This window comes from Methylobacterium sp. J-030 (assembly GCF_022829545.1).
Taxonomy (GTDB): Bacteria; Pseudomonadota; Alphaproteobacteria; order Rhizobiales; family Beijerinckiaceae; genus Methylobacterium.
On record NZ_JAKSYM010000033.1, the window covers coordinates 1 to 43,450 of the forward strand.

The window sequence follows — 43,450 nt, forward strand, 5'->3', positions numbered from 1 at the left end:
ATCCGGGGAGTGGACGTGGTGGGTCCCGCCAGGAGTCGCGCGGTGGCCCGTGCGACCGTCCCGGCCGGGTTCCGTGCGCCCCCCGGACCCCGACGACCCCGTGGTTAACCAGCCGTCAACGTGACCTTGGCACCGTAGCCGGGACCCGTCGCGCGGAACGCGACGCGACCGGAGGGGTCCCGTGTCCCACATGCTCAGCCTCGGACAGGCCGCGCGCCTCGCCGATGTCGGAAAAACCACCGTCGCCCGTGCGATCCAGTCCGGCCGGCTCAGTGCCACCCGCAAGGCGGATGGCGGCTATGAGATCGACCCGGCGGAGCTTTGCCGGGTCTACGAGTGCAAGATCCCCGGTGCGACCGCCGAAACCGTCGCGGGCGACGGTCGCGCGGAACGCGACGCGACCCCGCCCGGAACGGGGAGGGACGCCGAGACGGAAAAGGCCCTTGCCGCAGCTGAGGCGCGGATCGAGGGCCTGAAACAGGTGGTCGAGTCCGAGCGCCGACGTGCCGAGGAGGCTATCGCCGACCGGGACCGTTGGGCGGCCCAGGCCGAGCGCCTGGCGCTCCTGGCGCCCCCTCCGGCGCCGCCGGCAGTGCCGGCCCCACCGGAGCGGCGGACCTTCTTGGGCCGGATTTTCCGGGCCGCGTGAGGATCAATGGGCGAGGGCGAACGATGCCGACGTGTTGGTGTATGAACCCCAGCCGTTTCCAGTAGGCAGAGAGCCGGCTTTGACGACCCGGACGCTGGACGGGAACGCTTGGCCCGTGACGGTGCTCCAATCGGCTGTCGAGGGCGTTAGGCAGGCTCCGTGCGAATCGTCCCGGAAGGTCGAGAACGACACTTGTCCGGTTGAGGCGACGACGCCCATTGTGGCGAGCGCGCAGCCGCCGTTTCCGACCCGCACCGTCAACTCGAAGACCGTGTTGCCGCCGCCTGGATAGACCTGGACCTGCGCCAGGTTCGCCGGCATCCCGTTCCACAAAACGTCCCAGGACCAACCGGGAAGGGCGGCAATTTGCAGGAGGCCGTTGTGCGGAGTCGTCAGGCTCGGGTCCGTCTCACCGACGCCCATGCCAGGCGGCAATGCCGTACTCGGATCGGAGTTCGACATTCCCGGAGGCAAGGCCGGATCAGTCGAGGGTGAGGTTGGCACAGTTGGGACCGTCACCAGCGCGGCCGAGATCCGAGGGAGCGGCAGAACGCGAAAATAGGGGGCCTCGGCAGCCGAGGCCGGTGTGATTAGGGCGATGAGGGTGAGGGCGATGGTGAGAAGGCGCACGGTAAACCTCTGAGACCGTTGACCCTTCGATTGTCCGGGTGGAACCCGAAATTGCAAGGTTTATCGGTGTCATAAACGACATGTTTTTACAGCGGTATCTCCCTCCTGCTTAGAGCAGGAGGGAGAGGTTAAGCGCCTACTAAATCTACCTGATCGAATACTTTTGTAATTTCTGGAATCAGACCGGACGAATTCATTATCGCCTTACGGATTGCTATCTCTCCCGATGGTTTTTTGGAGTGCATGAGTAACAAAGCGCATATTCCACTCTTTAGAACTGCCTTGAATTCATTGGCTATTCGAGAGTTAGTTTTTTCTAGATCTTTCAACGAATCAAGGGCATAGTTATAAGATTTTTCTCTATAACTTAGATCGCCAATGTTACTCATAAATCTCTGAGCTACTTGTCTGCCCAAGTTTTTATCTACAATAACCTCGGTTATGTTTTTGAGAATGTATTTTATGTCTTCTGGTGTAGATGAATCATTAGCAATCTGTTCAATCAGATTGAACGTTTTTTCTATGTCTGATTTTGCAATGTTTGTAGCTATGATCTGATATCTCAAATTATCACGATACTCTTTGAGTTCGCGAGTTGCTGCAATTGAGATGGATATCATCGTAATGACTACCATCGCAGGTAATCCATATTCCGAAAATGAAATATCCATCTTCTCTTCTCCTTCGACACTCATGGGCAATCTTTTATTTGTTTGACTTAAAGATGCCACGAAGAATTCCAAGGAATCCCTTCTTTTCGATGATTTCCCCTACTCCGTTTTTAGCGCGGCGCAGCGTCGTAGAGTCTTTCAACACGTCACTAAGGTACGTATACGCAGGGTAGCCTATAATTAGACCTGCACCTGCGACGACGATCCATATGGGGCTAGCACCTACATGGGCCAGCGCTGCCAAAGTGGCAAAGGCGACTACGACGTAGACGAGTGTTTCCGGGCCATGCTTGCTGGCGGCGCGAACGGTTGCCGCTCCTTGCACAAGGGCGTTAGCGGCTTTTGCGGGCGTAGGGAGTCCCATTGGTCAACCCCGTTTTGCTCGGCGTCAATTGCACCTGGGATCGACCCGACGAAACTTCAATGTCTCAGTAATCCTGTTCAAACGAAGGGATGCCGGAGCCGCATCGCGGATCTTTGAAGTCCAGAAATCCGTCCCGGTATCCGCCGGTCCCCGGCAGGAAGAGGTCGAAGTATCCGAGGGGCTGGCCTACGTCCCCGCCGATAGTGTCCTGTCGCATGGCCGCCCGGCCGGAGCCGGTATAGGTGCGGACGTTGCCTGTGCGGAGGTTCGTGACTTGGCACTCGGCTGTCACCCTGTCGCCCTCGTAGGGCATTCCCTCCGCCGGGTCATCGCCAGGGGAGAAGCGCAGACGTACCCGGTGCCGGAACCCATCCTTTGTTAAGTCCAGGCCGGTGACGTAGCGGGAATTATCATAGGCAGGGCGGGGGGCGAAGGTTCGCCCGTCCCATTCGAATCGGACGATGCCGCCGGGTTGGATCGAGGCGATTTGCTGCCTGTACAGACCGACCGCCATGGCCTGCGTTGACAGGGCGATGCGCCAGGAACCGGGGGGCTCGCCGGCTTGCGTGAAGACGAGCAGCCGATGCCCTTCCAGCCGCGAATCGTTGAGGTCCGCACCGACCCCACGGGCCAGGACCAGGATGTCAGGAACTCGGGCGCCGGTCAGGGAGGCGGTAGCGCACTCGATGCCGAAGATCTCCCTATGACCGTTTCGAGCGCGTAACGGCTCCACGATCTCCCGCTTGATCTTGGCGCAGGCGTCCGCAGGCATCGTCCACTCAACGACCCGGAACCCTTGGCGTTTCGCTTCGGCCACGTCCGGGGGGGCGATCTCCTCTCCCAGTGGGGGAGGGGCCTTTTCCGCCCTGCACGGCACGACCCCGCCGGCCAGCCCGAGCAATGCAATCGCGGAGAAGATGTTGAGGGAACGTCGGATTTTTTTCATGCCTCAACACTAGCCTCTGTCAAATAAACAAGACCTGAATGCGAACTGATCTCTATCTATGATTACATCGGATAGTTACTGCTTGCTACGAATTGTTTTGCTTGGACGTGATATAGCTCGCTTGTTTTTAACTGTATTTTGCATGTGCCAGTGGACCAATTTTTAAACCGTTTGTGGTTTCATTCACGGACATGCGCTTAACGTCATAGGAGTCGGGGCAATGATTGACTACGAGGCCATCGGCATAGCGCGAGGCATGTCCTTCGCTCTTCGTCGCGAGCGTATTGTCAATGACCGTAACATCGACATTGCCAACGGCGAGATCAGGAAGGCCAACGGCGAGATCGGGAAGGCCAACACTGAGATAGCCCGGCTTCGTTCCGAGCTAGCGCAAGCCAAGTTTAGCCTTTTGCTTGAGGTCGCCCATAAAACTGGAATTCTTGCTCAGGGCCGCGCTCTACGTGCCGAGCTTACGAAGCTGGCACCAGATCATCCTTATTTAAAACCGACTGGCCTGCGTTATGATGATGGTTCTGCTCAAATAGAGCTTAATCTAATATATGATGCCGCTTTTGATTTGAAAGCCAAAGAAATTGGGCTCGACAATTCGCTTGAGCGGCGCTCTGTAGCGAAATAGATTGCTAAATATAGATCTATATAGGGATCTATTTCTTGGAATGCTCGTCGCATTTTGTGGAGAGCCAAGCGTCTCCGCGAAGCGATCCGGGCTTGCCGCACACGTCGCAGATCGTCTCCGATTGCCTTTCGGCATCGTCCACGATGGCTTCGGCATCGTCGCGGAACGGCACGACATCCATCCGCAGGGTGCCGTATTTTTCCTTCACGTCGAGTACCCGGAGGCCGAGATCCGGGTCTTGCTCGCCTTGGGCTGATGCCAGGGCGTCGAGGCGTGCGAACGTGCGTTCGACAAGCTCGCGCCAACCTTCCCCTACGGCGAACGACGTGCGCTCAGCCCAGGCGTAGCGCTTGGAGAGGGCTTCCTGCCAATCGGTCATCACTTCACCAGCCAGGCAACCGGTCCCGTCGAGAAGAACCCCAGGAGGGCCTTGCGTCCGAACAGGCCGGCGAGGAGACCGGCCCCGATGAGCCAGAGCGGCCCCCAGCCGGCGAGCCAATCGACTAGGCCGGTGTAGACCCCGCGCGAGGCTCCGGCGGCCGGTGCGGCGCTTCCTTCGAGCCACAGCGGGACGTTGCAGGCGCGACCGCCGTTCACGGTGATGACTTGTTGCGCTCCGGGGCCGCAGTAGGTCCGAAGGGTCAGGGCGAGGTCGGCGTTGCTCCGGGCCAGGTTAAACCATGATGGCGAATCGGTACGGGCGGCGAGGGCCGCCCATTCCGTCGCGATGCCCGTAACGTTCGACCGCCCAAGGCCCCACCCTGCGATGCCGAAGCCGAGGGCGATGGCGACGACGAGCGCGATCAGCTTGAGCCCGATCCCGAAATCCCGTCGCCGGTCGGCCCGTTCGAAATGGGCCAGGGCGGTCACGGCCACGGCTTCGCCGGTCTGTTCCGCGAGGGCAGCGTGCGCCGCTTCCACACGTGCCGTGGCCGCCTTGGCGACCGGCCCGACCGCACGCTTGGCCGCTTCCTCGATACGGGCGGGTAGGGCGTCTATGGCACCGGGAATCGTCTTTGCGGCAGCTTCGAGCAGGCCGGCAACCGCCAGATAGATCACCGTGGGATCGTCCGGGGAGAGCCCGAGATCCGCGATCCGGCGCCATGCGAGATCCCGCGCAGCGGGATCGAGCGCGAGGACGTCGGCCGCCTTTTCGAATTGCTGCTTGCTCTCTGGACGCATGACACGGGCTCACAGCCGGGAACGGGGGAGGGTCCAGGGAGGGGGCGCAGCCCCCTCCTTGGATCACGTCATCACAGGCCCAGGAATGGCCGGGCCGGCTCGATGGCGGCGGAGAACTCCCGCACGAACTTCGATACGTGCGCCCGTTCCGTGATCGACAGGGACGAATCCGAGACGGCCGAGGAGAACGGCAGGTTGTCGGCATCCACCTTGGCGAAGGTGCCCGCAGGGATGCTCGGCAGGTCGATTTCGACCCCGCCCAGGGCCAACAGCTTCTCGCGGGTCTTGCCGCCCTTCTGGACGCCCTTGCCGTCCGTGAACCCATGCCAGAACGGAAAATCCGCCTCAGACCGGCCCCAGCGGGTGTTGCGGATCGCGACGTGATCCACCCGGTCTCCGGCCAGTTCGAGCCAACGGGCCACGGAGGCCGAGGAGCCGACTTCCGGGCTCACGAGATGAAGGAGCGTCACGCGGTAGCCATGCTCTTCGAAGGCGGCCAGGAGGCCGTCGATCCCGTCGCCGCCGTCCACGATCCTCATCAAGTCGGCCAGGGAGCCGCCCGCCAGGTCGTGCACGATCAGGGGCTCACCGGTTGAGATGCAATCGAGCAAGGTGTTCCGCTCGCCTTCCGCCCGAACGTTGTAGTAGGCGACCCCCTCTACGGGGCTCTGATCGTCGGACAGTCGTCCATCGGGCCCGCGGGTGCCGAGGACACGGACGAGGCCGCCCACGCCGCCGTCCGCGTCGTATGCGGCGACGCGCGTTCCCTGTGACCGTAGGAGGTTGATGAGAGCACGAGCCGTCACGCTCTTGCCCACGCCACCCTTTTCGGAGGCGACGCCCACAAGTCGCTTTCGCTTTGTGTTTTCCGTCACCTTAGTTGCCGCTCGCGCCATGTTCGTGGTCCCTTCGTCCTGATGTTCGAATCGGTGTTCAGAGGTCGGCGTCGTTGAGCCGGTGTCCCGTTGCCTTTGCGCCCGCGCCCGTCTTTGCTCGCGGCGCAACCGCCAGTTCAGACGGCTTAGGCGTTGCGTTCGCATCCGGCGCGGCCTTCGTGTCATTGGCCTTCGCTCCTGCGTTCGCGTCAGGTTTCGTCTCTGTTACCTCCGAAGCTTGCTTGATCCTCGCGCGAGGTTTCGGTGTCGTTCGCGTGGGAGCTACACCTTCCTCTCGGTTCGCGCGTTGCAGGTATTGGCGAAATGTTCCAAGGGATATTTCGAATCCCTTCTCTGCGAACATGTCGCGGATCTCCGCATCGGTGAACCGCTTGGCCTTTAGCTCCCGAATGTCCGGGAGGAGGCCCTTGACGGTTTCGTAGATCGAGGCCGTCCTTTGCGGGGCGGACTTAGCAGTGTCGCGCAGGAGGCTTTGAAGCTCCGCAAGCGCTTCCGGGTTCGTTTGCTTTGCCATTAGAGGGCCTTTCTCGCGACGTATGCCCTTTGCGAAAGGTACGTTACCAGGGTCAAGCTATCAGCGTTCGTCAAAATTACAATGGGCGTTCGCATGGCTTTCGTATTTATGCAGCCATACGTTCGCAAAAAGTTAAGAAGCCTCCGGGTAGGGGTTAGCAAGGTTGGAAGGAGACACACTACGCACCGCCGATGCCTTGAGCTTGCCTCCCGGCCTTGTAAACCACTGCCAAGACTGGCACTCTTGTAGCTAGAAGGAGGCAAGCATGACCCGCCGACAAGTCCGCATCTCCCTAGACGAAGCGCTATGGGATGCTGTGCAGGCCGCCGCCAAAGTGCGGGGGGTCGCCCCTCATCTCTACGTCGAGGAAGCCTTGTCCGCTTCCCTTGGGCCGTCCGATGCCATGCAGAGGTTCGCCCACGTTGCCGAGAGCATGAATGTCAACGCCGCCGACATCATGGCGAATGCAGCGGAAACCCGAGACCAGATCCGGGTCATCTCGGATTTCATCGTGGACCTATATCGCGTTCGAAACGAAAACGAACTTGTTGATAACTGATACGTAACAACAAGCGAACGCTGAGGCCATCGCCATGATGACATGCACGCGAATCACCAGCGTCGAGTATTACGAGTCCATGGCGCGTCAGATCAAGCGCGAATCCGGCCTCGTCTCCGATGGTGCGACGGTTGACGACACAGCAGCGGCTTACGCCCGGAAGGAAGCAACGAAGGCACACCGCGAGGGCAGCGAGGCTTACGAGGCCGCCTATGCCGTCGCGTTCGACAAGGCGTTGTGCACCCTCAAGAACGGCCACGCCGAGGGCCGCGATCAGGTCGCATATTATACCGATAACGGCGCGGGCGAGGCGAACGGGGTGTGGTGGACGCGGCAAGGTCGAGCCGGGTCCGAACCCCTTTCCCTTCCTACTCCCTCTCCGTTCCGCCGTTCGGCGGACGGTACCGAGGTAGACGGCCGGGTGTTGAGGGACCTAGCCGAAGGCCGCGACCCGGAATCGTTGGACCCCCTCGTAAAGGTGTCGGCGAACGGGAAGCGCAGTGTCGGGTACGACATGCAGTTTGCCGCCCCGAAGAGTGTGAGCGTGCTTGCCGCCTTCGCGGAACCCGAGGTCCGTGACAAGATCTTGGCCGCCCATGATCGCGCCGTGCGCCGAGCGCTCGATTTCGCCTTTGACGAGGGCCTGATCGTCACCCGGACAGGAGCCCAGGGGAAGGAACGGACGCCAGTCGAGGAGGTGTCGGCCGCCGTCTATCGGCATTTCACGAGCCGGGCTCAGGATCCGCAGTTGCATAGCCATGCCGTGCTTCTCAACCTGGCAGTCCGGGCGGACGGCAAGACCGGAAGCATCGACAATAAGGACATCCTGCGAAATGCGGGTGGCATCGCCGCGCTATACAGGAGTGAACTCGCGAGCGAACTCCGCCGAGAGCTTGGAGTCGAGGCGCATCGCGAAGGGCGGAACTTCGAGGTTACAGGTATTCCCGAACGGGTTTTGGAACAGTTCTCGAAGCGACGCGCAGAAATCGACAAGGCCGCCAAGGAAGGTGGCTTTAACACCGCAGCGAACCGCGAAGCAGCGCAGATTGCAGCTTTCGACACACGCGCCGCGAAGGACAAGGATGTCCCGCTCACCACCCTAGAGGAACGGTGGTTGCGGGAACTAACGAACGCCGGATGGAGCCCGCGTTCCCTGTTCGAGATCGCCCGCGTCGAGGGCGAGCGAGCCCGTACCGAGCGCGAGGGCGACGGCTCCCGCGAGGAGCGGCTTGGCCGGCTTGCCCTCGCCGGTATCGAATCCGTGACACAGACGGAAGCCGTGATCGAGCATCGGCACTTGCTGCGCCACGTCGCCGAATCCCTCCAATGCGAGGCGAATGCGGACGAGGTGCTAGCCGCCGTGAAGGGGCTCACCGAGCGGGGGCAGGTCATCCGCCTCGGCGAGACCAAGGCCAAGGAGTCCGTGTATTCGACGGTCGAGCTTGTCGAGGCCGAGCGCGCCATGCTCCGGGATGCCTTCACCCGGCAGGGCGAGCGGGAGTTCGTGTCGGCCGCCGCACTGGACCGTGTGCTCGCGAACCGGCCCACGATGAGGGAGGAGCAGAAGGCCGCCGTGCGCCATGCCCTCAACCGCGACGGCGTGGCCGTGGTCGAGGGCTCCGCAGGCTCCGGCAAGTCCTTCGCCATGGCGTCGGTCGCCGAGGCGGCCAGGGATGCCGGCGCTGAGGTCTGGACCATCGCGCCATCGTGGAAGGCGGTCGATGTCATTCGGACGGACACGGAGACCGCCGAGGAAATGGCCCGCGCCGTCGCGGGCTTCCTTCACCGCGTGAAGAAGGGGGACATCGAGCTAGACCGCAACACCGTCATCGTCACCGACGAGGCCGGCATGATCGGCACTCACGACATGGCCGCCCTCGTCCAGGCCGCCAGCAGTGCCGGGGCAAAGCTCGTTCTGACCGGGGACACTCGCCAGCTCGCGCCCGTCGTCGCAGGCGCTCCGATGCGGGCCTTGGTGAAGGGCCTCGGCACGAGCCGCATGGAAGAGATCCAGCGGCAGAAGGGCCGGACGCAGGAGGAGGGCGCCTGGATGCGCGCCGCCAGCATGGATTTCGCCAAGGGCGAGACGAAGCCGGCCTTGGAGGCTTACGACCGGGCCGGTGCCATCACATGGGGCGACGACCGCGACGCGGCCATTGACGCCCTTGTGCGGGACTATGCCGCCGACCGGCAGCAGGCCCCGGACAAGACGAGGGCCGTGCTCACCGGCTGGAACGTCGACGTGCAGGAGATCAACCGCCGGGTCCGCGAATCCTTGATTGCCCAGGGGATGCTCCCGCAGGGCCGGGATACGGAGGTCAACGCCATCCCGAGGGGCGGCAGCAAGCCGGCCGCCCTCGCCCTCGCGGCCGGCGACGACGTGATTTTTGGTGAGACGGTCGAGGTTCAGGGCCAGACCATCCGCAACGCGGATCTCGCGCGCATCGAGCGGGTCGATGTCAGCAAGACCGGGGAGGCCGTTTTGACCTTCCGCATGGCGAAGAACGGGGCGACCGTCACGGCCAGGGAATCCGAGCTTGTCGGCTTCCGTGAGGAAGGAGCCGCCAAGGCTCCGAAGCTGCAACATGCCTATGCGATGACGACTCACGCCGCCCAGGGTGTGACGGTCGATCAGTGCTACGTCGCCAATGTCCGGGGGATGCAGTCAGAGAGCACCTACGTTGCCATGACCCGTCACAGGGAAAGCGTGCGGCTCTATGCGGACACGTCACGCGTGCGGGATCAGCTTGAGGCTCGTCAGCCGGGCGTCGCGCCCGAGGAGCGCGGACTGTCCGGAGAGGTCGCCAAGGCCCCGGAGATCAGCTTGGCCGATGTCAGGGCGGCTTTGATCGAGGAATCCGCCATCAGCGGCAGCAAGGCCAACGCATCCGACTTCCTACCCGAGGGCACGAACCTCCGGGTTTGGGCCGGAGCGGAAGCGCCTGCCCAGGCCGCGCCACCGCCGCCCGTCGAGGAGCCGGCACGCGAGCCCTTCACGCCACCGGCAGGGTTGCCGCGCCTCCCGATCCGGCCCGGCTCCCCCGCATGGAAGGCCCCCGGCCAGGCCAAGGCCCCTGCCGAGGCGCAGGCCCCCTCGTCTCCTACTACCTCGCAGCGCGCGGCATCCGTCCTCCGCGAGCGCATGGCGGCTCGCACGAACGCTTCCGTGGCCTATCCCGTCCCCTCGCAGCGTGTGGCGCCCGAGGAGCGGGATCAGATGGTGCGGTCCAACCTGATGCAGTTCGCGCAGGATCATCTTGGAATGAAGATGGTCGAGACGTGGAGCGGCGGCAGCGCCGGCAAGTTCAAGACGTCGGACGGCAATGAATCCGTGTCGATCAGCCGGAAGGGGGACATGTGGATTTGGGTGTCCACCGCCGGCCGGGAGGGTGGCAGCGGCGTGATCTGGAACCTGGTCGAGAAGGCCAAGGGTGTCAGCTACGGCCAGGCCCTTCACTTCATTCGCGACCGTCTCAGGACATGGAATCCGAGTGCGCTTGTGGTGTCCAAGGTCAATGGCAGCGGCCCGGAGAAGGCGCCGCCGACCCTCGCCGACGTGCGCCGCAAGTGGCACAAGATGTTCGGCACGGGCTCGCGCTACCTCACGACAGAGCGTCAGATCGCGCCGGAAATTGCGTCTCGGTTCCGGGCCGACATCCGCGCAGAGAGCGAACACGAGCGGGCGACGAATAGGGGCGGTGTGGCCTTTGCTCACCGCAACGTCGAGGGTGATATCGTCGGCTATGCCCGGCGCGGTTTCGGTAAGACCGGTGCCGGCTTCAAGGGCTTTGCGGCTGGCGGAACGCCGTGCCTCTGGCAGGCCGGAGAAACCCGAGCCCCGGAGCGCATCTACATCACGGAATCCGCCATCGACACCCTGTCGATCTATCAGCATGACGGCGGCCCCGGCCGAGCCTTGCTCACGTCCACAGACGGAACCCCAAGCGACGCCGCCATCGACACGGTGAAGGCGCTCGCGCGCCGGCACCCGGAGGCTGCATGGCACGTCGCCATGGACAACGGCCCGGACGGCGAGCGCTTCGCCGCCAAGGTCCGTGAGGCCATCCGCGAGGTCGAGCCCGACGCCAAGATCGAGGACCGGAACCCCGGCGAGGCATTCAAGGATTGGAACGACCGCATCCGGGACGTGACCGCCGAGCAGGCCGCAGCTCGGAAGGCCGAGGCGAAGCGCGAGACGCAGATGCAGGTCCAGGCCGAGCAGGAACGGCTTACGGCGGAGGCGGCTCGCCAGGCGGTCGAGGAGCATCGGAGTGTTGCCCGGCCGCGTTAGAGACAGTCTGCTATCGACCCAACTACGCCGTAAGAGCAAGCCAACGTATCTCTCGAAAGCAGACGTTGCAGTCGATCTCGCCCTGCGAGGGCATGATCTCGGATCTCCGCCTTTCAGAGTGGTGACGCCGCCGCATCAGTCCTCTGACTGCTCCTGGGTGACGGCCGTATGCCGTGATTGAGGACGAGTCGGCGGTCACGCTGACGTCACCAATCTTTTTCGTGTGTCAGCGGAATAGATGGGCCCGTTCGACATCCCTCACGATGCGGTCATGCTCGACCGCGGGAGACCTCGCCCATGCGCCATCTGCTGATCCGCGCCGCCTTTGCGGCCATCACCTTCTCCGCCGTGGCCGCCCAGGCCGCCGCGCCTGCCATGACGGCCGAGACCGCCAAGGGGCCGGCGCTCGTCGATGCCAAGAGCATGACCCTCTACACCTTCGACAAGGACATGGGCGGCAAGTCGATGTGCAACGGCCCCTGCGCGACCAACTGGCCGGCCCTGATGGCCGCCTCCGGCTCGGCCGCCAGCGGCGACTGGACGATGGTGACGCGGGACGACGGCACGATGCAGTGGGCCTACAAGGGCAAGCCGCTCTACACCTTTGCCAAGGACACCAAGCCCGGCGACATCACCGGCGACGGCTTCCTCAACGGCGCGTGGCACATCGCCAAGCCTTGATCGGTAAAGCCTCGTGGACGAGATCGCCGCCCTTATCGAACCGCAGATCCCGGCCCTGCGGCGCTACGCCGTGGCGCTGTTGCGGGACCGCGAGGCGGCGGACGACCTCGTCCAGGACACCCTAGAGCGGGCGTTGTCCGCCTGGTCCGGACGTCGCCGCGACGGCGACCTGCGGGCGTGGCTGTTCACGATCGAGCGCAACCTGTTCCTTGGCGCCGTCCGACGCCGGAGCCGACGCGGCGTCGATCTCGACGGTGAGGCTTTGGAGCAGGTCGCTGATCCGGGTGGCGACCCGGAAGCCGCATTGGGGGCTCGCGACGTACTCGCCGGGCTCGATACCTTGCCCGAGGAACAGCGCTCGGTGCTGCTGCTCGTCGCGGTGGAGGATCTGTCTTATGCCGAGGCGGCCCAGGTGCTCGGGGTACCGCTGGGCACGGTGATGTCGCGGTTGAGCCGGGCGCGAACACGGATGCGAAGTTTTCTGGAAACTGGCCGGACCGGCCTCTTGAGGAGGGTGAAATGAGCGGGGATCCACGCCCGGTCGGCGAGGACGACCTGCACGGCCTGATCGACGGCCGCCTCGAACCCGAGCGGCAGGCGCTGGTCGAGGCATGGCTCAAGGGAAACCCCGCGCGTGCGGCCGAGGTCTCGGCGGATCGCGTCCTGCGCGAGCGCCTGCGTGCCCGCCTCGCGCCGATCGCAGAGGAGGCGATCCCGGCGCGGCTCCGGGTGGCCAACATTCGCCCGCGACATCGGTTCGTCGGCGCGGGCTGGTTCCCCATGGCGGCTGCAGCCGTGCTCTGCCTCACGCTCGGCGGTGCCGGCGGCTGGGTCGGCCATGCCCTGCGCGGCGGACCCGCGACGGCGATGGTGGCGGAGGCACCGGCGACGCAGGACGCGGTCGCGGCCTTTCGCACATTCGTGGTCGAGGTGGTGCATCCGGTGGAGGTGCGCGCCGACGAGAAGCCCCACCTCGTGACGTGGCTCTCGAAGCGGCTCGGTCACGCGGTCGCGGCCCCCGATCTCGCGGCCCAAGGGTTTCGCCTGATGGGCGGGCGGCTGCTGCCAGCCGGCGCCGAATCCGCGGCGATGCTGATGTACGACGACGACCACGGCACGCGGCTGACGCTCTACAGCCGCGTCGGAGACGGCGATGGGCGAACGCTCTTCCGCTTCGCCCGAGAGGGCGACATCGCTGCCTTCTCCTGGGTCGATGGTGGCATGTCCTACGTCGTCACCGGCCGCACCGACGAGGCCCGGCTGCTCACCGTCGCGCAGGCGGTCGATGCGCACGTCCGCGGCCTCGCGCCGGATCGTCGGCAGCCATGACCCTCGACCAGCTTCGCATCTTCGTGGCGGTGGCCGAGCGGCAGCACGTGACGCGGGCCGCCGAGGCGCTGAACATCGTCCAGTCGGCGGTCAGCACGGCGATCGCCAACATCGAGGGGCGGCACGCGACGAAGCTGTTTCACCGGGTTGGCCGCGGGATCGAGCTGACCGAAGCGGGGCGCGTGTTCCTCGTCGAGGCCCGCGCCGTGCTCGCCCGGGCCGAGGCCGCCGAACTGGTGCTCGCCGACCTCAGCGGCCTTCGACGCGGGACGCTGGCTCTCTACGCCAGCCAGACCATCGCCAGCGATTGGTTGCCGCGCCACCTCGTCGCCTTCCGCCGTACCTACCCTGAGATCGCCATCCGGCTGGCGGTCGGCAACACCACCGACGCCGCCGACGCGGTGCGCGCCGGGCAGGCCGAACTCGGCTTCGTCGAGGGCGCGCTCGACGACCCGACGCTTGCGAGCACCACCATCGCGCGGGACCAACTCGTCCTCGTGGTCGCCCCAGCCCATCCCTTCGCAGGGGCGACCGCCCTCGAACCCGAGGACCTCGCCGGGGCCGATTGGGTGCTGCGCGAGGCGGGATCGGGAACCCGCTCGGCCTTCGAGGCGGCGCTCACGGAGGTTGGCCTCGCCGCGGCCCAACTCTGGGTCACGCTCGAACTGCCCTCGAACGAGGCGGTGCGCGCCGCCGTCGAGGCCGGGGGCGGGGCCGCCGTCCTGTCCGAGACCGTGGTCGCCGCCGCGCTTCGAGCCGGAACGCTGGTGCGGGCGGCGTTCGCCCTACCGAGCCGGCCCTTCCGGGTGCTGCGCCACAAGGAGCGCTACCGCAGTCGGGCCGCCGACGCGCTGCTCGAACTCATCGCAACGTCGGATCCCGGATGAGCGATCCTGCGAAACCCGTGCACCCCGACGATCCCCGGGTGAGGCTCGCCGAGGACCGGACGGTGCTGGCAGCCGAGCGTACGTTCGTGGCGTGGCTTCGCACCGGGCTCGCCTTCCTGGGCGTCGGCCTGGCCGCGCAGCGCTTCCTGCGGGAGGTGCTGGCGGTCTGGCCGCTGAAGGTGCTGTCGCTCACGTTGATCGCCTGCGCGCTCGCCTCGTTCGCCGGCGCCGCATGGCGGGACCGGGCGATCCGGGCGCGTCTCGCCGATGCCGAGATCCCGATGATGCCGCGCATCCTCACCGTCGGGATCGCGGCCTTGCTGATCGCGATCTCGGGCCTTGCGGCCACCGCCCTGCTCTGGGCGTGACGGTCAGGCCACCGTGACCCGTACCCGGTGCCAGGCGGCGCTGAGGTAGCCCTTGTAGTTCCAGGTGTCGTCGGGCGCGGCCGGCTGGGTCTGGCCGGCGGAGTCCCAGGCCCGCACCGCGAGTTCGTGCTCGCCCGCGGTCAGCTCGCGCTCGATCTCCCAGAACGTCCAGGCGTAGGGCGCGTCGGCATCGCGGTCGATCTGGGCCTGCGCCCAGCTGCGGCCGCCATCCGTCGAGACGTCGACGCGGGCGACCGCGCGATCGCTGGCGATGGCGTAGCCGCGGATCGCGTGCCGACCGGCCTTCAACGCTGCGCCGGGGGCGGGCTCGCAGATCGCGCTGTTGAGCGGCATCGCCTCGATGGTGATGCCGTGGGCCGGGTCGGCGGTCTCGGCCGTCACGTCGGGCGGGAATAGCTTGTAGTCGTCGGCCTGCATCGGATTGTCGGAGGGGTGGTCCTGCACAGTGATGCGGGCCAGCCATTTCGGGCTGCGGATGCCGGCAAATCCCGGAACGACCACTCGTAGGGGATGGCCGTGCTCGGGGGCGAGAGGCTCGCCGTTCATCGCGAAGGCGAGCAGCGTCTCGGGCGCCAGGGCCTTGGCGAGCGGGATCGAGGCGCCGAAGCGCGTGTCCGTCTTCGCGATCCGGTCGTGGCTCTCGAAGGCGACGTGGCGCGTACCGCCCGCATCGCTTCCGGCCGCGTGCAGGACGTCGGCGAGCCGCACCCCGGTCCATTCCGCGTTGCCGATGGCGCCGGGCGCCCACGGGTCGCCGGAGACCGGGGCCACAGCCAGCATGTCGGCCCGGCGGTTGCCGGCGCATTGCATCACCGCCGTGACGGTGACGTGCGCGAAGCGTGCCTTCAGATCGGCGACGGACAATTCGAGGGGCGTGGCGACCATCCCGTCGACCGTCAGGCGGTAGCCGTCGGCGTCGAGGGCCGGGATGTCGCCGTGGCTGCGGACGTAGAAGTCGGCCTGATCGGTGAGGAAGGCGGCGCGCAGGCGATCGAGCGGCGGCTCGGCGTTGTAGGGCGCCTTGCCGTGGACGATGAGGCGGTCCTTGCGCTGGAACAGGCCGAGCATGGGGTCTTTGTCCTGCGTTCGTGACGTGTCGAAGACGAGAACGCGCCGGGAACCGACAAGGCCCCCGGCGCGCGTCGCCTCAGGGCTTCATCGTCGAGATGACCGCGTTCTTCGCCCGGTCCACCACGGCGACGCTGAGGTCGCGGTTGAGGACGTAGGCGTGGGCGTTGTCGGCCGAGAACGCGATTGCCTGGCGCGGCTCGTTCAGGCCGGTCACCGTGGCGACGACCTTGAGGGTGCCGGTGTCGATCACCGAGAGCGAGTTGTCCTTGAGGTTGCCCGAATAGACGAAGCGCCCGTCCGGGGTCAGCGCGGCGCCGTAAGGGTCCTTGCCCACCGCCACCTCGGACGTGACCTTGCGGGCGGCGACATCGACCACGCCGATGGTGTTGCGGCCGCTGTTGGCGGCAAAGAGTGTCTGGCCGTCCTTGGTGATCGAGATGGCGCGCAGCTTGTCGAACCCAGCGATCTCGCCGGTGATCTTGTTGGTGGCGGTATCGACCAACGTGATCTTGTCGCCGAGGAAGTTCGTCACGAACACGGTCTTGCCGTCCGGCGACAGCTTCACGCCCTGGCGCGGCTGCGCGAAGCCGGGGATCACGGCCTCGGCGAGCATGGTCTTGGTGTCGAACACGGTCAGCGTGCTCGCGGCCTCGTTATTGACGTAGAGCTTGGTCCCGTCGGCCGAGAGCACCGTGCCGAACGCGCCGGGGCCCGCGGCGAGAACGCCGGCCTCCTTGCCGGTGGCGGTCTCGTAGACCGTGATCCGGCCGGTGCCGCTGTCGGAGACGTAGAAGCGGGCGCCGTCCGGCGCGAACACGATGTTCCGCGGCGTGACGAAGCCGTCGAGGCGGCGCAGCACCGTGCCCTTGGCGACGTCGTAGACGACGACGGCGCTCTCCTCGCTGTTCGACACAGCGGCGACGGTCCCGGCGGCGTTCAGCGCCAGCGCGTTGTTCTTGATCGCGCCGTCGAAGCCGGCGGCGAACCCGGGCTGGGCCTGGGCTAGGAGCAAGGCGGCTCCGGCGAGGAGGGTGCGGAGGCTGGTGCGGATATGGGTCATGAAGCGGGTCTCTCGGGCATGCGCGCTCGTTCGGCGGCCGGGGCCTGCCGTGAGGGCTGGTTCGAAATCGGAAATCCGTAGTGCAAGGCCGGGCCGGCCGTGCATCGCCCTGAGGAGATGCCGGAAGGCGCAGTTTATTCCCCGAGGCCGGCGAAAAGAGCGCGGCGGCCTCGGGATACAGGGGTTCAGGGCGTCGGCTTCAACGCCGTGAGGTAGTCGACGATGGTCTGCACGTCGGCCTGATCGACCGGCGCCTTGTAGACGTGGACCATCTTGTTGACGGTCTCGGTCCACTGCGCCTTCGTGAGCTTGGGCTGGGTCAGCACCATCCCGGCCGAGTGGCAAGCGAGGCAGTTGTTGTTGACCGCCTCGGCCCCCGGTCCGTCGGGGAAGATCCGGTCGGAGGTCGGCATCTCGATCGATTGCGAGGTGAAGCGCATCGGCTCGGGAGCCGGGGCGGCGAGCGCCATCAGGGGAGACAGGAAGAGTGCGGCGATGAGGGCCGCAGGGCGGATCGTGTTCATGGCTGTTCTCCTCAAGCGGCCTGGAAGGACACGGTCTCGATGCCGTTCTGCATGAATCCGTTGGCGTTCCAGACCCGGTCCATGCCTTGCGCGACGCCGTTGGTATTGGTGCAGCGGACCCTGACCGTGTGGGTCCCGGCGGCCGGCGCCGGCAGGCTGCCGTCGAAGCGGCGGAAGCTGTAGGGGCCCTCGTCCGCGCCGAGCTGGGCCGGGAACCACGTCGCGCCGCCGTCTCCGGAGAAATCCACCGCCTTCACCCCGCAATCGCCGCCGAAGGCGATGCCGCGGATGGCCACCGGCATTCCTGCCGCCACCTTGGCGCCGTCCTGCAGGTTGGTGACGAACGAGCGCGGCACCATCCTGTTGATCGGCACCGTCTTGAAGCCGGTCTGGCCGGGCTTGATGTTGGCGCCCGGCACGTCCGGGATGCGGTAGGCGGTCTTCATCCAATACTGGTCGTCGGGCTTGTCCAGCACCTCGATGTCGGACAGCATCTTGACCCAATAGGTCGAGTACCAGCCCGGCACCACAAGCCGGAGCGGGAAGCCGTTGAGCAGCGGCAATTGCTCGCCATTCATCGCGTAGGCGATCATCACCTCGCCATTGCTTGCGTGATCGAGATCGAGCGATTTCTTGAAGTCGGGCGCGTCGTCGACCACCGGCGCGTCGAGGCCGTCGAAGCGCACCTGCACGGCACCGGCCTTCACCCCGGCCCGTTCGAGCACGTCCTTGAGGCGCACGCCGGTCCAGCGGGCGTTGCCCATCGAGCCGTTGGCCCATTGCGCGCCGGGCACCCGCGGCTCGAACAGCCCGCGTGAATTGCCCGAGCACTGGTTCACCGCGGCGATCTCGAAGCGCGGCAGGCCGGCGATGGCGTCGAGCGAGAGCGAGAGTTCCTTATCGACGTGGCCGTGGACCTTAAGCCGGAAGGTGCCGGCGTCGACTTCGGTCGGGATCGAGGCCCAGTGCCATCGGACGTAGAAGCGGTCGTTGGGGGTGAACACGCCCTCATCGAATACCGAAAACGGCGTCTCCAGCAGGGGCGGATGGGTGCGCTGAAGGATCATCTCGCCCTTGCCCGGAAAGGCGGTGGTCAGCGCCCGCTCGTCCGGGCCGCCGGGCAGCGGAAGCTTCACCGCGCCCGCGGCCCAGGCCGGCATCGCGGCGGCGAGGCTGCCGACCCCAAGTCCACCCAAAACGAGGCGGCGGTTCATCGGTCTGTCCAGTCCGTGCATGGTTTCTCTCTTTAAAGAATGTCGGCGTCGATGCGTTCGAGGGCACCGGGTCCGTGGCGATTTCTTGCGACCAAGGAGATGCTACGGGATGCGATTTATTCCCACCAACGGTCTCTCGCGATGCGAACGATCTCTCAATGCGATGTTTCGGAGACTTTCAATCTCTCGTGCGTTGTCGGGCATCGCGCGAGAAGAGAGCCTGGATCGATGCCGTCAGGCTCTCATGGGTGCATCATCGTTTTCCCTGACTCCAACCAGCGCTGAGGCCGCACCATCGCGGATATCAGACGAGGGCTAGTACGTGGATCAGGCCGAGACTGACGGCGCCGAGTGCGAGCAGTGAGGCGACCACCGCCAGGGTCACCCGTGCTCCGGCCTTAGCGACGCTGCGCACATCGACCCCGAGGCCGAGCGCCGCCATCGAGACCACGGTCAGCACGTTGGCAGTCTCCGACATCGGCGCGAGCGCGACCTGCGGGACCAGCCCGGCCGAGCGAAGGCCCGCGAGCGCCAGGAAGGCGAGGATGAACCACGGCACCAGGCGGTGGATCGCGAGGCCGCCGCGGGCCGGGCGGTCGCCGGCGGTGACGCCGGGGGCGGCCTCGTCGGTCTCCTCGCGCAGCCGGCTTGCGCCGAGCGAGAGCACCAGGACGACCGGGCCTAGCATCAGCACCCGGACGAGCTTCACCAGGGTTCCAACCTGGACGCTGAGCGCCGCGACCGGCGCGGTGGCGGCGAGGACCTGCGGAACAGCGTAGACGGTGAGTCCGGCGAGCACGCCGTACTGCATCGGCGACAGACCGAGCAGCGGCACCAGCAGCGGCAGGCCGAGCACCACCAGCACGCCCAGCACCGCGGTGAAAGCGATGGAGGCGGCGACGTCCTCGCCGTCGGCGCCGATCACCGGTGCCGTGGCCGCGATCGCCGAGTTGCCGCAGATCGAGTTCCCGCAGGCCACGAGGATCGCCATGCGCGGATGCAGCCCGAGCGCTCGGCCGATGCCGTAACTCGACAGGATCGTCACGACGACGACGCCCGCGATGCCGAAGAGCAGGCCCGGTCCGGCGGCGAGGATCGTCGCGAGGCTGAGCGACGCGCCGAGTAGTACGACCGCGATCTCCAGCACGGTCTTGGCCCCGAAGGCGATGCCGGGAAAGAAACGCTGCGACGGGGTCCAGGCGGTGCGGATCGCGCTCCCGAGCAGGATCGCCAGCACCAAGGCTTCGAGCCAAGCGCGACCGAACAGGTGCGTCTCGACGGCCTCGAAGCCGACCGCTGCGGCGGTAACCGCCACGCAGAGGCCCAGTCCCGGAAGGATGGCTCTCGTGCCGGCCAAGGCACGCGTCGAACGAGAGTGGGAGAAAAGTCTGGGCGCGGACATGGATGGCTCCGATGTGATGCCGGAGGATCCCAGGTCCCGTTCATTCACTCCAACGGAATGATTAGATGCTTCCCATCACTGAAATAGATGAAAGGAGGACCCCTTCAGAGTTTGCGGAGACCCATTGTGGGGGGCCGACAGGCGGATTCACCCGTCGATCCAACGGGCCTTGATCGTCGTGTCCGCAGCAAGCTCATAGATCCTGATGGAGCCCGTCGGGAGTTCGAGGTGCTCGACCTCCGCGGGGCTCAGGTCTTCAAGCGCCATGACAAGCGCCCGCAGGCAATTGCCGTGGGCGACGACGAGCACGTCTCCGCCCATGACCGCCGGCTGGATGGTTCGGAGGTAGCATGGGACGATGCGGGCGACGGTATCACGCAGGCTCTCACCGTTCGGCGGCGCCTCGGCGTAGGAGCGGCGCCAGGTCTCGATCCGCTCCGCCCCCCAGCGCGCATCGGCGGCGATCTTGTCGAGCCCGCTGAGGTCGCCGTAGTCTCGCTCGTCGAGCGCGGCGAAGCGTTGGGGGACCAATCCGGGTTGCCCGAGCGCATCGAGAATAAGCCGGCCGCTCACGACGGCCCGCGTCAGCGTCGAAGTGAAGGCTGCAGAAAAGCGCCAGCTGCGCTCGGCCAAACGCCGCCCGGCTGCCTCGGCTTCCATCCGGCCCTGCTCGGTCAAGGGCGAGTCCAGCAATCCCGTGAACAGGCCGGATCGGTTGGCTACGCTCTGGCCATGCCGGATCAGCACGAGATGTCGCGTGACCGGGGCTTTGCAATCGTGAATCACGCTGTCTCCCGAGGCAGAGCACTTTCGTGCCGGTCGCATCGCCTCTGATGATGTCGGCATCCGACTTTAACGAACTTCGACCATGCGATGGGTTGGACCGTCCATCCGGAGACGGCGGGTCATCCTAGGTCCGCTTAAGAACGTCTTGCGACTGAAAGCAGCCAAGCTGCTTCCCACCCATCTCGGACCTTTTAGGACAAGGGGCATTTCTATTATCAGTGTCATAAGAAACACCGATAAAAGGCAAAAACGGCCTATTCGATAAATTTTAAGCAACCCTCTTAGGTTGTATCTAATACCTTTGGTGTTGAACTGATGACAGAGTCAGTCATCAGGAGTTGCCGCCATGGCGGACCGTCAGAAATCGTTAAGTACAACTACAGCCGTAGTTCTGACGACCGAGCAGCATGACCTTGTTCGAAGGGTCGCGCTCACCCGCGCCATGCGCGGCGACCGGAGCCGTGTCTCCGTGTCCGATGTCGTTCGCGAGGCCATCGAGGCCCACGCCGTCATTCTCCGCCAGGAACTCGCACAGTGAACGCGCCGATCTCCCAGCACGCCCTCCTCGGTTCGACCCGCACGCCGGCACCGCAGACATCGCCCGCCCGGCGCCCCGAGGCCGGTCCCCAGGATTGGGAGCAGCTTGTCTCTCCGGGCCATGTTCTCGGCCGCCAAACCGCACGCGCCGGCAAGCTTCTCTTCTTCCCCGCCCTCGCGGTCTTTGCAGCCGTCGGGCTCCACACCCTTCACGTTGCCGCTAATCTTGCGGGCTTCACGCTTCCCCTGCCGCGCCTGCCCCTGCCCATGGTCAGCTACAGCCTCCCGCAGTGGGTTCGGGACGGGCTCACGTACGATCCCAACACGTATGTGGATCTCCAAGGCGGCGTTCGCACGAGCTACCGCTACGCCTGGCTACAGGACGTTCCCCGCTCGCGCGGCCTCTCCGCGAAGGGCTGGACTGACCTTGTTGCGGCGGTCTTGACGGATTTGCAGGCCAACCGGCTCGAAACCGACCGTTGGACGGCAACGCCGGCTCTCGCGACGGCACCGAAGGTCACGCGCCCCACCAAGGCCCTCACCGAGCACGTGGCCCGGCTCGACACCGGAATCGTCACGGTTTCGCCGGCCGGCGCCCAGCCCCGCATCCACGTCGTCGCGATGGTGGACGGTGCTTGGGGGTGGGTGACGTTCTCGCAGTTCGGGTGCCAGCAGAGCTTTGGACCGCCGATCCCGACATGCGCGCAGACCCGCGCCATCCCCGACATCAACGACCTTCGCCCGGCATCGAACTGAGGCCAGCCATGAGCATCATCACATCCGTTGCCCAGGGCTTGCCGGGCTTTCTCGGCCGAACCTTCCGGGGCGCCCGTGACCCCATCCTGTCGGGAGACCGCCGCTCCGCCGCCGAGATGACGTGGCCCGAGCGCCAGTGGCCGACCCTTTACAAGGACATCCCGGCCGATATCCGCCGTCCTGTCGTGTGGGACGGCCGGCTCTTGGGCGGCGCGTCCGTCACGTGGCTGGCCTGGCACCATTTCACCCCGGCGGTGCTCACCGCTGCCGTCGAGTCCGGTGGCAGGGCCGCCAAGCGCACGGCGCTGATCGTGTTCGCGATCCTCACCGCCGCCATCGTCTATCGCCTCTGGCAGTGGCAGGGCGGCACGCAGTATCCGTTTTGGGCCAAGGAAGTCGGGGCGTGGTCGCCTATCGTCGCCTGGTATGTGCTCCGGGTGCTGGAAACCGTGTTCGTCGGTGCCTCCGGCCTGTTGATGTGCCTCTGCCTCGCGCTCCTCTTTTTCCCCGCCGCATGGTTTTTCGCATCGTGGCGGGCGCTTAAGGTGTGGTGGCAGGAGGCCAGCGAGCCGCTTCGTACCCCCACTCGCGATGCTCTGCTGATCTTCAAGGCGAAGGCCGATATCCGAGGCTCCGAATATCAAGCCTATGCCCGCCAGGTCGAGGACGCGTCCGGCCGCCTCTCCAACATGCCGCTTCTCGCCGTAGGAACGGCAACGGGCGCGCTCCGGGCGCGTGGCGACATGGAGAGCCCGTCCGCCGGACAGGTTGTGGCCTTCGACGGCGAATCCATCCGCCAGCATGTGCTGTGCCTCGGTGCTACCGGCACCGGCAAGACGCGCAAGTTCATCCGCCCGATGGTCTCCCGGATCATGAATGCCGATTGGGGCGCCGGGCATCGGATCGGCGCCTACATCACGGACGGCAAGGGCACCCTCTGGCGCGACGTGCTTCCCAGCGTCGAGCATCGCGACGACGTGGCCGTGATCGGCACCGGCCCCGGCCAGGTTGGCGTAGATCTCCTCGCCGGCATGAGCCCCTTGGAAGTGGCGACGACCTTCAAGGCCGTGAGCGGCCAGGTCGCCGGCAAGCCGGCCGATGACTTTTGGCCCGAGTCCGCGTCGGGCCTCATCATGCACGCCGCCGCCATCGCCTACGTTCTGGACCAGGACGAGGACACCGTTGCGACGTGGGGAGACCTTCGCCCCTACTCCCTCCTCGGCCTTGCCCGCCTGGCGACCGATGAACAGGCACAGAAGGCAGCGTGCGAGCGCATCGACCTCCTCGCCGACGCCGAGCCGGGCGACGTGTCTCCCGCCCTCTACAACGCTGTCCCCCAGGCCCTCGAATCCGTCCTGTGGCTCCGGGGGACTTGGCTTCCCATGGCGACAGAGACCCGCTCCGGCATCGTCGCCAACGTCAACGTGGTCCTCGGGAAGCTCTCGGGTGCCCGTGCCCTCGCCGACCGTTTCTTCCGTGGCAGCTACGAGGACATCGTTGACGTTGAGCACGCCTTGGATGGCGGTGTGCTGATGGTCGCCGTGGGCGAGACCGAATGGGGCCTCGCCGGGAAGGTGGTCAACGTCTGGCTCAAGACCCGGCTCTATGTCGCGGCACGCAAGCGCCTCGTTACAGATCCCGAGGCGTGCCGGAACACGTCATGCGCCCTTATCGCCGACGAGTTTCAGATGCTCGTCACGGCCGGCCCGGACAGCGACACCAGCTTTTGGAACATCGCCCGCGAAACCGGAGTGTTCCTGATTGCAGCAACGCAATCCATTGCTGCACTTCATCAAGTTCTTGGTGCAGATCAAACCGCTAATATCGTCAATCTGTTGCGGTCCAAGATTATCCTCAAGACCGAGGAGCTTTCGACCATCGACTATGTGCGAAAGCTTGCGGGCGAACTCCCACGTGCATGGGAACCGGAGCCCCGGTTCTTCGCGACCCAGGGCGCCCGCGAACTCGCTCAGCCCGACCGTACGCCGGCTTTGCCCGAGGCCAGGATGTCTCAGGCATTCTTCCCCACCGTGCCGAGGCTCGACACGACCTCGATGCGGGATGCCGTCTCGTATGATCCCCGGTTCCTGATGCGTCGGACGATGCAGGACCAGACGCAGCAGATTTCGTCGATGCAGGCCGCTGCGTGGCGGCAGGAAGACAAGGTCAAGGATACCCTCGTGTCCGGTCTGACTTGGCGTCCCAAGGTCGAATCTGACGAGCTTTTGCTTGGTTCAGGGTTCGCCTTCGCAATCGTCCAGCGGGCCGGTGGAGACCGGTCAGATATTATCGATCTTGAAGCAGCTTAAGGGATTACTACTATGGCTTTTGGTTCATTTATCCCGACTGGCGAGTTTAATATCGAGGACGAAATTGCTTGTCACAGCAGAATGTCCATGTCTCTACCTGATAGAGCTACGGCTGATCGTGATTTTGGCAACAATCTGTTGGATTTAGAGACTGGTGAGCAGGAAGCTAAGGCTAATGGCGACCATTTATCAGAGAAGGACTATAGTCTTCGACAAGACTATGCTAAAAATATGCGAGAAGCGGCGGCTTCACAAGATAATTATAACAGGTTTTCTGGAAATACACGGCATCCAGAAGCTATTGAATCTTTGAATATGCTCAAACTACACAAAATTAGATTAGAAGAAATCCGTGTAGACCATAGTAATCTGTGCTCTCAGGCGAGTGATCGTAATACTGATCGTCAATTTAATTCCATTGACGAGGCCCCTGGCGAGGATCGAGCCAAGAAGGCCGTGTGGGATCAGAAGAAGCTTCGTGCCGAGGGCGAGGCGGCCGAGGCGCGGGGCGACGACGCTACAAAGAGAGACTGCGCCTTTCGTTGGCACTACGCCAACGCTCAGGCATTTGGCGATATGGGAAAACTCGCCAAGATCAGGACCCAGCACGAGGCGTTCCGGGAGAACCTGGAAAAGGAGGGTCGTAAGTTCAATGATCTTGACCATCCGCGCGGCGAGGACCCGGCCGGCAAGGCGGCATGGGAGCAGCGTCAGCTTTGGAAACAGAAAGAGGAGTTTGGCCGGGCAGCGGAATCCGCCAGGCAGAATGGCGACCGTTTTGACCTGATGGATTGCCAGATCCGCGCGAGCCATGCCGACGCGAAGCTGAGGCAGGACGCCGTGAAGGTCCGGCAGATCGAGAGCACCCATAAGGCGTTTCAGACACAGACTGAATCGGCGACCGGTCGCAAGTTCAACGACCTATCGCAGCCGCGTGGCGAGGATGCCGCCAGGAAGACCGCATGGGAGCAGGGCCAGGGGCAGCAGCCCCGTGCCGCTCAGCCTCGGGCCGAACCCATGCGGGATGCCGCCAGGGGGGCCCCCCAGCGCCTCGGTATGGAGGTTCCTGGCTCCCAGCGTCGGAAGGAGTTGGGACAGGCTGCCCGTATGCAGGATGCCGCACGGGCCTTGGCTCAACCCGCTCAGCCGAAGCCGATCAAGTCCGAAGCAGAGGTCTATGATGATCTCAGTAAGACCATCAAAGAAGCTAACATGAATGGAGATCATGCAAAGTATCGTGATTGCGATATTCGCATGAGCCATATTGAGGCAAAAAAGAATGGTGAAACTTCACGGCAGGATATGATTGCCGGTCAGCACAAGGTTTTCCGCGAGGAGGTTCAGCGTGCGACAGGCCGTGAGTTCAATTCCCTGTCAGCACCGCAGGGCGAGAATGCAGAGAAGAAGGCCGAATGGGACAAGCGAGAGTCTAACCGTGAACACTACACCGAGTCCCATCTAAGCACGCGCGAGAAGGCGAATGCATCGAAGGCTCATGACGAAAGCCAGAACCGGCTTTTGAGCGAATCCAAGGCTGCACAGGAGAAGGGTGACACTTCTACCGAATTGGACCTTACGATGCGGCACAACCATGCCGCCGCGACGCGGCAGGCTGGCCTTGCCAACGACAAGGCCATGGATGCCGAGCGTGCCGGCCAGCCGGACAAGGCGCAGGGGTATCGCGCTGATCGGAACGTCAAGTCGTCCATGGCGGACACTATCGCCAGCGACCACCAGCGGTTCCGGGAGCAAACTGAGCAGTCGAGCGGTCGCCAGTTCAATGACCTGTCTCAGCCGCCCGGAGAGTCGAAATACGCTGCCATGCAGGCCAGGACCAAGGCACGTGCGCAGCAGCAGGAAGCGACGGGGCAGGTGCAGCCCTACCCCGTGAAGACCGGGTACATGACGCGGAGGCGGGAAGCGGCCAATAGGGAAGCCAACCAGCCCGAGCAGGCCGAATCCGCAATGAAGGAGGGCGCCACCTCGCCATCTGGACGTGCCCGCTACCTCAAGCGGCATGGTGCGACCGCTCCCGAGTTCATCAAGCTCGCCAAACAGGACCGCAATTTCGCGCACGCGAAGCAGTTCTACGACGAACGTTCCAAGGGCTTTAAGAGCGACCTCGCTAGGAGCAGGGAGCTTGCGGCTCAGCAGCCCAACCAGCCCCAGGAGGAGCGGCCGAGGCCGCTGGTACGCCGATGAGCAAGACTGTCCTCGCAGCGGCGATCAGCGCCGTCCTCGCCACCAGCGCGCTCGCCCAGGGCGCGCCGGGGGTTCCGAACCTCTCGCATAACGGCTCCGCCATGCGGCTCGATGTCGTCGGTGAGAAGGTCACGATCCGATACGCGCAGCCCCGTCCGGGGCTCGCCGAGGCTGGCGTCTATCCGGGCGCCGTCCTGTTCACGGGCATCTTCCAGGGTGACGTGATCGTGGGCCAGGCCGTTGCCTTCAAGGCGAGGTGTAGTCCGGCCCCCTACAACGTAGGCGGCCGGATCGAGGCCGGGCGCTTCGTCCTAGTCGGTCTCGGCCCGCACCGCGTCGGTTGCGTGGTTAAGGACTACCTCGCCAATAGCCCGCACAGCAGGCTCCCGTTCGAGGTGACGGATCAGGCCACGTTGGCGTTGCTCGCCAACCAGGCCGACCCGAAGCGTACGCGTACGGCGGCCGAGATGATGTCCGTCCTTCGGCCGGGAGCGAACCGCGAGCCGAGCCCGGCAGCCATGCGGGAATCCGCACCGGCACCGGCACCGGCACCCGCGCCCGTGCCCGCACCGACGCCGCAGGTTCAGGCCCAGGCACAGGCGCCCGCGCCTCCCCCTGTCCCCTTCGTTCCGGTCGCTCCGCTCCCTCGCACCGAGACGGTGACGCCTTCAGCGCCCCCGTCGCCAAAGGTTGCAGAGGTTCCGGTCCCGCCGCCCTCGGCGCCGGCTCCCATGGAGCTTCGCACGTCGGAGGCGGCCCCATCTGCCCCCGTCGCTCCTAATCCCTCAGTGGCGGTTGCACCGGCACCCCAGCCGAAGGTCAAGCCGAAGCTCGATGCCGACCTGTGACCCCGTGACGGTCGCGTAGACCGTCGCGGCATGGTCCTTACCCATCGCCCCGCCTCGCAGGCGGGACACCCCGAGCGCCCGTCTCCTCCAGGAGGCGGGCGTTCCGCTTTCATGGCGCATCCGCAGTCACAGCACGCGGTGTATCTCATTCCGGGTTGTGCATCGGTTGCTCCGGCCCGCCCAGGGGCAAGCGCCAGCGTCTTACGGACCCCGGCAGGCCGGTGCGAATCCCTCGCATTCAAGACCTCGGAACGACCGCGAGGCGGTTGAGACTGAGGGACAGCACAATGTCGAAGCGCAACCCGACCACCGCTTCCGAGCGTGACGAGACCAGCCAGGGCGTGAACATCCCGACCCACGGTGCTTTCGTGGTCGAGGGCGAAGGGGACAACGCCTTCTGGACGCGCATCGGCGCGGCATGGGCTCACCGGGACGGCCAGGGCTTCAACGTCAGCCTTTCGGCAGTGCCACTCAATGGCCGCCTCGTCCTGCGGATGCGCAAGGACCGGGAGGACTAACGGGGGCGTGCCCCCGGCACTCTAGCAAACGGAGCGACCCCAGGGGGATGGGCAACCGTCCCCCTTCCCTATGCTCCTGTGACTATCACGGTGACGGTCGCGTGGGACGGGACGCCACCCCACGCGCAGGTGCCTGCAAAGCCCCGAATCCGAAGGCAAGACGGTGACGGGGAAGGGAGCGAAAGCGCCATCCCGCCCCGGTGTCCGGTGCAGTCCTTTTGTGACCGGGTGTGCGGCGGGCGAGTCCGACCCCAAGGCCCAAGCGCAAGCGCGCCCCTTCGGGGCGGGCCTGGCAGTCGTTCTCTGAACCCGCCGCCTCTCCGGGTCACGGACCGCACGGGTCCGGCCAGATCGGGAGAGCGACAATGACCCATTCCAGCATCCGCACCGCAGCCCTGGCGATCATCTTCGGGGCACTCGCGCTCACCCAGGCCCTCGCGGGCGCTTTCCTGCCGGCTCTGCACTGAGCCGGGGGGCAGGGAATAGGGGAGGAGAGCGATGTGCCATCGGTTCCTTAGCCCACATGAGCGCCGCGCGCTCGTAGCCAACGGGATTTCCGCCGCCGGCCGACGCCAGCCTGATTTCGCTCCCGTTATCCGGCTCTGGCTCCCCACGTCGCCCCTGTCCTGGCTACTGACGCACACGCTTCCCGCGAACGATGACCTGGCCTACGGCCTGGCTGTGCAGCATGGCGATAAGCCGGTTTTCGAACTCGGCCATTGGAGCCTGAGTGCCTTCGAGAGTTTCGCCCAGGGCGGCTCGGAGACATGCCTTCGAGCGTCCTCTGTGTTTCTGGTCCAGGCGCCGCTCAGCGCTTACATTCGCGCCCTCATCCGCAAGAAGGCATGGGGCTACTGAAACGCGAAGGCCCGCCGGGACAACCGGCGGGCCAAACCCCATCTTGTGAGGGGGCGAGACGTTTGCCTCTTGCCCTCACCGGGAAGGGAGAGCCTTGGCGCCGTTGCCAGCACCATGAAGGGATGGTGCCACGGTCCGCGCCCAATTCAAGAGTCCCGCCGGTAGATCGACACCGACAGGGTGCGGCCCCGCGCCGGCTTGGTGTGCGCCTCGCCCCGAGGGTCAATGTATTCGATGCCGACGAGCCCAGCCACGCGAAGCTCGCTCAGCGTCCGAGAGACGTTCTGCGCGAGGGGATGACCAACGGCCTCATCCGCACCCATGCGGATCATCGCATGATGGAATCGGCCGGCGGCCTCGCGCTCGTCTCCGGGGGCCAGCGTTGCTAGATCCTCATCCAGGCTCTTGTGGGCTGATGCCTCACGCTTGCGCACGTCCTGGACACGTTCGATCCGCGCAGCAGCCCGTGCCTCATATCGGCCGGGTGGCAACAGTGCCTCGACATGGGCGGCCAGCTCGTTCCGCTCCCCGTTCCATGCCTCGCCGTCCCCTACTAGATCGAGCAGCGCGAGCCACGTGCAGAGGGCGAACCGAGGACGCTTCGAGGTTGCCGAGATCCGCTCGACTTCGGCAAGGTTTATCTGTGTCATGAGCCTTTAGTTTCGGGAAGCGCACGGCGTTACTGATTTTTGCTTCATGCACTCAGGAATGGGAAGTTGGCTTCCGCTTCCGTGTATATTTGATATACGGTAACAAAATCATATTTGCGACCAAGTGATGGCGTCCAATATCGACCATGAGCCATCCAGTCTCTATAGTTAATAGCCGCATTGATAGCTCCAATTACGACCTTGAATTCGGGATGATGCTCCTTCCATGCTGGAAGGATCTGCCTGTTGAGCGAAATAGACGAGCCAAATTCATCATAGAAATCTCTGAACGCTCTCGAAATAGGTTCTTTCTTTTTTTTATAGCATCGCTGAAGGTAATCTATCTTAAATGTTGCCTCTAAATCGGCAAGTAATGTAAACGCGCACGTTGCATCAAGCTCCGCTATACGAGCTTCCAGTTCCGATTGTATTTCCTCGGGTGCATACCCGAAGAATTTTGCGGCAGTCTGAGTTGTATAATAAAATCTAAGAGAGCTATCAGTGTCGTTATAGTAATTTGCGATTTCAGTTGAGCCTGGATTACTCGATGAAAAATCTACCAATGTTTTGTATTTAGCCATTGGAGATTTCCATAATCTTGCTAAGGAAGTTTTCCTTGTTGAATTCGATGAATTTCATATTAGGCGGGTTGGAGACAATTTTCCAAGTCCAGTCTATTTCTTTTTCCGGAGGTTTTTCCGCCTTTGATGATTGCGGGTCGTTGAGATCCACATGCGTAACAGATACACGAATACCAGTAGCGTCCTTGTCTACAAGGATTAGTCTACTCCGGCCAAATGCGCCGCTGATATCAATGCGCCCCTTAGTTCCGATAAGTTGAGTCCCGATTGGTGTCAAAGCAATGAATCTATTACCAATCGATATTATGCATTTCCTAACATTATAAACACCTGTATCTTCTTCGTGAATTTCTTGCTCGTGATATTCTATCGTAACAGACCCTGTAGAGGTCCACGGCGCTAGAAATTCCTCAATCGTACCATATACTTTGTTTACATAATCGATGTATTGATCTCTCTCGCGTCCCCAAAATTCCTTTATGTTCTCTTTGTTGTCTTGCTGTTGCTGGACAAAGCTATCAAAATCGGTGGCTGGCATGGCGGAAGCCCTTATGTGCGACGCAGGGCATTGCGCTCGCTCAATGCTCGGAGGTTATGGTGTCTGGCACAACGTTTGGCGAGGTTCCGGCGTCATAAGGTACGGTCGGACGGTCGTTGCACGCTCAGCGAGCCTTGCCTCGGACAGTTTGTTGGGGGGGAAGTTAGGGGAGGTCGATCATGCTATACTCTCTCAGAATCGACCGTCTTGTTCGGGTATAAGCTTCTTTATCTCCGCTTCTGCCGTGATTGGCATTTCGCGTTTCTCGTAGTCTCGTACGTTAGCGACAATCTGTTTTGCGCGATTTATTTTGTCATTTCGCCATTGAGTAGTTTCGTTCGCATTTAGTCCATCAAAAACATTAAATAGGTAATCTTTTTGATTGGAGCAGAATAGATAAAATCTGTTGGCTATCCATTTCTCAAATGCATAGCTGTCAAAAACATACCCATTTGAAGCATTCCATATTTTTGCCAGCCTGACAGTCGGTTTGATTAGATAGCTGTTATTTTTATTTGCGGTCTCTAGAGTTGAGTTGAAATCATTTGGACTTGTATCTTGCCAAGATGTAGTGCTGCTTGGAATTTTATAAGTCGAACCCCATTGGAAAAGCGCTGGTACCAAATCGAATTTGATATGGTTGAGTTCTAAAACAATGGTGGGGTGGCTTTGATAAATATCTGAGCTAGAGTAACGCTTCTCGACAAAACGCTTTAATCTGTCGAGATAAGTCTGAGGATTATAGCCTCCCTTCTCGAACACGATCAGATAATCGATGTCAGAATGTGCATCATCAACTCTTGGAAGGATGGTTCCACGTGTAGACGAACCAAATCGAAAATGAGTGCTCAAGCCATCGTCAGCAACCGTAAAATATTTATCAAGCCTAGATTTCAAAGTTGTGATAGATGTATTAATAGATGTGTTCTCGGTCGAAGATAATACGGCAGAACTCGCTCTCGATTGAAGATAGCTCAAAACAGACATTAATTTTTACCCTTATCGACGGCGTGCAAAGCCTCTCCGCGATCAATCCCTTTTTTGGCTCTTCTAAAATCTCGTTTAGCAAATGCGGGACTAGCCTGATTGAGTTCGTTTCTACGGGTAGTAAAACCATTCATCCCAGCAATTGCTGCCGCATCATCCCCGACTTGGGTCAATTCAATTTCTCGAAATACACGGGCATCATTGCGTAATGATAGGTATTGATCGCCAGAACTCTTATGATCCGCTGCTTTTTCGGAAGGTTTGAGGAATGTCATAAGGGCCGTTAGGACGGTCACAGCCGACGACATAGCACCCGCGATGACAGCATAGTCTTGGAAGAAGGCCGCTCCGGCCGCCGCACTTAATGCGACAGAGGGAATCCCGAACGCGTAGTTCCACCACGTCCATCGGTCAGCAGCATTGAAGTGCGCTTTGCCGGAGTGAGTGCAATCCTCCTCCATGCGAAGCAGTTCGGCGACGACCTTATCCGCGACGGGTTGGGACACGGGCAATAGCGTTGACTTCTCTTGGGCGTCGGAATGACGACCCATCAACCCTAGAGCGAAACCTGAACGGACAAAAGGTCGTTTGCCTCCACTTGCAAAAGGAGTTCCTTTTGCAAGTAAAGCTGAGCCGTGGTAGTTCAGCCTCTTACGACTTGCAAAAGGGCGCATCCAAAATGAGCGGGCGAATCGTCGGCTACGCGCGCGTATCGACGGGCGATCAGAACCTCAGCTTGCAGACCGAGGCTCTGGCAGGCATCGGCGCCGATCCCATCCACGAGGACCGGGCTTCCGGCGCCAAGGCGGACCGGCCCGGCCTCGCCGCAGCCGTCGCGGATCTCCGGCCGGGCGACACCCTTGCCGTGTGGAAGCTCGACCGTCTCGGCCGTAGTCTCCGCCAACTCATCGACACGGCGGATGCCATACAGGCGAAGGGTGCCCACCTTCGTTCCATCACCCAGGCCATCGACACCGGCACGGCCGGCGGCCGGGTGCTGTTCCACGTGCTCGCCGCCCTCGCTGAGTTCGAGCGCGAATCGATCCGCGAGCGCGTCACCGCCGGCATGGCGACCGCCAAGCGCCAGGGGCGTCATGTCGGCCGCCCCGGCAAGTTCGGCCAGGTCCAGGCCGATGCAGCCCGCCGGCTCCGCGCCGCCGGCTCATCGTGGGCGGAAACCGCTCGCGCTCTCGCCGTGTCGGAGTCCACCTTGTCGCGCGGCTTGCGCCGTTATTCGCAAGACGTTCGCTAACGATTCGCCAAAAACTACCATTGCAGTTTAATTGCCGAGTGCTAGCATTCTCCTGTGCATATCGCACGATAGGGGATTTTCGCTATGTCGGCGCCTCGCAACAAGCCCAGTAGTAAGGAGAGGAAGGCCCGCCCCGGTGGGTGTTTCACCGTCGCGTCGCAGCGCGCCCGCATCGCCCGCAAGAAGGGTGGCGGCGGCTCGGGAATCTCCCCAGCCGGCATCGTCTCGGAAATCATGTTCCAGCATGGCGGCCTGGTCGCGATCATGGCCGTGGGCCAGATCCTCGGGGAACTCGGCAAGGTCGCCGTTGGCGCGCTCGTCGGTCTCGTCGCGAGCTTCGGCCGAGCCGCACCGGAGACCTTCCAGGGCGGGCGTTCGGTTCGTGTTGCCGTCCCCGTTGCGCTCCCCTCGGCCATCCGGGGGACCGGCCCTCGCCGTGGCAGCCCGGCACCGGAGCTTACGGCGGGCGGCGGTGGAGCAGGCGGCGGAAGGCCAGGGCCATCACACCCCGAACCTGTGCCGTCGCCCGGATATGCCAAGAGGGGCGCCGCGGCCGCCAAGGCCAGGGCGGAATCCGAAGCTCGATTTGGAACCCCAGACGCATACGAATGGGTCGCTCAAAAGCTGCAATACGACCTTGATGCCCCAATCGGAAGGCATGTTAAAGGTTTGCAGAGACGTATTGAAAAGGTGGCACCGGAAGTTGTTCGATTGCTATCTAGGGAGACCAATGATCCCAATTCTGTAAGCTTTCGAGCGGCCAAAAGCATGTTTAAATCATGGTCGAAAGCTAATCCTGGCTACACAGATATATGTGCTGCTCACGCGATTTTCGGTGATCTCATCGAGCTACAGCGGGCCGTGGAGGAGGCCGCGCGCCTGATGGACCCTACGAAGGGGCCGGCGAACAGCGGCCCCGAAAACGGCGGAGACGAGGGCGAGGGCGGAACAAGGCTCAAGACCCCAAATGAGGAGCTTCCCGCCCCTAGTCCCTTCAAGATCTAGGAGGCTTCCATGCTGAAGCCGACCGAGTGTTTGGTTTGGGACGGGCAAGCGTTCTGTCCAGTCAGTTGTGAGGTGCCGATCCTGCCCCACGGAGCCAGGATGATGCCGGGGGCTATGTCCCCGGCCGCCATCACCACCGACGCCTTGCGCAGCTACGCCCAGGCCATGCGGATGAATCCGCTGATCTCCGCTTACCTCGGCGCCGGGCTCCAACGCCACGGCTACCGAGCGGGTGAAGACGAAGAACTCTATAATATCATGCTGGAATACCAGCCTGATTTTGCCGATGCATATGCGCCTGAATACCGTGAATTTGATGGTCTAGGCTTGGCATTCGGGTGTGAAGGTCGAAGATCTTCGATATTTGTCAATCTAAATCACAAAACAGCGCTAAAAACCCTGTTTCATGAGCTATTCCACACGGTCTATCATAACATTCCAGGTCAGGCCGTAGAGACCATGGAATCCTTCGGCAATAAGATCCGTGAGGCCAACGGTGTTGACCTGTCGCACCCGGACACGCGATCCGTGCGCTGGATCTATTCTTCTGAGGAAGCCGAAGCGTATGCCTTCGAGCGCTTCGCAACGGGACGGCCCATGCCGTTCGGCTTGAAGCTTCCCTCCCCCGTACGGGCGACCTTCCAAGCTGCGCTCCGGGGTGACTACGCCCATCATCGGGTTCGCACCTGATCGCGCCTCCGGCACGAGAGAGGAATTAGGAAGGGAAAGGGGTAGGGGCAAAGTTTCTTCATAAATTCGCGGGTTATTCGCTGTTTTCTGCGTTTTGCGTATTTACTTATAGGCCGTATCAGCCTATATTATCTGTATCGAAAGCGGCAAACGGCCCATCGATCCCCCCCCTCCCAGGACCAGTGCCATGAAGACCTCTTACGCCCTCGCCTCCCTCGCCACCTTCGCCGAGGTTCAGGTTGCCGCCTACCTCGACGCCGAAGCCGACGGTTTCCGCAACACCCCCGAGTTCTATTGGCTCCGCAACGAGGCCCGCCTTGCCAAGGCCAAGCGTAGCGCCGCCGCTCAGAAGGCCGCTGCGACCCGGAAGGCGAACAAGGTCGCCATCGTTCAGGCAGACGCCCTCCTCGCCCAGGTTGTCGCCACCGCCAAGACCAGCCGCAGCCGGAAGCCCCGCCGGGAGGTGCGGGCCAACGAGGAGGTTGCGGGGGCTTAGCCCCCCTCCCCCGTCACCAGGCCCCCAACTCAAGGAACGCCATCATGAACGCCGCCCGTCGCAGACAGATCGCCGAGGCTAACCGCCTTCTCATTGCCGCCCGTGAAATGCTGGCAGAGGCAGCCGAAGCCGAACGCGAGTATCTGGAAAATATGCCCGAGAACATGAAGGAGGGCGAGCGCGCTACCAGAGCCGAAGAGGTTGCCGACAACTTGGACAACATCGTGTCGTCTCTCGAAGATCATGAATCCGAACTGGACGACGTGGCCGCTTAGTCTTTCAACCCTGCAACGGTGTCAACTATGACACCAATAGGACATCTCGCCATGGCAAAGCCGACCGCCACCGCCCCGCGCGCCGACATCTACGAGACCGTCACCGCGACCATCGTTTCCGCCCTTGAGCAGGCCGCCAGCCCGACCGAGTGGCCGTGGGTGAAGGCCGCCGGGAACGGTGTCCCGGTCAATGCCCGCACCCGTAAGCCGTACAACGGAATCAACCGGCTCTTGCTTGGCATCGCCGGCATGGGGGGCGCGTCCCGGTATTGGGCGACGTTCAATCAGTGGAAAGACCTCGGCGCCAAGGTCAAGAAAGGCACCAAGGGAACGCTCATCACCTTTTGGGGTGACGTTTACTTACACGAGGAGACCGGCGAGCGAGTAGACCCGGACCACCCGAAGGCCAAGAAGGTTCTCTACGCGAAGGCCAGCCACGTGTTCAACGCGAACGATGTGGAAGGCTGGACCCTGCCGGCCGGCGAAACCATCCCGACCGAGGACCGGGTTTCAGACCTCGCCCAGGTTGAGGCGTTCGTGACCGCCACGGGGGCCAAGGTGACGAGCACGGGCGAGCAGGCGTTCTACTCGCCGGGCTTCGACATCATCACCATGCCGACCCGCAGCCGCTTCAAGGATACCGAATCCGCGACCGCGACCGAGCACTACTACGGCGTTCTGATGCACGAGCTTGTGCACTGGACCGGGAGCAAGGGCCGGTGCGACCGGGACCTGTCCGGCCGGTTCGGGGAGCAGGCTTACGCCTTCGAGGAGCTTGTTGCCGAGATCGGGTCCGCTTTCCTTTGCGGAGATCTGGACATCACCCCGCAGCCGCGCGCGGATAATGTCGAATACGTCCGTTATTGGCTCAAGGTGCTGCGCGACGACAAGAAGGCGGTTTTCACCGCCGCCAGCCTGTCGCGGAAGGCCGCCGAGTTCCTTCACGCCCAGCAGCCCGCGCCGGCTGTGTCCCTCGCGGAGGCCGCGTGATGGCCCACCGTTGGACCGACTTCGACGGGCCGGCGGCTATGGCCTTAGCCGGCCCCTACGACCTCAACGCCAGACAGGAAACGCCAGGACGCGTCCATTGGTGGCTTAACAGCGCCACCGGCTTCCATTGGATCAAGCGGGGCGTGGCGGAGACGATGCCAGAAGCCAAGGCCCCCGCCGAGGCCGCCTACGCCGATTTCATGGCGTTCGCGGCACGCCTCCGGCCGCTCGACGTGGCCGCGATCCTGGCGGCCCAGCAGGAGGACGGCACGCCCTCCCTCGCCCCCCTCTCCCCTCCTAATCTCTGCGAATAGAGCCTGCCATGAGCACCTTCCGCCGCATGATCGAGGCCGCCGCCGGCCGGGCCGTGACCCGCACGAGCAGTGACGGCAACCGCATCACCGTCATCCTCGCCCGTGAGGACGCCGAGGACTTTGAGATCAACCGAGCCATTCGCCTCGTCCTTACCGCGTCCCCCCTCTCTGTCGTGGCCCATTACACCGATGCCGGTAGCTTCGAGGCCAGGGCCGGCTATTGGGTGCCTGGCAGCGACGCGGCCTGTGCCGTGAGCCTGGCGGAGGCCAGGGCGGAGCCCGCCTTTATCGGTCTCTCTCTCGCCCTTGGTGATCGGCACGCACGGGACGCCAGGGCCGCGTTCTCGGTCGCGTAGGCGACTGATTATCTGCGGTTTTCCTCTGAAATCGTTAGCATTACATATTGATATATAGGCCGCATTGGCCTATTTATATAGGTGTCGGCAGGGCAATCCCGCCACGCCGCAGGAGACCAGATCGTGACCTCCGAAACCGCCATCCGCTACTTCATCGCCGTTCCCGCCCATCCGCAGTCCAATGGTGCCATTTTCGGAATCGGCACCACCGCCGAGGCCGCCATTGAGGACGCCTGGCAGGGAGAAAACTGCGGGCCAGACCGCCCTCACGTCGCCCGCGAGGAACCGGAATACGAGGGCCAGGGCGCGTTCGTGGCTTACGGCTCAGGCGGCCGAGAGCTTGGCCGCTTCTATGACGAGGACGACGCCCAGGAAGCGGTGGACCTCGACGGCTTTACCGCCCGCGAGTGCACGGAACGCCTCTATCGCTTGATCGAGGCGAACGGTGCCGATGCGAACAGCTTTAGTTGGGGTGAGGCTTCCAACGGACTCGATGATATCTCCGGAGAGGACATCCCGGACGGCCTGTACCATGACGAAGACGGTTTCAAGCCACTAGAGGCCGACAAGATCTTGCCGGAGGTATTCTACCAACTGATAGGCGGTGAGGTTTACCGGTATTGCTCGACCGGACCGACCTCCTATGATTGTCACGAGCGCCGCAAGGGCGGCCGAGATCATCATTACCGCACGATCTGGCACGGCATCGGGTCCCAGCAGATCGACAACGGGACCACCGCCGAGGCGTTCTCAAAGGTTGCGGAGGCCGCCTAAGCCGACTGTTTTCCCCGCTTCGGCGGGGGTCGCGTAAGTTCCCCTCTCACGGGGGGATCGCCCAACCGGGCATCCATCGAACGACACGGACACCGGGGCTCCTCGCTTCGTTCCCGTATAACGGTGTCATAGATGACATCGAAGTGAGCACGATCCTCCTCGCTCCCCTCCCTGCGGTTTCGCTCCCCCCGGCATCGCGCCGGCCGGGGCGGGCCGCAAGGCCAGGCTCCGTGCTCCGCAGCCTTGGCACCCCTCCCCTCAATACCGGCGCGAACACCCCCCCGAGCGACCGCCAGGCGGTCAGGAGGCGAAGATGTCCGATACCTTGTTCTTCCGCATTGCCGCCGTTGCCGATGGCCGGGCGCCCCAGCGAATCCGAGTTCTTCCCCATGCCGGCGGGCTGGTGCTCGTCGGCGCCGATCAGAGCCGTTCGCGCATCGTCATCACCGAGGCCGAGGCCGTCACGGGCCAGGGCGACGAACTGGACGGTCCCGCCTACCGCCTCGAATGCGGTTCGCTTTCGGTTCGCGTACCCCGCTTCGTCGTTGACTATCTGTTACAAGATAGTTCGCTATTTTATTAGTTTTCTATTGCTAAATGGGCCGATATGGCCTACTATAAGTCATAGTCCGCGAACGTTCTACGAGAGCTTACCATGATCGCCCGCACCGCTCGCATAGCCTTCCACCGCGCCGGCCCGCTCATCGCGGCCGGTGCGGCGGCCTTCGACAAGCGGGGCCTCTGCGTGGCCTGCATCGTCACCTGGCGCCGTCACGGAGAGGAGCCGGGCTACGCCCGGATCTCGCACTTCCAGATCGAGGAATCCGAAGACCTCGTGAGGTTTGTACAGGCAGCATCCCAGGGGCTGTTTCGCTCCTTTCCGGCGCTCGCCGCCGACTACGACCGCATCGAAACCTTGTTCCAGCGCGGCCCCCGCTCTCCGGCAAGCTTCGCGGCTAGGACCGTCCTCTTCTTCCATTCATGCCGGATCAACTTGCGCCTCTGGCGCGAGCGGCACGCTTCGTGAGGTTTCCAATGTCATCCGAACGTTCTTGGATTTACGATTATGACGGTCTCACCTTCGAGACCTACGAAATCGGTCGCACCGCCGAATCTCTCAAGCATCATACCATGCATAACGAGATCATTGTTCACCGTTCCGAAACCGGCCTACTGTCGGTTATCGAGAAGCAGACAGTAACGCCATGGCCGGAAGACCATAACTACACCATGTTCCACTACGCCTGGCACCCCAGCGACTTTGCCTGAACGGCTCGTGGCGGGTCCGACCCCCGCCAAGACCCTCCATGCCGGCATCCGCCGGCTCACCCCCAGCGAGACCGTTCAATGAGTGCCACTCAACTCTTCGCCCTCACCGGCCACGTCCGGCGCGACATGGCCGCCCAGGTCGCAAGGCTCTATGCCCTGCGGATCGCCCGGAAGGCGGATCTCGAACTCGACAGCATAGAGACATGGGTCCACGGCCAGATGAGCCGGGACGGCGGGGAAGAGGCCCGCAACCTCGCCATTGAGACCGGCCTTTCCCTGATCGAGACGCGCGGCATCGTCGGGAGCGCCTTACGGCGTTACTACGTCGCCCGCCGCATGGCCGCCCTTCCGCCGGCAATGCGTTGGCACGCCATCCGGTGCCAGAATCCGACCGTGCGCGTGTTGCTCGGCCTGATGGAGGCCATGGACCCCGTGGACCGGGGCGGCATGGACCCGATCCGGGCCACACGCCGGCTCTTCGTCCTGACCCAGGCCCAGGAACTCATCCAGCGCGAGCGCGCCGGCATGACGACCAGGCCGCGCCGGTTCCAGCCGAGATAGGGAGGGAAGGCGTGTCACGGCTCATCCCTCTCAAAGGCGGCCGGATCGACACCCCGGCCCGCCGCCTCGTGACCAAGGGGGCGGCGAACGCAGGGTCCATGGCCTTCGTCCGGGTGGACGTTTACGGCCCTGGCGAACCTGTCGGCGCGACGCCCAGGGCCACCGTGCACGTCCCCCGGAAAACCGGCCAGCGATGGTTCCGGGAGGACCGCCTGTTGCTCGCGGTCCTTGCCGCGCTCACCGACCCCGAGGAGGAGTGAATGCCCCTCCCCGCTCTTCGCATGATCCCATGGGACGCGCTTCGCGTAGCCCGAGAGACCGGCTTTGCTCCACTTCCGGGCCAAGAGCAGGCGTGGCTCATCCGCCGGGTCCTGTTGCCAGGTCGGTTCTTCCGCATCGCCGGTCCCGACGATGACCGCTTCGTGGAGATCGAGGCCGGCGCTGAGATCCCCGTGGGGCCGGACGGCCAGACCCCGGCAGGCGCCTTCGCCATCGTTTTCGACAACCGCGGCCGACAGACAGACCGCACCATCGAGCTTCAAGGCCGAGGCGCACCGCCCAGGCCACAGGACCGCCAGGGAGAATTTCCGTGATGCACTCGCCTCAAAACCCTGGACGAGTCATTGTGCCCGTCATCGAGTCGGGCGACCAGGGAGGGAACATCATCCCCTTCCCCCGTCCTACTCCCCTAGAGGGCGTTCCCATGACCGGCGACGAATTCGACGCCGAAATCCGCAGGCTTGGCTTCACGCAGTTGTCGTTCGCCGACTACGCCGGGATAGGCGGACGCACGGCTAGGACCTACGCCGCGAAGGGACCGCCACCTCTCGCCGAGGTGCTGTTGCGCTTGCTCGCCCAGGTCCACGTTCCGGGCGGTTGGCGTGGCAACCGTCTCCGGGAGGCTCCGAGCATCAGAGAAACGCGCGAGGCTATCGAACCGGCAGTGCAGCACATCATCGGCCGCGCCGTCGAGCAGCATTGGGACCCGACAACCATCGCCGACGCACTATCCGCCATCGCGGACGAGCTTCGCCAGGGGAGCGCCATCGAGCCGCGTCGGGCCACATCAGCCTAAAGGCGCGAATATATCCAAGACCGCCGGTATTAGGCCAACTTGGCCGATACCGGCGAATCGGCGCGGAGTTTCGAACGAATCTGTCGCATGTCGAGGTATTGCTTGGCATTTGCCAAGTATTGGTTGGAAATGCACCCGGCATTACTAGCTCGGGTGAAATCGCTCGAAAGCGAGCCCGTTATAAATCCAGGCATTTGCAACCGGCCACGGTTGCAGCTACATTAATAGCCGTTGCTCCGATAGGGGCAGCGCTTCGGTCTCACGTCACGGGAAATGACAGGGGATCGGAGACATCCGGGTGATGGTCTTTGCGGGACTTACCGGACGGCTCAGAGCTTGGGAAAGAGCGGTCGCGCTGATAACGCGATCTCCGTCCCCTGCATCATTACGTGTACCTGATTGTGCCCCTCGGCGCAATGGGAACGGCTGTCTGCGAGTCCCCAAACGGGGATGAAAATGGTAAGGGCCGAATCGCTCTCTTCGAGCGTAGCGCGCCTGTCGAGGCTGGAAGCCACGACGGCGCTGCATACAGCGATCATCCAACATTTCGGCCAGGCCGATGCCTGGCACGCACTCGATGCAGAGGAGCGCAAAGGCGCCCTCCCCCCTCGTCTTGGCATCGCCGGCGAAGCCGGCTTGGGCAAGACGGAAGCCGTGTTGACCGCGTGCGCAGAGCCCGCATGGCGCGAGCGCCGGGTTCTCTACCTCGTCCCCAGCGTCGAGCTTGGCGAGGAGCTTGCCGTTCGGGCCAGGGCCAAGGGGATCCTCGCAACCGTCATCCGGGGACGGTCCCAGGACGACCCCAACGCACCCAGCTTGAAGATGTGCCGCAAGAGCGACATCGCCGAGGGCGTAGCCGCCCTTGGGTTCAGCGTCACCGAGACCTTGTGCAAGGGCAAGAACGCGGCCGGCGAGACGGTCGAATGCCCGTTCCGCGAATCCTGCCCCTACGTCCAGCAGCAGCAAGCGGCGAAGAAGGCCCCCGGCCTGTACATCGCGGCGCACGCCTACCTGTCCCTTGGACTCGATGCCCTCAAGGAGGACACGTTAGACCTCCTCATCGTGGACGAATCGTTTTGGGCGACGCTCACACGCGAAAGCCGCGTGACCATCGACCGCTTCCTCACGAGCCGGACACCCGGAGAGAAGATCGCCCGAGCCCGGAAGGGAGAGCGTCAGCACGACGCCGACCTACGGTCCCAGGAGCTTTGGGCCGAGCATCACCAGGCCATGCGTGCGGCGGAAGACGCGATCCGTGGCGCGGCCCGCGAGGACCGGCAACCGACCCTCGCAGACTTCCGCGCCTACGGGCTCAGCGAGGGGCTGTGCACCGCCGCCATGGAGCTCGAATACTCGCGGCTTGGACGCCCGGAGATCGACGCCGGCATGGAGGAGAAGGACCAGCGGGACGCCCTCGCCCAGGCCGTTCAACGTGAGGCGTTCGGTTTCGCCCGCGTCTGGCACGTGCTCAAGCGGGAGTTGGCAACCGAGCGCCAGGGCGAGCCTCACGGCCTCACCGTGGAGATGGGGCATCTCAACCGCCGGAGCGGCGAGTTGGAGAACGTCTTGACCCTGGCATGGAGCGTGGAGCCCAGGTTCCAGGGCCTCCCGCTCCTCGTCATCGACGCGGATGCGGACGACCTGATCCTGTCCCGGTTCTATCCGGGAATCCGGGTCGAGAGCATCCGGGCCGTGTGGCGAAACGTAACCGTGCGCCAAGTCACGGACAGGACGGGGAGCAAGCTCGCCTTTTCGAATCCGGCCAATCGCGAGCGGGCGTGGCAAGCCGGCCTCGCCCTCGCAGACCGTCATGCCGAGACGGTCGCGGACGACCCCTCCCGACGACCCCTCGTCGTAGCGCAGAAGGCCGTCAGGGAGGCATGGATCGAGGAGGGGCGCACGGACGGTGCGCCGTTCGACGTAGCTCACCAGGGCGCGCTTCGCGGCAAGGATCAATGGAAGAACACGGCGGGCGTTCTCATCGTGGGGCGGATCGAGCCGAATCCGAGCGAAGTCGAGCGCCAGATGCGGGCGGTGTTCTTCGCCGACGCGACCCCCCTCGCCTTCCTAACCCCTGACCGGGAAACGGGTCGCACGATGCTCCCGAAGCGGGACGGCGCGATCCGCACGCGCTCCGGCGCGACGGTCGCGGTGCCGGTCTCATACCACCCGGACGAGCGAGCCGACCGGATCATCCGCCAGATCCGCGAGGCGGAGCTTATGCAGGCCATCGCCCGGTGCCGCCCGATCCATCGGGGCGCCGACGTACCGTGCGAGATCCTGATTTTGACAAACGTCCCCCTTCCCCTGGAAGTGGACGAAGTGACGACGTGGGACAGCGTAATCCCCGACCGGTTCGAGCAGATGCGGCTCTCCGGCTTCCTCCCGGACGTGGCCGGCGACTGCGCCGCCGCCTACCCCGGGCTTTGGGAAAGCGCGGAGGCCGTGCGCCAAGCCGCGAGCCGGCTTCGCCGCCGCGCGACGGGTCGCGCGACCGTCGAAAGCGTGACGGTCTCTATAGAGGAATCTCTATATGGGAACGGTCACGCTTATGCGGGACTGTCCCGTGTGATCTACAGGGTGTCAGGGAGTAGGCGGAGCAGGGGGGCCTGGGTCCGCGTCGCGCCGGCCGAGACCGCCGATGCCCTCGAAACCCGCCTCGCGGGCCTGCTAGAGGGGCTGCACGGCCTTTCCCTCGTCGGTGCCCTGCCCGACCCTGTGCAGGCCCCGGAGGCCGCCCAGGAGGCCGTTGAGGCCCATGCCGCGACCGTCGCGGCCTTGCACGCATCCGGGGAGTGGACGTGGTGGGTCCCGCCAGGAGTCGCGCGGTGGCCCGTGCGACCGTCCCGGCCGGGTTCCGTGCGCCCCCCGGACCCCGACGACCCCGTGGTTAACCAGCCGTCAACGTGACCTTGGCACCGTAGCCG

The 43,450-nt window shown here is 63.7% G+C and carries 50 protein-coding genes; 32 read left to right on the forward strand and 18 right to left on the reverse strand.

Annotation, left to right across the window (positions count from 1 at the left end; translation table 11 throughout):
- Positions 1-181 precede the first annotated feature (181 nt).
- Positions 182-649: a hypothetical protein gene (locus tag MKK75_RS00860; protein ID WP_409567494.1), complete on the forward strand. Its 468-nt coding sequence runs from the start codon at positions 182-184 to the stop codon at positions 647-649.
- Positions 650-652: 3 nt separating this feature from the next.
- On the opposite strand, the gene MKK75_RS00865 is transcribed toward MKK75_RS00860, so the two are convergent.
- From MKK75_RS00865 to MKK75_RS00875, 3 genes are all read right to left on the reverse strand, one after another.
- Positions 653-970, reverse strand: a complete 318-nt coding sequence (locus MKK75_RS00865) for a hypothetical protein (protein ID WP_244040746.1) — start codon at positions 968-970, stop codon at positions 653-655.
- A 437-nt stretch (positions 971-1,407) separates the two neighbouring features.
- Entirely contained in the window at positions 1,408-2,010 is a 603-nt protein-coding gene (locus MKK75_RS00870; protein WP_244040747.1) for a hypothetical protein, read from the reverse strand.
- A 368-nt stretch (positions 2,011-2,378) separates the two neighbouring features.
- On the reverse strand, positions 2,379-3,260 hold the full coding sequence (locus MKK75_RS00875) for a hypothetical protein (protein WP_244040748.1): 882 nt from the start codon (positions 3,258-3,260) through the stop codon (positions 2,379-2,381).
- Between the two features lie 220 nt (positions 3,261-3,480).
- Here MKK75_RS00875 and MKK75_RS00880 point away from each other — a divergent pair, with 220 nt between their 5' ends.
- Entirely contained in the window at positions 3,481-3,897 is a 417-nt protein-coding gene (locus tag MKK75_RS00880; protein WP_244040749.1) for a hypothetical protein, read from the forward strand.
- Between the two features lie 28 nt (positions 3,898-3,925).
- Here the strand turns inward: MKK75_RS00880 and MKK75_RS00885 are convergent, their stop codons facing one another.
- The 4 genes from MKK75_RS00885 to MKK75_RS00900 all read right to left on the reverse strand — a co-directional run bounded on the left by MKK75_RS00885 (position 3,926) and on the right by MKK75_RS00900 (position 6,489).
- A complete protein-coding gene (locus tag MKK75_RS00885; RefSeq protein WP_244040750.1) occupies positions 3,926-4,276 on the reverse strand; it encodes a hypothetical protein in 351 nt (116 codons plus the stop codon).
- Positions 4,276-5,079, reverse strand: a complete 804-nt coding sequence (locus MKK75_RS00890; RefSeq protein ID WP_244040751.1) for a hypothetical protein — start codon at positions 5,077-5,079, stop codon at positions 4,276-4,278. The genes MKK75_RS00885 and MKK75_RS00890 overlap by 1 nt, the downstream gene beginning before the upstream one ends.
- 71 nt (positions 5,080-5,150) lie before the next feature.
- The gene (locus tag MKK75_RS00895; RefSeq protein ID WP_409567495.1) at positions 5,151-6,119 is read right to left on the reverse strand and encodes a P-loop NTPase; all 969 of its coding nucleotides are present in this window, start codon (positions 6,117-6,119) and stop codon (positions 5,151-5,153) included.
- Positions 6,013-6,489: a hypothetical protein gene (locus MKK75_RS00900; protein ID WP_244040753.1), complete on the reverse strand. Its 477-nt coding sequence runs from the start codon at positions 6,487-6,489 to the stop codon at positions 6,013-6,015. Before MKK75_RS00900 ends, MKK75_RS00895 begins: the two co-directional genes overlap by 107 nt.
- A 265-nt stretch (positions 6,490-6,754) precedes the next feature.
- Between MKK75_RS00900 and MKK75_RS00905 the strand changes: the two genes are divergently transcribed.
- From MKK75_RS00905 to MKK75_RS00935, 7 genes are all read left to right on the forward strand, one after another.
- Positions 6,755-7,048 carry a hypothetical protein gene (locus tag MKK75_RS00905; protein ID WP_244040754.1) on the forward strand — a complete coding sequence of 98 codons (294 nt, stop codon included), beginning with the start codon at positions 6,755-6,757 and terminating at the stop codon, positions 7,046-7,048.
- A gap of 34 nt (positions 7,049-7,082) precedes the next feature.
- Positions 7,083-11,339: a MobF family relaxase gene (gene mobF / locus MKK75_RS00910; protein ID WP_244040755.1), complete on the forward strand. Its 4,257-nt coding sequence runs from the start codon at positions 7,083-7,085 to the stop codon at positions 11,337-11,339.
- A 297-nt stretch (positions 11,340-11,636) separates the two neighbouring features.
- The gene (locus tag MKK75_RS00915; protein ID WP_244040756.1) at positions 11,637-12,020 is read left to right on the forward strand and encodes a hypothetical protein; all 384 of its coding nucleotides are present in this window, start codon (positions 11,637-11,639) and stop codon (positions 12,018-12,020) included.
- Between the two features lie 13 nt (positions 12,021-12,033).
- Positions 12,034-12,543, forward strand: a complete 510-nt coding sequence (locus MKK75_RS00920) for an RNA polymerase sigma factor (RefSeq protein ID WP_244040757.1) — start codon at positions 12,034-12,036, stop codon at positions 12,541-12,543.
- A complete protein-coding gene (locus MKK75_RS00925) occupies positions 12,540-13,349 on the forward strand; it encodes an anti-sigma factor family protein (RefSeq protein WP_244040758.1) in 810 nt (269 codons plus the stop codon). Before MKK75_RS00920 ends, MKK75_RS00925 begins: the two co-directional genes overlap by 4 nt.
- Positions 13,346-14,236, forward strand: coding sequence for a LysR family transcriptional regulator (locus MKK75_RS00930; RefSeq protein ID WP_244040759.1), 891 nt, complete (start codon positions 13,346-13,348; stop codon positions 14,234-14,236). Before MKK75_RS00925 ends, MKK75_RS00930 begins: the two co-directional genes overlap by 4 nt.
- A complete protein-coding gene (locus MKK75_RS00935; RefSeq protein ID WP_056250466.1) occupies positions 14,233-14,604 on the forward strand; it encodes a YidH family protein in 372 nt (123 codons plus the stop codon). Before MKK75_RS00930 ends, MKK75_RS00935 begins: the two co-directional genes overlap by 4 nt.
- Positions 14,605-14,607: 3 nt before the next feature.
- On the opposite strand, the gene MKK75_RS00940 is transcribed toward MKK75_RS00935, so the two are convergent.
- The 6 genes from MKK75_RS00940 to MKK75_RS00965 form a co-directional block, all read right to left on the reverse strand.
- A complete protein-coding gene (locus MKK75_RS00940) occupies positions 14,608-15,693 on the reverse strand; it encodes a molybdopterin-dependent oxidoreductase (RefSeq protein ID WP_244040760.1) in 1,086 nt (361 codons plus the stop codon).
- A gap of 79 nt (positions 15,694-15,772) precedes the next feature.
- On the reverse strand, positions 15,773-16,756 hold the full coding sequence (locus tag MKK75_RS00945) for a beta-propeller fold lactonase family protein (RefSeq protein ID WP_244040761.1): 984 nt from the start codon (positions 16,754-16,756) through the stop codon (positions 15,773-15,775).
- Positions 16,757-16,941: 185 nt separating this feature from the next.
- The gene (locus MKK75_RS00950; RefSeq protein WP_244040762.1) at positions 16,942-17,280 is read right to left on the reverse strand and encodes a c-type cytochrome; all 339 of its coding nucleotides are present in this window, start codon (positions 17,278-17,280) and stop codon (positions 16,942-16,944) included.
- Between the two features lie 11 nt (positions 17,281-17,291).
- Positions 17,292-18,515 (reverse strand): molybdopterin-dependent oxidoreductase, encoded by a 1,224-nt coding sequence (locus tag MKK75_RS00955; protein WP_244040763.1) that lies wholly within the window; start codon positions 18,513-18,515, stop codon positions 17,292-17,294.
- Positions 18,516-18,798: 283 nt separating this feature from the next.
- Positions 18,799-19,896, reverse strand: coding sequence for a YeiH family protein (locus MKK75_RS00960; protein WP_244040764.1), 1,098 nt, complete (start codon positions 19,894-19,896; stop codon positions 18,799-18,801).
- 147 nt (positions 19,897-20,043) lie between these two features.
- On the reverse strand, positions 20,044-20,721 hold the full coding sequence (locus MKK75_RS00965) for a 2,3-bisphosphoglycerate-dependent phosphoglycerate mutase (RefSeq protein ID WP_279593474.1): 678 nt from the start codon (positions 20,719-20,721) through the stop codon (positions 20,044-20,046).
- A 307-nt stretch (positions 20,722-21,028) separates the two neighbouring features.
- Between MKK75_RS00965 and MKK75_RS00970 the strand changes: the two genes are divergently transcribed.
- The 7 genes from MKK75_RS00970 to MKK75_RS01000 all read left to right on the forward strand — a co-directional run bounded on the left by MKK75_RS00970 (position 21,029) and on the right by MKK75_RS01000 (position 28,710).
- Complete coding sequence (locus MKK75_RS00970) at positions 21,029-21,220, forward strand: hypothetical protein (RefSeq protein ID WP_244040765.1); 192 nt, start codon at positions 21,029-21,031, stop codon at positions 21,218-21,220.
- A complete protein-coding gene (locus MKK75_RS00975) occupies positions 21,217-21,975 on the forward strand; it encodes a hypothetical protein (RefSeq protein ID WP_244040766.1) in 759 nt (252 codons plus the stop codon). Before MKK75_RS00970 ends, MKK75_RS00975 begins: the two co-directional genes overlap by 4 nt.
- 8 nt (positions 21,976-21,983) lie before the next feature.
- Entirely contained in the window at positions 21,984-24,284 is a 2,301-nt protein-coding gene (locus MKK75_RS00980) for a type IV secretory system conjugative DNA transfer family protein (RefSeq protein ID WP_244040767.1), read from the forward strand.
- A gap of 12 nt (positions 24,285-24,296) precedes the next feature.
- Positions 24,297-26,486, forward strand: a complete 2,190-nt coding sequence (locus MKK75_RS00985) for a hypothetical protein (protein WP_244040768.1) — start codon at positions 24,297-24,299, stop codon at positions 26,484-26,486.
- Complete coding sequence (locus MKK75_RS00990; protein WP_244040769.1) at positions 26,483-27,334, forward strand: hypothetical protein; 852 nt, start codon at positions 26,483-26,485, stop codon at positions 27,332-27,334. The genes MKK75_RS00985 and MKK75_RS00990 overlap by 4 nt, the downstream gene beginning before the upstream one ends.
- 287 nt (positions 27,335-27,621) lie before the next feature.
- Positions 27,622-27,852, forward strand: coding sequence for a hypothetical protein (locus tag MKK75_RS00995; protein WP_244040770.1), 231 nt, complete (start codon positions 27,622-27,624; stop codon positions 27,850-27,852).
- Between the two features lie 498 nt (positions 27,853-28,350).
- Complete coding sequence (locus MKK75_RS01000) at positions 28,351-28,710, forward strand: DUF2958 domain-containing protein (RefSeq protein ID WP_244040771.1); 360 nt, start codon at positions 28,351-28,353, stop codon at positions 28,708-28,710.
- Between the two features lie 146 nt (positions 28,711-28,856).
- Here the strand turns inward: MKK75_RS01000 and MKK75_RS01005 are convergent, their stop codons facing one another.
- The 5 genes from MKK75_RS01005 to MKK75_RS01025 form a co-directional block, all read right to left on the reverse strand.
- Positions 28,857-29,360 (reverse strand): hypothetical protein, encoded by a 504-nt coding sequence (locus MKK75_RS01005; protein ID WP_244040772.1) that lies wholly within the window; start codon positions 29,358-29,360, stop codon positions 28,857-28,859.
- Between the two features lie 44 nt (positions 29,361-29,404).
- Complete coding sequence (locus MKK75_RS01010; RefSeq protein ID WP_244040773.1) at positions 29,405-29,941, reverse strand: hypothetical protein; 537 nt, start codon at positions 29,939-29,941, stop codon at positions 29,405-29,407.
- Entirely contained in the window at positions 29,934-30,479 is a 546-nt protein-coding gene (locus tag MKK75_RS01015) for a hypothetical protein (protein WP_244040774.1), read from the reverse strand. The genes MKK75_RS01010 and MKK75_RS01015 overlap by 8 nt, the downstream gene beginning before the upstream one ends.
- A gap of 192 nt (positions 30,480-30,671) precedes the next feature.
- Positions 30,672-31,466, reverse strand: coding sequence for an SMODS domain-containing nucleotidyltransferase (locus MKK75_RS01020; RefSeq protein WP_244040775.1), 795 nt, complete (start codon positions 31,464-31,466; stop codon positions 30,672-30,674).
- The gene (locus MKK75_RS01025; protein WP_244040776.1) at positions 31,466-31,972 is read right to left on the reverse strand and encodes an SLATT domain-containing protein; all 507 of its coding nucleotides are present in this window, start codon (positions 31,970-31,972) and stop codon (positions 31,466-31,468) included. Before MKK75_RS01025 ends, MKK75_RS01020 begins: the two co-directional genes overlap by 1 nt.
- 173 nt (positions 31,973-32,145) lie before the next feature.
- On the opposite strand from MKK75_RS01025, the gene MKK75_RS01030 reads away from it, so the two are divergent.
- The 16 genes from MKK75_RS01030 (at position 32,146) to MKK75_RS01105 (ending at position 43,433) form a co-directional block, all read left to right on the forward strand.
- Positions 32,146-32,718: a recombinase family protein gene (locus MKK75_RS01030; protein WP_409567496.1), complete on the forward strand. Its 573-nt coding sequence runs from the start codon at positions 32,146-32,148 to the stop codon at positions 32,716-32,718.
- An 84-nt stretch (positions 32,719-32,802) separates the two neighbouring features.
- Complete coding sequence (locus tag MKK75_RS01035) at positions 32,803-33,723, forward strand: hypothetical protein (RefSeq protein ID WP_244040778.1); 921 nt, start codon at positions 32,803-32,805, stop codon at positions 33,721-33,723.
- Positions 33,724-33,732: 9 nt separating this feature from the next.
- Positions 33,733-34,413 carry a hypothetical protein gene (locus MKK75_RS01040; RefSeq protein WP_244040779.1) on the forward strand — a complete coding sequence of 227 codons (681 nt, stop codon included), beginning with the start codon at positions 33,733-33,735 and terminating at the stop codon, positions 34,411-34,413.
- Positions 34,414-34,600: 187 nt separating this feature from the next.
- Positions 34,601-34,909 carry a hypothetical protein gene (locus MKK75_RS01045; RefSeq protein ID WP_244040780.1) on the forward strand — a complete coding sequence of 103 codons (309 nt, stop codon included), beginning with the start codon at positions 34,601-34,603 and terminating at the stop codon, positions 34,907-34,909.
- Between the two features lie 44 nt (positions 34,910-34,953).
- Positions 34,954-35,184, forward strand: coding sequence for a hypothetical protein (locus tag MKK75_RS01050; protein WP_244040781.1), 231 nt, complete (start codon positions 34,954-34,956; stop codon positions 35,182-35,184).
- A gap of 51 nt (positions 35,185-35,235) precedes the next feature.
- Positions 35,236-36,174, forward strand: coding sequence for an ArdC family protein (locus MKK75_RS01055; RefSeq protein WP_244040782.1), 939 nt, complete (start codon positions 35,236-35,238; stop codon positions 36,172-36,174).
- The gene (locus tag MKK75_RS01060) at positions 36,174-36,488 is read left to right on the forward strand and encodes a hypothetical protein (RefSeq protein ID WP_244040783.1); all 315 of its coding nucleotides are present in this window, start codon (positions 36,174-36,176) and stop codon (positions 36,486-36,488) included. Before MKK75_RS01055 ends, MKK75_RS01060 begins: the two co-directional genes overlap by 1 nt.
- Positions 36,489-36,496: 8 nt before the next feature.
- The gene (locus MKK75_RS01065) at positions 36,497-36,844 is read left to right on the forward strand and encodes a hypothetical protein (RefSeq protein WP_244040784.1); all 348 of its coding nucleotides are present in this window, start codon (positions 36,497-36,499) and stop codon (positions 36,842-36,844) included.
- Positions 36,845-36,967: 123 nt separating this feature from the next.
- Entirely contained in the window at positions 36,968-37,618 is a 651-nt protein-coding gene (locus MKK75_RS01070; protein ID WP_244040785.1) for a hypothetical protein, read from the forward strand.
- Positions 37,619-37,931: 313 nt separating this feature from the next.
- On the forward strand, positions 37,932-38,201 hold the full coding sequence (locus tag MKK75_RS01075) for a hypothetical protein (protein ID WP_244040786.1): 270 nt from the start codon (positions 37,932-37,934) through the stop codon (positions 38,199-38,201).
- 72 nt (positions 38,202-38,273) lie between these two features.
- Positions 38,274-38,645, forward strand: a complete 372-nt coding sequence (locus tag MKK75_RS01080; protein ID WP_244040787.1) for a hypothetical protein — start codon at positions 38,274-38,276, stop codon at positions 38,643-38,645.
- 8 nt (positions 38,646-38,653) lie between these two features.
- Complete coding sequence (locus tag MKK75_RS01085) at positions 38,654-38,887, forward strand: hypothetical protein (protein ID WP_244040788.1); 234 nt, start codon at positions 38,654-38,656, stop codon at positions 38,885-38,887.
- Positions 38,888-38,965: 78 nt separating this feature from the next.
- On the forward strand, positions 38,966-39,448 hold the full coding sequence (locus MKK75_RS01090) for a hypothetical protein (protein WP_244040789.1): 483 nt from the start codon (positions 38,966-38,968) through the stop codon (positions 39,446-39,448).
- Positions 39,449-39,459: 11 nt separating this feature from the next.
- On the forward strand, positions 39,460-39,708 hold the full coding sequence (locus MKK75_RS01095) for a hypothetical protein (protein WP_244040790.1): 249 nt from the start codon (positions 39,460-39,462) through the stop codon (positions 39,706-39,708).
- A gap of 443 nt (positions 39,709-40,151) precedes the next feature.
- Positions 40,152-40,523, forward strand: a complete 372-nt coding sequence (locus MKK75_RS01100) for a hypothetical protein (RefSeq protein WP_244040791.1) — start codon at positions 40,152-40,154, stop codon at positions 40,521-40,523.
- Between the two features lie 456 nt (positions 40,524-40,979).
- A complete protein-coding gene (locus tag MKK75_RS01105) occupies positions 40,980-43,433 on the forward strand; it encodes a hypothetical protein (protein ID WP_244040792.1) in 2,454 nt (817 codons plus the stop codon).
- Positions 43,434-43,450 lie beyond the last annotated feature (17 nt).

Excerpts from the sequence above, each read along its gene's own strand:
- MKK75_RS01020 (WP_244040775.1), bottom strand. The coding sequence starts at position 31,466 with ATGTCTGTTTTGAGCTATCTTCAATCGAGAGCGAGTTCTGCCGTATTA.
- MKK75_RS00885 (WP_244040750.1), bottom strand. The coding sequence starts at position 4,276 with ATGACCGATTGGCAGGAAGCCCTCTCCAAGCGCTACGCCTGGGCTGAG.
- MKK75_RS00965 (WP_279593474.1), bottom strand. The coding sequence starts at position 20,721 with ATGCGACCGGCACGAAAGTGCTCTGCCTCGGGAGACAGCGTGATTCAC.
- MKK75_RS01060 (WP_244040783.1), top strand. The coding sequence starts at position 36,174 with ATGGCCCACCGTTGGACCGACTTCGACGGGCCGGCGGCTATGGCCTTA.
- MKK75_RS00925 (WP_244040758.1), top strand. The coding sequence starts at position 12,540 with ATGAGCGGGGATCCACGCCCGGTCGGCGAGGACGACCTGCACGGCCTG.
- MKK75_RS01075 (WP_244040786.1), top strand. The coding sequence starts at position 37,932 with ATGTCCGATACCTTGTTCTTCCGCATTGCCGCCGTTGCCGATGGCCGG.
- MKK75_RS00950 (WP_244040762.1), bottom strand. The coding sequence starts at position 17,280 with ATGAACACGATCCGCCCTGCGGCCCTCATCGCCGCACTCTTCCTGTCT.
- MKK75_RS01065 (WP_244040784.1), top strand. The coding sequence starts at position 36,497 with ATGAGCACCTTCCGCCGCATGATCGAGGCCGCCGCCGGCCGGGCCGTG.
- MKK75_RS00895 (WP_409567495.1), bottom strand. The coding sequence starts at position 6,119 with ATGCGAACGCAACGCCTAAGCCGTCTGAACTGGCGGTTGCGCCGCGAG.
- MKK75_RS00880 (WP_244040749.1), top strand. The coding sequence starts at position 3,481 with ATGATTGACTACGAGGCCATCGGCATAGCGCGAGGCATGTCCTTCGCT.
- MKK75_RS01080 (WP_244040787.1), top strand. The coding sequence starts at position 38,274 with ATGATCGCCCGCACCGCTCGCATAGCCTTCCACCGCGCCGGCCCGCTC.
- MKK75_RS00970 (WP_244040765.1), top strand. The coding sequence starts at position 21,029 with ATGGCGGACCGTCAGAAATCGTTAAGTACAACTACAGCCGTAGTTCTG.
- MKK75_RS00945 (WP_244040761.1), bottom strand. The coding sequence starts at position 16,756 with ATGACCCATATCCGCACCAGCCTCCGCACCCTCCTCGCCGGAGCCGCC.
- MKK75_RS00940 (WP_244040760.1), bottom strand. The coding sequence starts at position 15,693 with ATGCTCGGCCTGTTCCAGCGCAAGGACCGCCTCATCGTCCACGGCAAG.
- mobF (WP_244040755.1), top strand. The coding sequence starts at position 7,083 with ATGATGACATGCACGCGAATCACCAGCGTCGAGTATTACGAGTCCATG.
- MKK75_RS01010 (WP_244040773.1), bottom strand. The coding sequence starts at position 29,941 with ATGGCTAAATACAAAACATTGGTAGATTTTTCATCGAGTAATCCAGGC.
- MKK75_RS00890 (WP_244040751.1), bottom strand. The coding sequence starts at position 5,079 with ATGCGTCCAGAGAGCAAGCAGCAATTCGAAAAGGCGGCCGACGTCCTC.
- MKK75_RS00930 (WP_244040759.1), top strand. The coding sequence starts at position 13,346 with ATGACCCTCGACCAGCTTCGCATCTTCGTGGCGGTGGCCGAGCGGCAG.
- MKK75_RS00900 (WP_244040753.1), bottom strand. The coding sequence starts at position 6,489 with ATGGCAAAGCAAACGAACCCGGAAGCGCTTGCGGAGCTTCAAAGCCTC.
- MKK75_RS00935 (WP_056250466.1), top strand. The coding sequence starts at position 14,233 with ATGAGCGATCCTGCGAAACCCGTGCACCCCGACGATCCCCGGGTGAGG.
- MKK75_RS00985 (WP_244040768.1), top strand. The coding sequence starts at position 24,297 with ATGGCTTTTGGTTCATTTATCCCGACTGGCGAGTTTAATATCGAGGAC.
- MKK75_RS01055 (WP_244040782.1), top strand. The coding sequence starts at position 35,236 with ATGGCAAAGCCGACCGCCACCGCCCCGCGCGCCGACATCTACGAGACC.
- MKK75_RS01105 (WP_244040792.1), top strand. The coding sequence starts at position 40,980 with ATGGTAAGGGCCGAATCGCTCTCTTCGAGCGTAGCGCGCCTGTCGAGG.
- MKK75_RS01050 (WP_244040781.1), top strand. The coding sequence starts at position 34,954 with ATGAACGCCGCCCGTCGCAGACAGATCGCCGAGGCTAACCGCCTTCTC.
- MKK75_RS00915 (WP_244040756.1), top strand. The coding sequence starts at position 11,637 with ATGCGCCATCTGCTGATCCGCGCCGCCTTTGCGGCCATCACCTTCTCC.
- MKK75_RS00990 (WP_244040769.1), top strand. The coding sequence starts at position 26,483 with ATGAGCAAGACTGTCCTCGCAGCGGCGATCAGCGCCGTCCTCGCCACC.
- MKK75_RS00980 (WP_244040767.1), top strand. The coding sequence starts at position 21,984 with ATGAGCATCATCACATCCGTTGCCCAGGGCTTGCCGGGCTTTCTCGGC.
- MKK75_RS01090 (WP_244040789.1), top strand. The coding sequence starts at position 38,966 with ATGAGTGCCACTCAACTCTTCGCCCTCACCGGCCACGTCCGGCGCGAC.
- MKK75_RS01100 (WP_244040791.1), top strand. The coding sequence starts at position 40,152 with ATGACCGGCGACGAATTCGACGCCGAAATCCGCAGGCTTGGCTTCACG.
- MKK75_RS01035 (WP_244040778.1), top strand. The coding sequence starts at position 32,803 with ATGTCGGCGCCTCGCAACAAGCCCAGTAGTAAGGAGAGGAAGGCCCGC.
- MKK75_RS00865 (WP_244040746.1), bottom strand. The coding sequence starts at position 970 with ATGCCGGCGAACCTGGCGCAGGTCCAGGTCTATCCAGGCGGCGGCAAC.
- MKK75_RS00955 (WP_244040763.1), bottom strand. The coding sequence starts at position 18,515 with ATGCACGGACTGGACAGACCGATGAACCGCCGCCTCGTTTTGGGTGGA.
- MKK75_RS00905 (WP_244040754.1), top strand. The coding sequence starts at position 6,755 with ATGACCCGCCGACAAGTCCGCATCTCCCTAGACGAAGCGCTATGGGAT.
- MKK75_RS01015 (WP_244040774.1), bottom strand. The coding sequence starts at position 30,479 with ATGCCAGCCACCGATTTTGATAGCTTTGTCCAGCAACAGCAAGACAAC.
- MKK75_RS01005 (WP_244040772.1), bottom strand. The coding sequence starts at position 29,360 with ATGACACAGATAAACCTTGCCGAAGTCGAGCGGATCTCGGCAACCTCG.
- MKK75_RS01040 (WP_244040779.1), top strand. The coding sequence starts at position 33,733 with ATGCTGAAGCCGACCGAGTGTTTGGTTTGGGACGGGCAAGCGTTCTGT.
- MKK75_RS01085 (WP_244040788.1), top strand. The coding sequence starts at position 38,654 with ATGTCATCCGAACGTTCTTGGATTTACGATTATGACGGTCTCACCTTC.
- MKK75_RS00875 (WP_244040748.1), bottom strand. The coding sequence starts at position 3,260 with ATGAAAAAAATCCGACGTTCCCTCAACATCTTCTCCGCGATTGCATTG.
- MKK75_RS01045 (WP_244040780.1), top strand. The coding sequence starts at position 34,601 with ATGAAGACCTCTTACGCCCTCGCCTCCCTCGCCACCTTCGCCGAGGTT.
- MKK75_RS01000 (WP_244040771.1), top strand. The coding sequence starts at position 28,351 with ATGTGCCATCGGTTCCTTAGCCCACATGAGCGCCGCGCGCTCGTAGCC.
- MKK75_RS00960 (WP_244040764.1), bottom strand. The coding sequence starts at position 19,896 with ATGTCCGCGCCCAGACTTTTCTCCCACTCTCGTTCGACGCGTGCCTTG.
- MKK75_RS01030 (WP_409567496.1), top strand. The coding sequence starts at position 32,146 with ATGAGCGGGCGAATCGTCGGCTACGCGCGCGTATCGACGGGCGATCAG.
- MKK75_RS00995 (WP_244040770.1), top strand. The coding sequence starts at position 27,622 with ATGTCGAAGCGCAACCCGACCACCGCTTCCGAGCGTGACGAGACCAGC.